The 45604-nt window shown below is 65.9% G+C and carries 58 protein-coding genes; 35 read left to right on the forward strand and 23 right to left on the reverse strand.

Annotation, left to right across the window (positions count from 1 at the left end; translation table 11 throughout):
• Positions 1-14: 14 nt before the first annotated feature.
• From K940_RS33675 to K940_RS29140, 4 genes are all read right to left on the reverse strand, one after another.
• On the reverse strand, positions 15-392 hold the full coding sequence (locus K940_RS33675; RefSeq protein ID WP_036529525.1) for a hypothetical protein: 378 nt from the start codon (positions 390-392) through the stop codon (positions 15-17).
• 118 nt (positions 393-510) lie between these two features.
• Positions 511-696, reverse strand: coding sequence for a trans-aconitate 2-methyltransferase (locus K940_RS33680; protein WP_369797526.1), 186 nt, complete (start codon positions 694-696; stop codon positions 511-513).
• A 65-nt stretch (positions 697-761) separates the two neighbouring features.
• Positions 762-1253, reverse strand: a complete 492-nt coding sequence (locus K940_RS32465; protein ID WP_028478779.1) for a hypothetical protein — start codon at positions 1251-1253, stop codon at positions 762-764.
• Between the two features lie 213 nt (positions 1254-1466).
• Complete coding sequence (locus K940_RS29140; RefSeq protein WP_051407350.1) at positions 1467-1973, reverse strand: GNAT family N-acetyltransferase; 507 nt, start codon at positions 1971-1973, stop codon at positions 1467-1469.
• Between the two features lie 200 nt (positions 1974-2173).
• On the opposite strand from K940_RS29140, the gene K940_RS32470 reads away from it, so the two are divergent.
• The 6 genes from K940_RS32470 (at position 2174) to K940_RS0118725 (ending at position 5267) form a co-directional block, all read left to right on the forward strand.
• Complete coding sequence (locus K940_RS32470; protein WP_155980962.1) at positions 2174-2347, forward strand: hypothetical protein; 174 nt, start codon at positions 2174-2176, stop codon at positions 2345-2347.
• 553 nt (positions 2348-2900) lie between these two features.
• The gene (locus K940_RS32475) at positions 2901-3041 is read left to right on the forward strand and encodes a hypothetical protein (RefSeq protein WP_196812270.1); all 141 of its coding nucleotides are present in this window, start codon (positions 2901-2903) and stop codon (positions 3039-3041) included.
• A 549-nt stretch (positions 3042-3590) separates the two neighbouring features.
• Positions 3591-4118 (forward strand): hypothetical protein, encoded by a 528-nt coding sequence (locus K940_RS0118705; protein ID WP_028478781.1) that lies wholly within the window; start codon positions 3591-3593, stop codon positions 4116-4118.
• Positions 4119-4452: 334 nt separating this feature from the next.
• A complete protein-coding gene (locus K940_RS33105; protein ID WP_028478783.1) occupies positions 4453-4668 on the forward strand; it encodes a hypothetical protein in 216 nt (71 codons plus the stop codon).
• Between the two features lie 39 nt (positions 4669-4707).
• Positions 4708-4995, forward strand: coding sequence for a hypothetical protein (locus K940_RS29150; RefSeq protein ID WP_051407351.1), 288 nt, complete (start codon positions 4708-4710; stop codon positions 4993-4995).
• A complete protein-coding gene (locus tag K940_RS0118725) occupies positions 4992-5267 on the forward strand; it encodes a hypothetical protein (RefSeq protein ID WP_028478784.1) in 276 nt (91 codons plus the stop codon). Before K940_RS29150 ends, K940_RS0118725 begins: the two co-directional genes overlap by 4 nt.
• Before the next feature lie 374 nt (positions 5268-5641).
• Here K940_RS0118725 and K940_RS0118730 read toward each other — a convergent pair whose 3' ends face one another.
• From K940_RS0118730 to K940_RS0118775, 8 genes are all read right to left on the reverse strand, one after another.
• A complete protein-coding gene (locus K940_RS0118730) occupies positions 5642-6058 on the reverse strand; it encodes a GNAT family N-acetyltransferase (RefSeq protein WP_028478785.1) in 417 nt (138 codons plus the stop codon).
• Positions 6059-6081: 23 nt separating this feature from the next.
• Positions 6082-6606 carry a ParB/RepB/Spo0J family partition protein gene (locus tag K940_RS0118735; protein WP_028478786.1) on the reverse strand — a complete coding sequence of 175 codons (525 nt, stop codon included), beginning with the start codon at positions 6604-6606 and terminating at the stop codon, positions 6082-6084.
• A complete protein-coding gene (locus tag K940_RS0118740; protein WP_231390429.1) occupies positions 6603-7916 on the reverse strand; it encodes a DUF3440 domain-containing protein in 1314 nt (437 codons plus the stop codon). Before K940_RS0118740 ends, K940_RS0118735 begins: the two co-directional genes overlap by 4 nt.
• A 25-nt stretch (positions 7917-7941) precedes the next feature.
• Positions 7942-9216 carry an SNF2-related protein gene (locus tag K940_RS0118745; RefSeq protein WP_028478788.1) on the reverse strand — a complete coding sequence of 425 codons (1275 nt, stop codon included), beginning with the start codon at positions 9214-9216 and terminating at the stop codon, positions 7942-7944.
• Positions 9197-10213 (reverse strand): hypothetical protein, encoded by a 1017-nt coding sequence (locus K940_RS0118750; protein ID WP_036529241.1) that lies wholly within the window; start codon positions 10211-10213, stop codon positions 9197-9199. Before K940_RS0118750 ends, K940_RS0118745 begins: the two co-directional genes overlap by 20 nt.
• 2 nt (positions 10214-10215) lie before the next feature.
• The gene (locus K940_RS0118755) at positions 10216-10671 is read right to left on the reverse strand and encodes a hypothetical protein (RefSeq protein ID WP_028478790.1); all 456 of its coding nucleotides are present in this window, start codon (positions 10669-10671) and stop codon (positions 10216-10218) included.
• Positions 10668-11090 (reverse strand): hypothetical protein, encoded by a 423-nt coding sequence (locus tag K940_RS0118760; RefSeq protein WP_028478791.1) that lies wholly within the window; start codon positions 11088-11090, stop codon positions 10668-10670. The genes K940_RS0118755 and K940_RS0118760 overlap by 4 nt, the downstream gene beginning before the upstream one ends.
• 777 nt (positions 11091-11867) lie before the next feature.
• Positions 11868-12281, reverse strand: a complete 414-nt coding sequence (locus K940_RS0118775) for a hypothetical protein (protein WP_028478794.1) — start codon at positions 12279-12281, stop codon at positions 11868-11870.
• Between the two features lie 401 nt (positions 12282-12682).
• On the opposite strand from K940_RS0118775, the gene K940_RS29155 reads away from it, so the two are divergent.
• The 3 genes from K940_RS29155 (at position 12683) to K940_RS0118800 (ending at position 17318) form a co-directional block, all read left to right on the forward strand.
• On the forward strand, positions 12683-14740 hold the full coding sequence (locus K940_RS29155; protein WP_155980964.1) for an ATP-binding protein: 2058 nt from the start codon (positions 12683-12685) through the stop codon (positions 14738-14740).
• Positions 14741-14777: 37 nt separating this feature from the next.
• Positions 14778-15695, forward strand: a complete 918-nt coding sequence (locus K940_RS29160; RefSeq protein WP_081706477.1) for a hypothetical protein — start codon at positions 14778-14780, stop codon at positions 15693-15695.
• A gap of 549 nt (positions 15696-16244) precedes the next feature.
• The gene (locus K940_RS0118800) at positions 16245-17318 is read left to right on the forward strand and encodes a PP2C family serine/threonine-protein phosphatase (RefSeq protein ID WP_028478796.1); all 1074 of its coding nucleotides are present in this window, start codon (positions 16245-16247) and stop codon (positions 17316-17318) included.
• Between the two features lie 570 nt (positions 17319-17888).
• On the opposite strand, the gene K940_RS0118805 is transcribed toward K940_RS0118800, so the two are convergent.
• From K940_RS0118805 to K940_RS0118820, 4 genes are all read right to left on the reverse strand, one after another.
• Positions 17889-18212 carry a hypothetical protein gene (locus K940_RS0118805; RefSeq protein WP_028478797.1) on the reverse strand — a complete coding sequence of 108 codons (324 nt, stop codon included), beginning with the start codon at positions 18210-18212 and terminating at the stop codon, positions 17889-17891.
• Positions 18213-18275: 63 nt separating this feature from the next.
• Positions 18276-18452 (reverse strand): hypothetical protein, encoded by a 177-nt coding sequence (locus tag K940_RS0118810; protein ID WP_155980965.1) that lies wholly within the window; start codon positions 18450-18452, stop codon positions 18276-18278.
• Positions 18442-18696 carry a hypothetical protein gene (locus K940_RS32480; RefSeq protein ID WP_196812271.1) on the reverse strand — a complete coding sequence of 85 codons (255 nt, stop codon included), beginning with the start codon at positions 18694-18696 and terminating at the stop codon, positions 18442-18444. The genes K940_RS0118810 and K940_RS32480 overlap by 11 nt, the downstream gene beginning before the upstream one ends.
• A 171-nt stretch (positions 18697-18867) precedes the next feature.
• A complete protein-coding gene (locus tag K940_RS0118820; protein ID WP_155980967.1) occupies positions 18868-19158 on the reverse strand; it encodes a hypothetical protein in 291 nt (96 codons plus the stop codon).
• Positions 19159-19435: 277 nt separating this feature from the next.
• Here K940_RS0118820 and K940_RS0118825 point away from each other — a divergent pair, with 277 nt between their 5' ends.
• The 3 genes from K940_RS0118825 (at position 19436) to K940_RS0118835 (ending at position 21638) form a co-directional block, all read left to right on the forward strand.
• A complete protein-coding gene (locus K940_RS0118825) occupies positions 19436-19747 on the forward strand; it encodes a hypothetical protein (RefSeq protein WP_155980968.1) in 312 nt (103 codons plus the stop codon).
• Positions 19748-20049: 302 nt separating this feature from the next.
• Positions 20050-21267 carry a recombinase family protein gene (locus K940_RS0118830; RefSeq protein WP_028478801.1) on the forward strand — a complete coding sequence of 406 codons (1218 nt, stop codon included), beginning with the start codon at positions 20050-20052 and terminating at the stop codon, positions 21265-21267.
• A complete protein-coding gene (locus K940_RS0118835) occupies positions 21264-21638 on the forward strand; it encodes a hypothetical protein (protein ID WP_028478802.1) in 375 nt (124 codons plus the stop codon). Before K940_RS0118830 ends, K940_RS0118835 begins: the two co-directional genes overlap by 4 nt.
• 665 nt (positions 21639-22303) lie before the next feature.
• Here the strand turns inward: K940_RS0118835 and K940_RS0118840 are convergent.
• Positions 22304-22882, reverse strand: coding sequence for a hypothetical protein (locus K940_RS0118840; RefSeq protein WP_155980969.1), 579 nt, complete (start codon positions 22880-22882; stop codon positions 22304-22306).
• A 121-nt stretch (positions 22883-23003) separates the two neighbouring features.
• Here K940_RS0118840 and K940_RS0118845 point away from each other — a divergent pair, with 121 nt between their 5' ends.
• From K940_RS0118845 to K940_RS0118875, 6 genes are all read left to right on the forward strand, one after another.
• The gene (locus tag K940_RS0118845; protein WP_028478804.1) at positions 23004-23186 is read left to right on the forward strand and encodes a hypothetical protein; all 183 of its coding nucleotides are present in this window, start codon (positions 23004-23006) and stop codon (positions 23184-23186) included.
• Between the two features lie 73 nt (positions 23187-23259).
• A complete protein-coding gene (locus K940_RS29170) occupies positions 23260-23547 on the forward strand; it encodes a hypothetical protein (RefSeq protein ID WP_196812272.1) in 288 nt (95 codons plus the stop codon).
• Between the two features lie 88 nt (positions 23548-23635).
• Complete coding sequence (locus K940_RS0118855; protein ID WP_028478805.1) at positions 23636-24007, forward strand: DUF6573 family protein; 372 nt, start codon at positions 23636-23638, stop codon at positions 24005-24007.
• Positions 24008-24136: 129 nt separating this feature from the next.
• Positions 24137-24901 (forward strand): hypothetical protein, encoded by a 765-nt coding sequence (locus K940_RS0118860; protein WP_028478806.1) that lies wholly within the window; start codon positions 24137-24139, stop codon positions 24899-24901.
• Positions 24902-24991: 90 nt separating this feature from the next.
• Positions 24992-25804, forward strand: coding sequence for a hypothetical protein (locus K940_RS0118865; RefSeq protein ID WP_028478807.1), 813 nt, complete (start codon positions 24992-24994; stop codon positions 25802-25804).
• Between the two features lie 277 nt (positions 25805-26081).
• The gene (locus K940_RS0118875) at positions 26082-26480 is read left to right on the forward strand and encodes a hypothetical protein (RefSeq protein WP_028478808.1); all 399 of its coding nucleotides are present in this window, start codon (positions 26082-26084) and stop codon (positions 26478-26480) included.
• 302 nt (positions 26481-26782) lie between these two features.
• On the opposite strand, the gene K940_RS0118880 is transcribed toward K940_RS0118875, so the two are convergent.
• A complete protein-coding gene (locus K940_RS0118880; RefSeq protein WP_028478809.1) occupies positions 26783-27313 on the reverse strand; it encodes a hypothetical protein in 531 nt (176 codons plus the stop codon).
• Between the two features lie 589 nt (positions 27314-27902).
• Here K940_RS0118880 and K940_RS0118890 point away from each other — a divergent pair.
• Positions 27903-28595 carry a GIY-YIG nuclease family protein gene (locus K940_RS0118890; RefSeq protein WP_028478810.1) on the forward strand — a complete coding sequence of 231 codons (693 nt, stop codon included), beginning with the start codon at positions 27903-27905 and terminating at the stop codon, positions 28593-28595.
• A 90-nt stretch (positions 28596-28685) separates the two neighbouring features.
• Here the strand turns inward: K940_RS0118890 and K940_RS0118895 are convergent, their stop codons facing one another.
• Positions 28686-29108 carry a hypothetical protein gene (locus tag K940_RS0118895; RefSeq protein WP_155980970.1) on the reverse strand — a complete coding sequence of 141 codons (423 nt, stop codon included), beginning with the start codon at positions 29106-29108 and terminating at the stop codon, positions 28686-28688.
• A gap of 157 nt (positions 29109-29265) precedes the next feature.
• On the opposite strand from K940_RS0118895, the gene K940_RS31785 reads away from it, so the two are divergent.
• The 7 genes from K940_RS31785 (at position 29266) to K940_RS0118940 (ending at position 35284) form a co-directional block, all read left to right on the forward strand.
• Positions 29266-30444 carry a methyltransferase domain-containing protein gene (locus K940_RS31785; RefSeq protein WP_081706478.1) on the forward strand — a complete coding sequence of 393 codons (1179 nt, stop codon included), beginning with the start codon at positions 29266-29268 and terminating at the stop codon, positions 30442-30444.
• A gap of 654 nt (positions 30445-31098) precedes the next feature.
• Complete coding sequence (locus K940_RS30970; protein ID WP_051407354.1) at positions 31099-31584, forward strand: hypothetical protein; 486 nt, start codon at positions 31099-31101, stop codon at positions 31582-31584.
• A gap of 172 nt (positions 31585-31756) precedes the next feature.
• Positions 31757-33061, forward strand: coding sequence for a hypothetical protein (locus K940_RS0118920; protein ID WP_196812273.1), 1305 nt, complete (start codon positions 31757-31759; stop codon positions 33059-33061).
• The gene (locus K940_RS0118925) at positions 33058-34068 is read left to right on the forward strand and encodes a hypothetical protein (RefSeq protein ID WP_028478813.1); all 1011 of its coding nucleotides are present in this window, start codon (positions 33058-33060) and stop codon (positions 34066-34068) included. The genes K940_RS0118920 and K940_RS0118925 overlap by 4 nt, the downstream gene beginning before the upstream one ends.
• A gap of 66 nt (positions 34069-34134) precedes the next feature.
• Positions 34135-34422: a hypothetical protein gene (locus tag K940_RS0118930; RefSeq protein ID WP_028478814.1), complete on the forward strand. Its 288-nt coding sequence runs from the start codon at positions 34135-34137 to the stop codon at positions 34420-34422.
• On the forward strand, positions 34415-34762 hold the full coding sequence (locus tag K940_RS29185; RefSeq protein WP_051407355.1) for a hypothetical protein: 348 nt from the start codon (positions 34415-34417) through the stop codon (positions 34760-34762). Before K940_RS0118930 ends, K940_RS29185 begins: the two co-directional genes overlap by 8 nt.
• A gap of 66 nt (positions 34763-34828) precedes the next feature.
• The gene (locus K940_RS0118940) at positions 34829-35284 is read left to right on the forward strand and encodes a hypothetical protein (protein WP_028478815.1); all 456 of its coding nucleotides are present in this window, start codon (positions 34829-34831) and stop codon (positions 35282-35284) included.
• 432 nt (positions 35285-35716) lie between these two features.
• Here the strand turns inward: K940_RS0118940 and K940_RS0118950 are convergent, their stop codons facing one another.
• Both K940_RS0118950 and K940_RS0118955 read right to left on the reverse strand, forming a co-directional pair.
• Positions 35717-35977, reverse strand: coding sequence for a hypothetical protein (locus K940_RS0118950; RefSeq protein ID WP_028478816.1), 261 nt, complete (start codon positions 35975-35977; stop codon positions 35717-35719).
• 33 nt (positions 35978-36010) lie between these two features.
• A complete protein-coding gene (locus K940_RS0118955; protein WP_231390430.1) occupies positions 36011-36199 on the reverse strand; it encodes a hypothetical protein in 189 nt (62 codons plus the stop codon).
• Positions 36200-36333: 134 nt separating this feature from the next.
• Between K940_RS0118955 and K940_RS0118960 the strand changes: the two genes are divergently transcribed.
• Entirely contained in the window at positions 36334-36780 is a 447-nt protein-coding gene (locus tag K940_RS0118960) for a hypothetical protein (protein ID WP_028478818.1), read from the forward strand.
• A gap of 258 nt (positions 36781-37038) precedes the next feature.
• Positions 37039-37275 (forward strand): hypothetical protein, encoded by a 237-nt coding sequence (locus K940_RS33685; RefSeq protein ID WP_028478819.1) that lies wholly within the window; start codon positions 37039-37041, stop codon positions 37273-37275.
• 158 nt (positions 37276-37433) lie between these two features.
• Here K940_RS33685 and K940_RS0118970 read toward each other — a convergent pair whose 3' ends face one another.
• Positions 37434-38009 (reverse strand): HD family hydrolase, encoded by a 576-nt coding sequence (locus K940_RS0118970; RefSeq protein ID WP_028478820.1) that lies wholly within the window; start codon positions 38007-38009, stop codon positions 37434-37436.
• Between the two features lie 14 nt (positions 38010-38023).
• Positions 38024-39136 (reverse strand): helix-turn-helix transcriptional regulator, encoded by a 1113-nt coding sequence (locus tag K940_RS0118975; RefSeq protein WP_051407356.1) that lies wholly within the window; start codon positions 39134-39136, stop codon positions 38024-38026.
• Between the two features lie 197 nt (positions 39137-39333).
• Between K940_RS0118975 and K940_RS0118980 the strand changes: the two genes are divergently transcribed.
• The 7 genes from K940_RS0118980 to K940_RS30975 are packed head-to-tail and all read left to right on the forward strand — an operon-like array spanning position 39334 to position 45590.
• Complete coding sequence (locus K940_RS0118980; RefSeq protein WP_231390431.1) at positions 39334-40512, forward strand: cytochrome P450; 1179 nt, start codon at positions 39334-39336, stop codon at positions 40510-40512.
• Positions 40503-41252, forward strand: coding sequence for a ferredoxin (locus K940_RS29190; RefSeq protein ID WP_081706480.1), 750 nt, complete (start codon positions 40503-40505; stop codon positions 41250-41252). Before K940_RS0118980 ends, K940_RS29190 begins: the two co-directional genes overlap by 10 nt.
• Entirely contained in the window at positions 41245-42105 is an 861-nt protein-coding gene (locus K940_RS0118995) for an NAD(P)-dependent oxidoreductase (RefSeq protein ID WP_028478823.1), read from the forward strand. The genes K940_RS29190 and K940_RS0118995 overlap by 8 nt, the downstream gene beginning before the upstream one ends.
• Positions 42102-43256, forward strand: a complete 1155-nt coding sequence (locus K940_RS0119000) for a hypothetical protein (protein WP_028478824.1) — start codon at positions 42102-42104, stop codon at positions 43254-43256. The genes K940_RS0118995 and K940_RS0119000 overlap by 4 nt, the downstream gene beginning before the upstream one ends.
• Positions 43253-43594, forward strand: coding sequence for a cupin domain-containing protein (locus tag K940_RS29195; RefSeq protein ID WP_051407357.1), 342 nt, complete (start codon positions 43253-43255; stop codon positions 43592-43594). The genes K940_RS0119000 and K940_RS29195 overlap by 4 nt, the downstream gene beginning before the upstream one ends.
• Positions 43591-44787 (forward strand): amidohydrolase family protein, encoded by a 1197-nt coding sequence (locus K940_RS29200; protein WP_051407358.1) that lies wholly within the window; start codon positions 43591-43593, stop codon positions 44785-44787. The genes K940_RS29195 and K940_RS29200 overlap by 4 nt, the downstream gene beginning before the upstream one ends.
• Positions 44784-45590, forward strand: a complete 807-nt coding sequence (locus tag K940_RS30975) for a class I SAM-dependent methyltransferase (RefSeq protein ID WP_051407359.1) — start codon at positions 44784-44786, stop codon at positions 45588-45590. Before K940_RS29200 ends, K940_RS30975 begins: the two co-directional genes overlap by 4 nt.
• Positions 45591-45604: the final 14 nt, after the last annotated feature.

Here is a 45604-nt window from a genome sequence, read left to right on the forward strand (position 1 = left end):
TCGGGAACAGAGGACTATCGGACGGTTGCGGTGGCGACGATATAGCCCTTGGGGTCGCGCCAGCACTGTCCGGGGTGGGCGGTGAACCAGTCGTGGATGTCGGTGGTGACCGCGTCGAGGATCGCCGATCGGTGCGGGCTGGCGGCATCTATGCCGCAGAAGGAGAACAGGGCTTCGGCGAACCGTATGACAGGTTCTGGAGTGTCGAAGAGGAGGGCGTTGTCGCACTGGCGGATGTGGACCTCGCCGAACACCACACTCAGCATCTTCGGCAGAGTTGTGGAGTTCACGTCGTTGACCATGCCCACCGCTGGTGCCAGGCCGCGTTCGGCGGCCCGGTCGAGGACGAGTTGGCGGGTGCGGGCGCAGGTGGCCGGGTGGTTGACGCTCACGGCGACGCGGCTGCCGACGCGGCTGATGCGCCACAGTTCGCGCATCGCCTGGTACGGGTCGGTAGAGCATGTGCCGAGCGGTGACGGCGTCGAACTCGTCATCGGCGAACGGCAGGGCCTACGCGTCGCCGAGTACGCCTTCGATGCCGGGGACGGTGTCGGCGGCGGCAACCATGGCGGTGGAGTTGTCCAGGCCGACGAGGCGGCCGTGGTGTCCCTGCTCGGCAAGCTGGGCGAGGAATCGACCGTCGCCGCAGCCGATATCGGCCAGATCCTCGCTGCCGGTCAGCGCGAGTGCAGCCAGAACTGCGGCAACCGGGTCGTCGGGATGTTCGCTGTGGCGCGCATGGGTTCAAGCTCGGCTACTACTCACCAGTTGTAGACGACCCGCTGGGAAGAGAGTATGTCGGCTACTTCCCGCGTATGACCGAAGAGGAAGCATGGCAGGCGGGCCGGGGAGTGTGGAAGGCCAACCGAGAGCGAGTGATCCGAGAGCAGTTCGCCGTCATCATCGGAGATGGTCGGGTGTGCGCGGTCGCCGAGATTCATGAGGTCGCCCATATCGATGGACGGATCGTTGTCGATGGTGAGGTGCTTGCCGAAGGTCACCCTGTTCGCGATGCATGGATCGGGCAACCCGACCCGGTCGTCAACGCCTCCCAGAATCCCGTCGGATACATCGCGCTGCCCGAGGAAGCCGAGTTCATCGAACGCGCCTGCGGCTGCGGGTGCGAGGCGATCAGCACCCGCGACTTCCTGCCCGGCCACGACGTTCGCGCCTTCCAGGACCGGGTCCGGCGCATGTTCGCCGGATCGGCGCTGGAATTCATCCGGTGGGTCGACCGGATGGCCGGCGAACACGGCGTGCCCGTGCTCACCGTGCGCAATCCGGCTGCGCGGCGTATGCCCGACCGGGAACTGCCCTCGCTCGCTCCGTACGACCAGTTGCTGACTGCGAGGACACCCGCCACCGCTACCAGCGCGAACGGGGATGGCCAGCGCGGCGAGTTGGCCCCGGACGCGGTCGCGGCCGCCGATGGGACGGAAACCGTCCAGGTCGCCGGGCAGTCCGGGTCAGATCCAGTAGGAACAGATGCCATCGCGGATCTGAGGGGACACGGCACCGCCACTCGCGTTGCGGATGACCCCGCGAGACCCGGCGTTGTCGGTCCGGCAGCTGAGCAGAGCGGGGCGGATGCCGAGATCAGCTGCCAGGCAGAGGGTTTGGCGCAGGATCTCGGTCCCGAACCCGTATCCCCGGTGTCGGGGGTCGACGATGAATCCGATGTGGCCGCCCCACCGGGTCAGGTTCTCGGTGAGCCGGTGGCGGATGTCGCTGCTGCCGACTAGCACGCCGCCGACCTCGGCGACGAGGAACGTGTAGGGCACCGCGCCGTCGGCCAAGCCGACCCCGGCGCGCGCGTTGTCTTGGACGCGCAGGTACTTCGCCCAGGAGATCCCGGGCTGGTAGTCCTTGGCGAACACGGTGCCATCCGCAGTGATCGCCGACCGCAGTGCGAGAAACGCTTCCTCGTCGCCTGGTCGCAGCGGGCGCACGATCAGCTGGTCGGGGTTGGTCATGGGGTCGATGCTGCGGTGGCGGTCGCGGCTTCCGCAACCGGATTTCGGCCCGCTGGCCGATGGTTCATTCCCTGACGCTGTGACCTCCAGCTACTACACTCTAGAGCCTCGAACCCCCTGTGTAGCATGCGGTTTCGCGTCGGTGAGCCGCAGGCATTCGGGCCCGGTGTGGCGACGGCGCGCAGCCGAAGGAGGATCGCGTGAGCACAGCAGCTTCGCCCCGAGACGGGCAGGCCTTCGCCTACTACGAGCCGGTCGCCGACGGGATGGCGGTGAAGAAGTACACCGCGCCGCCGGAATGGCTCGAACCCGGCCACACCATGCTCACCTGCACAGAATGTGGGTGGGGATCTGCGGCCCGGCGCCAACGGTGACCGGGCACGGTTCAACATCCCCGACCCGGCCACACCGAAGCAGCTGCGCCTGTTCTGCGGGACGTGCCGCAACGACGGGGGTCGACGAAATGGAACGGCTCACCGGCACCCGGTAGCGCTCCGGACTGTCCGCCGACACACCCGGCCACGGTCGTTTACGCAGGTCACACCGGCGGGTAGCGTGAGCAGTACCCCAATTGGGTTGGGGACCAGCGCAATCGAGGACGGTCGGTCCCGGCCGGAATATCGGTCGGGACCGGCTTTGCCTGCCGCTGGTCAGCTGGGAACTGGTGATGGTGTAGTCGCGGCCGGACACCAGTCGTACTTCCTCTCTATGAGATGGCACCGACCTTTGGTGGTGCCCAGCTCAACGAGCTGCGGCTGTTCCAGGCTCGCGTCAGGCTTTGCCGATGCCGGGAATCGGAGCGTGAGTCTATGACCGCGCGGCCGACGCTAACCCAGTCATGCCCATCCGGCGGCCCAAGCGCCCGTCGCACGCCGGTGATGCCCGGAGCCGCCACCACATCGGAGGTACGCGATGAGTAAAGGATCGATGAGCCACGACGACGCTGACCGCATCTCGGCGGCGGCCGCGGCCGACCCGAGCAGTTCTACTGCCACGTCGGGCTTCGATGATCGGGCCCACGCCGCCGCCGATCGCAACGACGATGACGACTACGAGGATGAGGAGTAACCGACCCTGAAGTTGTGCCGCCCCCGCCGATTCGCGCGGGGGCGGCACAACTTGCCGGTCAGGGCTGCCCAGTCAGCCGCGTCCAATCCGCGGCCACCTTCGTGCTGCGGGCCAGGCTGTACGCCATGGCCTGGCGGCCGATCGGTGTGGAGTCGGGGCCGGTGAACCATCGCGCGATGGGTTGGCAGTTCTTGTCGAGGTTGCAGTCCGCGCAGGAGGGTTCCAGGTCAGCCCCGAATTCACGCACACGAGGGCGGTGGGCCTCACCACCACATCGCCAGCCGACCGGTGTGGCCTGACCGCCTGGAACAGCTGCGAACGCGCCCGCGTCCTCGACCACCGATCGCACTGGGCTTACACCCACAAGGTCGACCCGCTCGTTCGTCCGGCATACGTCCTACTACACAGCGAACCGCCGTGCTCGGGTGCATGCAGGCGGTCTCGTGCTGAGACCACTGGGTGCGCCAATACTGGGCAACGCATGCACTCCTTTTGTCGGTCCGCTCTGTCATCATGGGCCGGAACACGTTGATAGCAGGAAGAATTACTTTGCGGTCGAAGGCAACTGGTGCAGAGGAATCCGACTACCTCGACAGGCACTTCAGTCACCAAGTCGGTCTCAGTCCGGGCGACGTCAGCGACTCACCAACCTGGAACGCCTACATCAAGCCCCTAGTGGACCCATTCGTCGACACACGTGGCGATTTCAGGTATTGCGATGAAGACGAATTCCACGAGCTCGTTTGGGAGGTATGGACCGACCACGGCGTCGACAATGACGTCACCATCGAGCACGAGGCCCTCCTGTCGACGGGGACCTCCGCGAGACGAGGAAGCCGCATCGACTTCCTCATCTGCTACGACAACCTGCACCGGGTCGGAGTCGAGATCAAATGCGCAGGCAGGTGGTCGCCAGAGGGAGTGCAGGAGCAGCTAGTTCGCTACGCCGAGACCGGCCAGATCAACACGATCTTGTTGCTGACTGCCGATCCTGACCTAACCGATATCGACTGGCCCCGTGACCTCGGCGTGCCTCTGTTCATAGTCCAACTCACCGGCCGCCGCGGTCGTCTGTAGATCAGCTCGTGTAAGTGCCGCGCAGACCGGCCCTACTAGCGGCTATGTGCACTGCCGGTTGCCCTACGACCCAGGGATGGGCCTGATCACCGAGCCCGGCGACGACGAATACGACGACGCCCGTGGCTCCGGCGGCAGTGCGAGACCTGCGGGACCCGAGGGCTCCGGCGACCGAGGACAAGATCGCTGATTTCGAAACCGATGTGTTGTCGGGCTTCCCGCTGACACGAGCCTCGGTCGGGCTGGTCGACTCGACCATCCAACGCGGACACCTATTTCGGCAAGGTCCTCCAGGATGCGAAACGGTCGGACTCGAGCCTGTCGCGCGGCCGTGATGACCGTGTACTTCCACTTCCTGGAACTGCGGCACAACGTCGAGCCGCGCAACCTCAACGGCCGTGTGGTCGAATGCCCTCTTGATGAGATCAACCGGCCGCGAGCGTCGGTCGACCCGCAACTACGGTCCCGCCGACGATCGAGCGAGCGTGAGGAGCTCGACGCGCTGCGAGACACCGTCGATCAGGTCAATGCGCTGGTGTCGGCCGTCTGACCGCACTCTGGCGTATCACGTGCGTGGTACGCTCGGGAGGTGGGTGACCGATACAGCTTCACCAGCGACGGGTTGTACAACATCGAGGTCTACGGCGTCACTGCTGGCGAGGTGTGGGTTGCGCTGCATTCCAAACGCCGGATGGTGCGCCACCTCGACCCGAAGGCGACCGCGATATTCGGTATCACCCACACCGGCCGACGCTTGGTCGTGTTCGTCCTGGAGTCGGAGCTGGAAGACAACGACTGGGACATCATCGCAGCCCGCGAGATGGGCCCGGATGAGAAGGCCGTGTTCGACCGCTACACGGGAAGGCAGCAGCCATGAATATCGACCAGAACCTTTCCGAACTCCTCGCTAACGGTGCCGATGTCGACATCCCGGTGCCGGACACCGCGACGCCCATGGTCAGCCGGTCGCTGCGGCTCCCGGCCGATCTCTACGAGCAGTTGCACGCCCTGGCCGCTGAGCGGGGCATCGGGGCGACGACACTGATGCGGGAAATTCTTGCCGCCGGTGTCGCCAGCGCCGACAACACTGCCGTCGTGCCGTTGGCCGACGTGCAGCGGGCCATCGCCTCGCTCGCCCACCCGGCCTGACGAGCCCGGCTGGTTTACCGTCACCCGCTGAGGGTGAGGCGGCTGGTCATGTTCAGTTTCACCTCGCCGTAGGGCAGGTTGTCTGGATAATTTTGTCGCTGACCTCCGATTTCGTCGGGTGATCCGCAGGGTTCGCCGAGTTCGGTCAGCAGCTCCGGATATGACGGACGATCGCTTCGTGGGTGCGTTCGATCTCGCGGGGCCAGTTGCGTTCGATGGCGTCCTGGATCAGCTGGCGTTCGCGGGCGAGGTGATCACGGAGCCGTGGGGCGTGAATTTCGACCCGGGCAGGTGCGAATTCCTGTCAGCCGGTGCCGTCCGCGCCGATCGGCTACGTCGCGATCCGGTCCGGCGCCTCGATGGACACCGACCCCCTATTGGCCGGTTGGTGGTCGACGGAGTTTCCGGAAATTCTTGTATCGGCTGGGAAGTGCGATAAACCCGAGGTCGGTGTAGTGGTGGACATACTCCTTGCGCGCGACGGTGGTGATGGTCGCCCCGTCATCGACAGCGTCGATGACGGCTTGGACGAGTTTCCGGCGCAGGTCGTCGTGTTCGGGTGCGACGTAGCAGGATTCGGCGTGCACAGTGCCGTCTTTCCTGGCGAAGTGCACGATGAATCCGGCGACGGTGTTGCGGTGGTGTGCGATGATCCAGGTTTTTCCTGGGTCGTCGTGGGGGGTGTCGCCGAGCTGCTTGGTGACTGCCCGGTTGGCGAGGTACGGGCCGATGATCGGGTAGAACTCGGGGTCGGCGTTGGTGAGGGCGGTGAAGGTGTATCTGGTGGTCACAGCTTCTTCCTGGCCGGCGGGTGTTATTCGGGTGCCTCGGAGAAGTCGCGGTCGACGAACAGCGCAGCCAGACCGGTGAGTTGTTTGAGTCGCAGTAGTTCGTCGGGGTCCATACCGATGTGGCGCATGATCCAGGCATCGCCCATGCCGGCGTCGACGAGGTCTTGGACGATCGCGGTCATCAGTTCGACGCCGTGGACGCCGCGGGCGCGGTTGTGTCGGATGGTCGAGGCCATCCGGTGGGAGATGTCGCCCTCGATGAGCACGACCGGGATCAGGCCTTGCTCGCGGTCACGGATCCGTTTGCTGGTCGTCATTATCAGGTAGCGGTGGTAGCCGTCGACGATCTCGTAGATGTCGTCCTCGGGGATGTGGCAGCAGACCACCGGCTGGGTGTAGCCATCCTCCCAGATCGATAGCTCCAGGAGCTTGAATTCGGGTGGCGCGACTGAATTCGGGTTGTAGGCGTTGGCGCGGAGCTTGTCCAGGGGGATCGGGCGCACGTCGTAGACCGGGGACCGGAACGGTCCGTTGACAGTGGGTGTCACAGGATCTCCTTGTATTTCGCGATGGCGGCTTTGCGGCGTTCGGTTTCGAGTTTTGTCGGCCCGAACCCCATGGTTTTGCAGCTCACGTCATTGCGCAGGATGGTGATGACCTGGCGCTTGCGGGTGGGGGCCAGTGCGGTAGCGCTGATGGGCAGGTCATCGGGGGGTTCAGCGAACTTGACCATCTCGGCAGGCTGGGAGCGTTTGCGGGCGTCGGTGGGTGGGCCGAGGTACTCCACGCCGGGGGTTCCGGCGTCGCGCAGTTCTTGTACGTGCTGCACCGGCAGCGCACCACCCCGAGTCCAGTACCTCTCGGAGGTGGCGAACTTCGCTTCGTAGCGGGCACGGATGTCCTCGGGCAGGGTCGTGAGCAGGAAGTCGCGGTAGCTCTTCCATGTATGTCCCGGTGGCAGCGTCACCTTCCCGGCGCCCATGGCCGAGGTACCGGCGTAGATCGCGGTGAAGTTGACCCCATTGACCCGGCCGACCAGTTTGACCCATAACTCGGGCTCGATCACCCGGAACATCCTCAAACTTTCGATGGCCTGCTGATGGAACGGTGAGGAGACCCGCATCGCATGCAGCGGGACACCGGCGAGGTGCATCAGGTCGTAGAGCCTGTTGTAGGACCAGTCGAAGCGTGCGTTGGCCACCCATACGTCCTCGGTCAGCCAGTCGTGGATCGGGTATGCGTTCCAGATATCGGTGTAGATGCGTGAGGTCCACCGCAGCCCCTGGTACATGGAGTCGTCGAGCTTGTCGGTGCGGTTGATCGCGGCCCAGCGGTGCAGGGACTCCTGCTCACGGATCCCGACCAGGACTGCGGTCCGCTCTGCGCGGGCACGCTGGTGCAGCCAACGCGTCACCCGGGACTGGAAGGTGTAGTCACGCACGCCCCGGTATGGCGGGAACCCGGCGGGGATGGTGCCCTCGTGGATGACGCCGGGATAGTCGGGCAGGTCCCGCACCCACAGGTCGCGGTCTTCCTCGGCCCAGGGTAGCCAGTGGTCAGTGGTCATGGTGACCGAGCAGCCCGCGGCGATCGGCAGGCAGATCCACACTGGATCGATGACATCGAGGTTGGAGGTCATGACTTGTGTGACGTAGTCGGTGGTGGCGCTGTACTGGGCTTCGTAGTCGATGTGCAGGACGGTGAGCCGGCGGCCGGGATGGTGCACGCGTGCGTAGTCGATGGCGGCGTGCAGCATTACCGCAGAGTCTTTGCCGCCGGAAAACGCCACCACGAGGTGGTCGAACTCGCCGAAAATGGTGGCCAGGCGTTCCTGCGTGGCGTCCCACACAGATTTCACGAGTGTGGTGCTCCTTTCACATATCTCAGAGTTGGCCGTTGGGGTCGATACTGCGCCGCATAAGCTGCGCGAGCCAATCCTTGCGCTGGGAATTCTTCAGGATCATCTGGTCGATCCCGTGCTCGGACAGGTGGTGCGTGGAGTAGATGATGTCACTGGCCTGCCCGATCCGCCGGATCCGTGAGGCGGCCTGGATGGTGCGACCGTAGTCAAAGGTCGGCGAAGCGAAGTGGGCGCGGGCGATGTGCTGGAGATTGAGCCCAAAGGCACCGACACCGTAGGTCAGCAGCAGCGGCACCCGCTCGGTACGAGACCGCTGGAACAGAATGTCGCGATCAGCAGGGCTATGCTCGCCATTGACCAACAGATGCGCCTCGCCCAGAGCATCAGCGATGAGGCGTTGCTCGCGCAGATAGTTGCAGAACACCAGGCAGTGCTGGCCGGCCACGGCCTCGGCGATGCTCGCGCATTTGACAGGGTCGTTCGCCGCGATCCGCGTCAGGTGGGAAAAAAGCTGGTAAAGCACGATTTCCGAGCCCTGGCTGTCGTTCCACTCCTGCAGGAACTCATCGCGGGTCTGCTCGTATTCGGTGCGGGTCTTTGCCGAGGACGGATGCACGGTGTGCGCGTCGAGCTGGGTGACCCCCAACTGCAGGCGTGCCTCGAAAACATACGGCGCGATCAGCGACCGCAGATGCTCGACGTTGATCGTGGACGCCTCGTACCAGATTCTTTCACTACCCCATTGGTCGACCACCCGGCATTCCCGGAAATACCGTTTCCGGTAGGCACGGTCGTCGGTGGCGATGATCTTCGGTGACAAGAAGTCCATCTGTCTTTTGATGTCCCACAGATCGCGCGTCAGCGGTGTGCCGTTGAGCACGAGGGCGTAGTCGGCGTGTTTGCGCAGTTCATACATGCGTGTGGTGCGCTTGGACTTGAGGTTTTTGATGAAGATCGACTCGTCCGCCACCACCAGCAGACGAGGCCGCTGCACCCATTGCAAAACCTCCAGCCAAGTCCGCCCGGACTGCGACAGGGTCTCGTAGCCGAGCACACGCACAGGTACCGGTGAACCCCACCGCGCGATCTCGGCTTCGATCGTCGCGGTGACCGAACACGGCGCGACCCACAGCACCGCGTCCAGCTTCGCGGCGCGGTGGGCAATCAGATGCAGCGCCAACCGCGACTTGCCCATCCCCTGCTCCATGAACAGCGCCCCCACCCGCAGGCGAGCGAACTGCGCGAACGCCGCTTCCTGGGCACCGGTCAGCGGCGCATCAGTCATCGAGGAGCTCATGGGGAATCACCACCTCGGTCACCGGCGCCACCGGATCCGGGTCGACGGCTTCCACACCTCTGGTTGGGGTCAGCGTGGTGTATGCCCAGGCCCGGACCATATCGACGAAGTCCGGCGCGGGAAGCTCCACGACGTCGTCGACGGTGTGCACGCGCACGGTGTGGTCGGCCGGCAGGCGCAGGGACGGCAAGCCCTCGTGCTCCTCGACGAACCCGCGCGGCAGCCAGACCCGGGCCCGGGGCCAGCAGTCGGCGAAGTGAGGAAACCGCAGAACCCGGCGTGCCCCGTACCGGGTGGTGACCCGGCGCAGGTGACAGGCCTGGATCGGCAGCCGCAGCCATGCGGTCCTCTCGACCGCGAGGCACGGTCCCGGTTCGGGCAGCGGGTGCGCGCGGTCAGTGAACAGCTCCTGCGCGGTGACCACGACCGGTGTCGTCCCGCCGCGCAGGGTGATGTGGGACTGGGTGCGGGCCAAAGTGATCCGCCGTTCGTGTTCACCCAGTGCAGCGACTCGGAAATTCGGGACATCGAAGTGTAGGCCCTCCCAGCGCGAGCACCGCATCACGATCCGTTGGGACTTCCCCGACGGATTGGCGTACACGTCGTCGGCGGCGACGAGGACAGCGTTGTGGCGTCCGGGCTGCCACACCGCGGGGACTTGCCAGCACGGGCCGGGCTCGGGGGTCGGCTGGCGGCGGTCGCGCCAGAGCTCCTCGGCGGTGATCCACGCGCTGTAGCGGCCGTCGGTGACCTCGCAGCGCTGCCGGGTACCGGGCGGGATCTTGACCGTGGCCAGTTCGTTGTGGATGCGGACCCAGTCGGCCCACACCGACACACCGCAAGCTTCCCACCGAGATCGGCGCAACCGGATCCAAACCTTCTTCCTGTCGGGGGTCACGTCTGCGGCCGCTATGTCGAAGGTGTTGACCCCATCAGGGCGCCACACGTCGGGATCAGAGGTGAGGTGACGGGCACCGAAGGTATCGAGCAGACTCATCGTCACCACTCCGGCTCGGTCTCGCCCAGGAGCTCGGGCAGGGGCCGGTCGAAAACCTCAGGCCAGCGGCCGGTCGGCACGAAGTTGTCGTGGATCCAGTGCCCGGGCCACACGGTGTCGGGATAGGCCAGCGGCAACGTCGACTGCCACAGCCCCTGGATAGCAGGCACACCGCTCTGCCCGGCCACCGCCAGCAGCACCCAACCGAAAGGATGAAATCCGTGCACGGTGTCGGCGTTGTCGAGCCACCAGCGGCTCACCACGATCTCGCGGTAGGCCTCGGCTACCCGTTCGTACATCGGCGTCCACGACTCATGCGCCGACCAGCCCGGGGTACCGCGGGGTCGTGATCCGTGGCCACGGCGCGTCACGAGGTCGATCGCGGTCCGGCGAATGTCGATCGCCGCGGTGATCTGGCGGCTCGTACCGCCTTCCATCACAGGCAGGGTGTCGGTCATGAGTGGTCCTCCGAGGCGTTGAGATCGCGGAACTCACCGGGCGCGCAAAACCTCACCAATCTCGAGGTCGGGCCGTCGCCTCGCGTATCGATCCAGCGTCTTGCGCGCGTCTCGCGCAGCAGGATTGCCAGCACCCGCTCCCGGCTAAGGTCGGTATCACTGAGGCTGTGTTCTAGGTCGGTCAGGGCCTCGTCTCGGATTGTGACCGCCCACGCGATCTGCGAATCGCTGCCGGTGAGTTTGGGAAGGTTGGCCTCGGCAGCGCGTGCAGCCGAGGCCGCGTTCTGCTGTGCACGGGCACACTCCCAGCAGTCCTGCTCTGCGAGCCACTGTTGCTTTCTGGTGCGGCGTGATTTGTTGCCATCGAGGTGATGCCGCTCCTCATGACCACACGCATGTTCGATTGTGTACCTGGCCATTGTGATCGACCTCCGGCTGTTGAGAATGGGGAGTTTCGGCTGCTCGTGCGGTAGTGAGAGCGGGACGCCAGGAAGCTTACCGCAAGTTAATTTGTTTGCAAAGCCTGTGGCGATGCGGGTGACATTCCCGATGGTGCGGGTGGCGCTCGCACTGATGGGCGTACCCGCCGCGCAGCACGACGGGTACGCCCTGAGACATCAGACCGCATGGCTTCCGTTGTGCTGAACGCGATTCCCGGGCCACATGGCCGCAGTCGGATGCCTCGAGAAGGAACCGGTCGCTGATGCCGATGGAGATCGACCCCTGCGCCGCTGCTGCACCCCCGTCGACGAGGGGCGCAACCAGTTGACCGCGGTATTGCCGACAGCACATACCGGATTCGAAACACTGGTCAGCACGTCCGAGCAGGAAGATCAGAGGCGACACAGCCGGATCGGGCCGCACTGACCAGCAGAGTCATGCATCTACGGGACTGCCGCTGGCCTGTCCCACGGTGACGCTGGTCACTGGCGTGGGCACGCGTTCGCGGGCTCACGGTGCATCGCCCAGCCCGGAGCGTCCTCGATGTGTGGGTTCCCATCCGCACGCCACCTCGTCGCGCAACTGGACTCGATCAGTCGACCAACGGATATCTGTGCCGACGGCTCCTCCTGCTGGCTGAGGTCCAGGCCTGTCCCGTTGGGCTTGTTCGGCGACTTCCCTTGCGGCCTATTGAACCGGAGACCTTCCGTGCTGGCGGAGGCTTCGCCACCACGGAAGGCGCCCATCGATCTTCGCTACGTGACGCGCAGCGACTCTGGCGCGACGAGCGTCAAGCTCGCCCGATCGCAGCGAAGGTACCTGTTCTGATCCCCTCCCAAAACACTCACGTCAAATAAATCGGACCGGCCGGTCGGCACTTCGACGACGACATAGAGCCCCGGCCTACCGAGGACCTTCACAACCGACCCAAGGACGAGCGGCGCAGGCGCTGCCGCAGCGAACGTTTTGGCATTCATGACCTCGGCGTCTGTCGCCGGCCGGGCCAACGGCCGGTCGGCTCGGACGGCTGTGCCGCCGTCGAGCGGTTCCAACTGCAGGGTCTTTGGATTTGTCTTGGTGATGCCGAACACCTTGCCGTCGTGCAGAGGGTTCCCGGTGCCATCTAAGACAACGTGGTCGCCGACGGCGAACTCGTGGGTGCGGGCCATGGAACAGTTCCTTTCAGCGAGTGATCATCTGCTCCCTCGATTCTCACGCGGCGCCATGCGACTGTTGCAGTCCGGAGCTGGACCTACAGCGTCAGGTGATCGGCTTCGCCCCGATCACAGACAATTTGCCGCGGAAGGCTCTGGCCCGCGGCCGCGGCGGCGACGCCACCTGTCCGCGCGGAACAGCGTGCGCTGCGACATCGACCGGCGCGCTCGCCACCTGTCCGCGCGGAACAGCGTGCGCTGCGACATCGACCGGCGCGCTCGCCACCTGTCCTGACCTAGAGATCAGTGACGTTGCCGTGGGCCGGAATCGAGGTTGAAACAGCCCTCGGAGCCGCCGTGCACAGTTGGCGTATCGGATCACCGACCAGACCCCCTCACTGAATGGAGCACTCTCGATGGCTATTCCCGCGAACCCGACCTCCACGATTGTCGACACCGACATCGCCCCTCAAGAGGCCGTGACGATGACTTCGCGCGTCGACGAGGACGGTGCGCGGCGGATCATGGGCATGTTGGTTGACATGTACGCCGATCCGGTGACTGCGGTGGTGCGTGAGTACGTCGCGAACGCGGTCGATGCGACGATCGCCGCCGGATCGATGCTGCCGGTCGAGGTGACGACGCCCGATGCGCTGACCCCGAATCTGGTTGTCGTGGATCGTGGGACGGGCATGACGAGCGCTGAAGTCGAGGCGGTGTTCTTGGCGTTCGCGGCATCGACGAAGCGAGGCACAAACGAGCAGGTCGGTGGTCTCGGCGTAGGGGCCAAATCGGCGTGGACGGTCGCGGATTCATTCCTGATCGACACGGTGAAGGCAGGCCGCCGGACGGTCGTGCGTGCAGCACGTGACCTCGCGCATCATGTGCTGGTCGCGGACGCGGCGACAGATCGGCCGCCGGGAACCTCCATCACGATCCCGGTCGACGAGCAGAGCGCACCGAAGTGGCGCGATGTTGTGCGGTCGGTCACGGCAGCCCACAAGCCAGGCGCGGTCATAGTCGACGGGGAGCCTGTCATCAGCATTCAGGGTGGGCCACGTTGGGTCGGGCCGATCCGCTGCGGCCACCTCGACAGCAAGGAGGCCAGGGGCAAGGCCAAGGTCACAGTCCTGTCGGGTGGAACACTTTTCTCAGTTCCCCGCGACATTGAGGCGACGGTCACAAGGCGTGTCGACATGGGATGCGTAGTCGAATTGCCGGTGGGGACTTTCGATCACACGCCGAGCCGTGAGTCGCTGATCGCCACTCCCCGGACGCAGGAGTCCATCGCTCAGGCGCTGCGTGAATTCGACCAACAGTGGACCGCCTTGGGAGAGCGCATCGCCGCGCTGGTCGAGACCGATGTCATGGCGGCACAGACCCTGCGTGCGGCTACGCTCGACAGTCACGGAAACCAATCGCATTTACCGATCGACGCAACGATGACCCTCACGTCAGACATCCTGACCTTCGGGCCATCACATTCATGGCGCATGGCATGGACTCCGGGAACCCCCGCCGATACTGTGCCAATGTCAGCGTTCGGCCAGTGGTGCGAACGCCTGCTCATCATCACCGGGTGGCCGAATCGGCGCTCGCTGCGCGGCGTCGCCAAATACGCCCGCATCTTTGCCCCGCACGTGACCTCGATCCTGGCACTGCGTGGCGAAGCGAAATCGGTGGCACTGCCAGTGAAGAACTCCGTCCAAGCCATCCAGATCACCGTGGACACCCCAGGGGTGACCATCGTGTCGTACACCGAGATGCAAAGGCAACTCGAGGAACGGCGCTCAGCAGACCGGCCCGCACGGCGCGACCCGGCCTACCGGGTGGTGCGGAGGAAGGACGGCAAAACCCGTACTGTGGAGATGACACTGTCGCAAATCTCCGCGCTCTCGGTACCGGTCGTCTATGCCGCCAGGGTGGAATGGTGCGAGTTTCCCTGTGGCCTGGAAGATGGTGCCCTCGTGTACCTGGGACGCAAGTCGCCGAACACGTTCACCGCCGCTGTGACGCACGCGGTCGAGTACACCCAGTGGGCCAACCAGCGAGTCCATGACCTGATCGCCGCAGGAAGCGAACTGGACCTCGACGCGGTCGCCCTGGATTCGGTCGTGGACCACCGGTGGCTATTTGAACTCGCCTACTCCGTGGCTGACTACGTGCCAGAAGCGCACCCGGCGGCCGAAACTCTCCGCCGCATGAAGGCAATCCACGCACATGCCCTCTCCTCGAGGGGGGCGGCGCAATGGCCGCTGGCGCGAGCGATGGAACAGTGCTCGAGGGCGGAGTTCTTTGCACCAGCTTCGATCCGTGTAGCCGACCTCGCAAAGACACTCAAGGAGATGTACCCACTGTTCAATTTCATCCAGCCCTCCCGCCTGGGCCGGGGTTCCAATGTGGCCCACATAGGTGAATACCTCGCCAACGTCGCCCCGAAAACGACTGCAACAGTAGCCAGGGCCGCCGAGTAGACCCATTGGTAGAACCAAAACCGAAGGGACAGAAGCGATGCGATGGATAATCGACTCGACGTCGATCACGGTGCTCCACGACGACCAGCCCGTCATGGTCTCCGCCGGCGACCCGCAGTACACCCCGATCCGCAACTACCTCACTGCCGGCGGGCAGGAGATCGAGCACATCCGGCATCTCGCCGAGGACGGAAAATCCGAAATCCGCGAGACAGTGACCGACCTCCACAATGTGGTGGACGGAGACGACGAACAGCCGTACCGAATCGTTCACGGCGATCCCGTGGACACGGTCGTACTGGCCGCCGCCGTACGAGTGCGACGAGAAGCCGGCGACCTCACCGCGCTCGGTGCATTCACCCGCCGACTCGAGGAAAACCCCTCCCCTGCGGCACGGTCACAGCTGTTCGCGTGGCTGGCTGCCGGTGGCTTCACCATCACACCGGACGGCATGATCGTGGGGTACAAAGGCGTTGGCACCGATGGACGCTCGCTGCACTTCGGTCGCCAACGGGTCACCATCACCCACCAGGACGGCACCGTCGAAACCATCACAGGAAAGGTGCCTTACCCAATCGGCGCAACTGTCGAGATGGCACGCAGCAACGTCGACGACGACCGCGACAGTGCGTGCTCGGTCGGCCTGCACGTCGGAACCTACAACTACGCAACCAGCTTCGGCGAATCCACGATCCTGGTGTTGGTGGACCCTGCGGATGTGGTCTCGGTTCCTCGTGATCACGACGGCCAGAAGATGCGCGTCTGCAAGCTCGTGGTGGCCGCCCCACACGACGGTGAGCAGATCAGCGAGGCGATCCTCACCCTCGTCACAACGATGCCCGACCCGGCTGCTGAAGCCGCATACCGCGCGCGGCCGGAGAACCAGCCTCCTGTAGTCCCCGAGGACGAGGAGTTCTGCGACGACACCGACGAAGGCTACTGGAACGAGGACTGAGCAGAGGGCTTCGGCAAGCAGCACGAGCACGCACTCGGCACGGACGAAGCATTGAGCCGCTGATGCAGGGCGACCACGCCAAACATCAGCGGCTCAATGCTTCTGCGGTCGCCCAACTCCGGTCGGAAGTGCGCCCCACGGCCGAACACGACATCCATCCCGTGAGTGTTCGGTCGCGATAGCGAACCTGACCCAGTGCGCCCTTGGCGTGGGCACACGTCGTCACGACCGACCAGCGCGGAACCGGACACCGCTCCTGGCCAACGCAACCTGACCGTCTGCGGGCTGTCCTGCCAGAACCCCTTGGGCCGACTCTTCCCGGACTGTGAGCAATCGGAGCGCGCCAGCTGCTCGGAGATCCTGCACAGCAGCGTGCCCAGCTCCAGTAATCCTGATCCCTTCCACGCTGTTCCGCGCGCCCAGCGCCGCCGACCCACGGAGCTTCACCGCGCGCTGGCGGCCGGCCGTGACCTGTCATGAACGACTGCAACAGCCGCTGGTGCTGTACGGGATGGTTGCGCCAACACCACACACCAACAGGAGACGGACATGCTCACCCACTACGCGACACCGCACGGCAATTTCGGGTTCCGTCAGGCCCACAAGCGCATCGGCGCCTCGGTGGAAACCATCATCACTCAGCGTCCCGAGCAAAAACTACTGCGCGAGGCGACGCTGCGGGTGCTGTCGGCTGGAAACAGCTATCGGAGTGCCATCGACAACCCCGCATCCACGCCGCAGGAAACGGCCCACGCCCGCCACTACCTGGCCACGGCGCGCGACGCAGTGCAGATGGCCTACCAGGAATCCTTCCGCCCCAGCGACACATCACGGCCGATCGCTACCGCCGCCGACACCGAGGTGCTGGCTGCGTTCGATGTGGCAGCAGAGTCGCACATCGGCGGCCGCACGGTGAACATGGACTCCTTCGGTTGGGCGCGCGCACGGTCGCCGCTGTGCCGCTACATGGTCACCGCGATCGCCGACGGCGTCGGCTCCCAGCACGGGTCAGAGCTGATCGCGGAAGCTGCGGTCAACGCAGTCTGCCAGCTCGGAGTCCACGCCGACTACGAGACGACCCCCGACCAGCTCATCGAAGCGGCCCGCGCGCTCATCCCGCTCACCAGCGCCACACTCGGCGCCGACGCCCGACCGGTGGTCGACGCCTTCGCTGGCCATGATGACTGGTGGCACCCCGACACCACTCTCGTCGCGGCAACCATCACTCCCGACGCCGAGGTCCACGTCGGGTGGGTTGGCGACTCCCGCGCCTGGGTCCTGACAGTGGACGGGCTCCTGCATCCGATCACCCAGGACCACAATCTCGCTCACGAGGGTTTCTCGAACGTGCTCACTCGGTCGCTGGCCTACCCGGACGCCCCCGACTATCAGGACTGGGGATACGTCGGTGGACGTCGAGCCCGCCGCGTCCTTTTGACCACAGACGGCGTTCACGACTCACTGGACAGCTTCGTGATCAGCGAGGTTCTCACCGCCGCACAGACTTCGGCCGAGGCCGCCCGCGAACTCGTACAGCGGGCGGTCGCAGCCGGCGGTGCCGGGACCGATAACGCGACGGCTCTCGTCGTGACGTTGCCTGACGCTCCAACCCGCCAGCCCTGATCTTGGTGCCGTACCAACTGGGGTGCTCAGCAGTGAAGAGCGTGACGGGCCCTCGCACTGTGAATGAACTGCAGCAGACGGCCTACAGGTTGGCAAGTCCGTAGACACCCCTTTCCTCGTCGAGGATCCCGACGCAGGCTGGGCCAGCCAGATGAGCGAGTGGTCTTGGGAAGACCTTGCTCGCCTACAGGATTGGCGCGCCGGCCGCGCCCACCACGACCAGCACTCGGCCGGATTCTGGCTCGAACGCAGGTAATCGACTGTTGGACAACAGCAACAGATGACTGCCTCAACAACCAGTATGAGCAATACAGTCATTCACCGATCACCTGCAGACCGACACGACCATCCCACTCAGCTGGCCCGACGGCGGCCGGCCTGCGCGAGATCTCCTGGCAGGAGAGCCAGTCGCAGGCTACCCCGATGCCACCACAGTGCCCGCACCACCTGCCGGCATTCGAGCGCTGGGTCCGTCGGACCTGCGAGAGAACCATCATGATCAACGACGGTGTCCGCGCCCCGCTGTCACCCCGGATCAGCGATTGAAAAGTCACGTGACGAAGAATTCTGCTAGGAAAGCAGACCCAACCCGAAACTACCTTCCGCAACCCAGCGCGCCGTGAGGGCGAGCTCCCGCCACGCGCACCTGGGCCGGCGCCTGGCTTCAGGCGTTCCGTCGTCGGTGATGAGCTCAACTTCCCGGGCGGTGCCGCCCGACCCGTCGGCGACGACACCTCCGACACCCACCGCATCGAACTCCACCGCACCAACCCCGATTGCGCCGTCGAGACCGCAGTCGTGCCCGTCGTCCGCGATGGATACGCCATCGCCGGCGACCGTTCCGGCATCGACGCACGGAACGAAAACGACACCCCGCCCGCGATTCTCAACCACGCGAGAGATTCCAGAACTGGGAATTCCGCGAGCTGGCTGCCATTCACGGCGCCGACCACAAGCTCACCAGCGCATCGCCCGACCACCCCGCACCCAGCTCAGCCGCGGACGTGACTGCCCGTGCAGTCGGCTAGTCCGTCCAGGCAGCGACCGATCACCGGTGGGCGGAAACCGGTGCGGCACATAGTTCACCAGCACGTCGAGGTCGTCCTCGCTACCCTTGTCGACCTCAATCACCATCCGGCCGCTCTCGCGCCGGACCACCACACCAACCCGCGCCGGCCATCCGGCCACGCTGCTGTGACGCGAACACGACACCTGGGCACCGTCGGGTCATTCCACACCCGGCGCCGAGGTTGTAGGACGCCGCAGAACTGTAGGTGCGCCGTTGGATCACCGTGTCATTGGGCACCGTCGGCAGCACCATGTCGATCACCTTTCCTGATTCGGTGGACGAGTCGGGGCAGTTCAGGCGAATCTCCACTGTTGCAGTCGAATTCCGCAGCGCCATGTCGGATGCGCCGTAGCTCGAAACCGGTGACGGTGCGATCCGGCGACCGCTGCTAGGACCTGCCACCCTTCGTGCGCGAGGCCGTCGAGCCGCTCCTGCACCCTCCGTCAGAAGGACTTCCGCGCACACCGATGACCTCGACCTTCACCGTGCACCAGAATGATACATCCAGATCGATGCTGTCCGGAACCCGCTGTGGTCTCCGGTGATCACCAGCCATTCTTCGGTGTTCGACGGACGCGATTCGCAGGCGAAGGACGTGAAGTCGGGTGCTGTCGCCGAGGTCATGAACGAACCGTAGGAGCCGACTGCTCCACTGTTGCAGTCGTTGTCGAAATCCTCCATCTGCACCGCCCCGGCCCCACCTCGCCGCAACAATCGATCCCCGTCTGACTGCAACAGCTGCCCGTCACGCCCGCCACGATTGGCGCTCACACGGGCAATTCATCCCGCATTTCCTGAAGGAGTACCTGATGACGAACGAGCCGACCACCCAACACGACCTTGGACGCGATGAATACGGTCTTATCACCGCCGACCTCGAGTGCGGTGCGACAAGGAGAAAGGCACACCGCTCGGAAGTTTCTGGGCTGGAGCGCATTTCGGTCCCTTCGTCAGGTTCCTCCGTCCCAACAGCACTGTCGGCACCTCCAAAACGACCAACGACGCCCAAGAACTGAACACGGCTCTACAAACCGAGATCATCCCGAACATGCGCAATGCCGTACGTGACTGCCGCGCCAGATACGATCAAGCCGCTATCGCCGACGCGCAACGGGCCGCGATCCTGACAGTAGTCGGCCAGCGGATCACGCTGGACTTCGAGCCTGACCTCATGAAGCCGCCGAGGTACTTCGGCCGCCGCGGCGGCGAGATCCGCGGCCGGATCGACTCTGACGGGGACCACATCGCGTTCTACCTGTCCGTAACCAACCCCGAAGCGCTCGCGTTGGCCGACCACATCTCTCAGCGCCTCCGCAGCATCGGCGACGCCCCCGCCCCCGAGGACTACCCGCCGTTTTGACCAGCCCCTGGGTCTGCGCCCATGCCCACCTGCAAGGCGTCGCACTCGTAATACAGATTTCCGCGTCGATCGCCCCGTGATTCGGTGCTCTACTCAATGCCAGTGGCGCCGCAGCTACGACCCGAGGAAGAAGGAGAAGCCGGCCTACTGGCGCACGGTTCGATATCAGAACCCGAGCGTGTTCGACCCTCACAAGACCACCAGCGCTGGCCTCTCCCTGTTGGCCGCCCTACAAAGCGCGAGATACACCCGACCTATCGAGCGGGCAGCACTCGTCGAGCTGCCTGTGTCCAGGAAGAACGATGACCAATCCATTCGAACCGCCCATCGACCTCACCGACCTGCCGAACTACAGCACGACGACAATGCGCCCCCGTCGCCCCGTGTTCGTCGGCCGCGTCTCCACCAAAGACAATCAAAATCCAGCCTCGTCTCTGCCGCGGCAAGCGGTCCTCGCCTCCGAACGACTGGAAGCCGGCGAGAAGTTCGCGGCATACTATTGGGACGTCGAGTCTGGAATGCTCCCCCCGGATCTACGCAGCCTCGCGCCGCGAGAAATGTATGAGGCGCTCGCTGTGCCTCTCCCTCGAGACGGCGGGCTACAAGACCTAGTCGACCGGGCCGCGCAACTAGGCATCACCCATGTGCTGGCTGAGCGCTCGGACCGCGTGGCACGCGCAATGCTGACCAGCCTCACCGTCGAGCACGAGCTGGGGAAAGCTGGGGTGGAGGTGATCTACGCCAACGAACCAGTCGGCGGCACCGAATCAGGACGGCTTCGCGCCCGCCGCTACAGCCAAGTCGACGCGGAACTCTACAGAACCATACTGATGGAGACGTCGATGGGCGGGCAGTTCCAACACACCGTCAACGGCTGGAACCACGGATACCCTCCCTACCCCTACACCACGGTGGTCGATGAGACTGCCCCAGTCCCGGTGACCAGACGATTCGGCGCGACACGACCGAAGCGGAAGCTCGCTCCCCACCCCGACTCCCGCCGCTTCGACGCGGCCCGCGAGTTGTGCCGTCTACGACGGGAGGAGCACATGAAGGCGTCGGACATAATCACCATCCTGACCGCAAGACCCGACCTCTATCCGATCGAGGACCGGTGGACGAACAGCCTCGTGGAAGGCCTGATCGCAAACCCGAAGCTAACCGGCTATCAGGTGTACAACCGGCGAGCGACCCGAACAGGCCGGTCTGGGTGGTCCCGGAAGAATCCGATGTCGCAGTGGGTGTGGTCACCGGGAATCGCGCACGAACCGGTGGTCAGCTTGCAAGAGTGGAAGCAAGCCCAGGAAGCAACCGAGGCGCTGCGCGCGCAGACACAACAAGACGGCCCACTGTCGCGGATACGCGCTGCGGCCCGTCGCTCGGGCCTCACTGTCACCGCAGTCAAACGAAACGAAACCCACACCATGTACCAGATCGGAGGACGGAAGGTGATTGTGCCGAACCGGATCACGAACACGCTCGCGCAACAGGTGATCGCTGAAATGGAGAATGCAACGTGAGTGAAAACATCAACTGCCAGGCCACCAGGCGCGGTCGGAACTGGGACGCACATGTCCCCGAATACGGGGCATTCGCGTCCGGGCGGACGCTGAAACAACTGCGGAAAAACATCGAAGGCGCGCTTGCGCTCGCCGGCGTGACCGCAGAGATCACCATCACCCCAACCTCACCTGAACTGGAGACCCTGCGGACCAGCAAGGACACCTACACGGCGGCCTTACGTGAAACGGTTGCCACCCTGGCCCTGCGCTCGACAACGAAAACCGACATCGCCCTGGCAACAGAAATAAAGCCTGGACAAGTGAAGGCGCTGCTCGCCGAACCCGAACCTCACCGTACCTCTCGACATGTGACACCGTCGTTGGCTTGATCGGCGCCGTCACCCGACGGCCGGAGAACGTCGACTCTTCCGCGTCTGCATGACGTCGCGTCTTCGGCGCCGCGGTACCAAAGAGGACCGTCAGCCCGCACAGCAGATACTTGAGATGGTGACGCGGCGTCCATACCGGAGGGAATTCTGCGGGCACGTATGGTAGCGCCCATCGGGTTCGCAGCCTTCGCACATTGGAGATGCGTTGGACAACACCATGATCCATGGCTGTGGAAGGCCCGCTCGGATTTTCGGCGCCGGGAAATGCCGCACACCTCCCTCTCGTGCGCCGATTGCCAGTGCGTCCTATCGTGTCCCGCAGTGGCGCGACAGCACCGGCGACCGGTGAGTCATGCGGCGTACCACTCGATCGCTGACATGGTAGTCCGGTTGCGCGCTGCTGGTGGCGTGGTCAGTCAAGTACAACGCAGGAGCGTCGTTGTCGCGATTGTCGCGCAGGGCGGCGATATCTGAGCATCGAACACCGAACCGAGGAACCAACCGCGCAGGCCCACAACGCCAGCACGATGGTGATGTCCTGGCTGGTTGGCTGATCCGCAGCAGCGAACCGGCCGAGGTGTCAGAGTTGCCCGTACCACGACCGAGATGGGATTGGCGGGGCTGACGGGTGGTGCCCGACACCATCCGCCCTACCCCAGGCAGGCTCACCGCTGGGCGCGGATCTGCTCAATGCGCACCAAACAGTGTTGCCGACCTGCACCATCACAACCACCGGCATGCACCAGCCATGTGGAATGGTCGGCGGCGTCTACCCCGACCGCCCACAGCACCTGCCGCTCCTCAGCGGTGGGTATCCCCGCCGGACCGTCGCGCACCAGATCCTTGGCCGCGCGCAACGCCCAATCCTGCACGTGGAGCAATTCCTCATCGGTAAACCGCCCGCCGGACTGGAGTTTCGCCAGTGCCGACTGCTCAGCAGCCAGTTCCCGCCGCTGCCGCCGCTCCTCCGCCTGGCACTCGGCTTCGGCGGCGTGAGCCAGCCGCTCGCTGCGAAGTGCGGTGAACCATTCCGGCGCCGACTCAGGATCACGTATCCAGGAAACGGTTGCGGTCACGGTGAGCGGTTCGCGCACTTCTGCCGCACGCATAGCGCTCGCTAGGGCGGCAACAGGTATACCGACATTTTCGGCGACCGCGACCGGGACAAGGGCACGATCGCGGTCGCGCTGCTCGGCCTTCCTGCGCCTACGTCGCCTTGGTGGCGGGTCAGTGTTCGCGCTCATCCAGGCCATTATTGCCGGCACCACCGACAAACTCGACGCGGGCTGATCGGTCACCTGCGCTGAGCACCAAACGCCAAAACGATTGTGGTAACCCCAGTCGTACGCGCCGCCCTGGCTGCGGGTGAGCCTGCACGACATCACCACCCCCGATGGGGTGGAGCGCACCCATCACGCGGTCAGGCTCAACACCGTGGCCTGCACCGTGGTCGTCGACGACCACGGCCGCGTGGTCATTGTGCGAGTCCTTCCAGGACTGAAACCCGGCCCATACTCGTCGGTGGTGTCCTCGGTCGTCTGCGGATGAAGTGTCCGTCAATCCGGCACCACCCTGTCGAAAAGAATGTGCGGGCAACGGCGGTTGCACCGAAACTGACACGGTGCAACAGGGTTGGACGACGACCCTCGACCGGGTCCGGGGCGGCGAGGCGCTGGCGATCCTCCAGCGCGGCAAGCCCGCGGCCGCCCTGCTGCCGTACTCGCTGTGGCAGCGTGCCGCCGCGGACGCCCCGGTGTGGAAAGTAAGCACTAACAGCTGGTGGAGCGTTCGCCCGGAGCGTGTTTCAGCGATCACGGCCGATGTCGATGCGCACTCGATGCGGCTGGGTGTGGACCTCGGCGGCGTAGTCGACCGCCTCGCTGATCACCGCGGCCTCCGTTCTGCGTGACCAGCGTCGGATCGCCATGCGCGCCACCGTGCTCGCCGAGGGGGGAGCCGAAACCGGCAAGTCCCCACCAAAACAAGGAGATTGGCAGATGTTTGAGAACGCCGAAGTGATCCACAGCTACACCCGCGCCCAGGCCATCGCCGAGGGGTTCCTGTTCGACGTGACCGAGGCCGCCCGCGCCGAACAGTTCCGGCTGCCCGTCGCGCTGGCCCCCCACGCCTACGCCGAGGCGATCGACTACGACGACAACACCGATGCCCACACCGCTCGGATCACCGCTGTTCTGAGCGCGGCCCGCGCGGCAATCCGTGATTTGCCCGAATCGGCGTATCGCGGCGAGTTCCAGATCGATCGCGGCGAGGGTGACGCGGAGCCCGATTTGCTCACCCTCATCGCGCACTGTGGACCCAGCGACCAGGGCGAGCCCGTGATCACGATCATGCGCCCCGCCGACGATTGAGCCACTCAGCGCACCGGGCGCGCGGGCCGCCGCCCGCGTGTTCGTGACCAGGACAGATAGCGAGGGACCGGGCGGCGCCCACCTGCCCGGTTCCTCGAACCCCAGCACCATACAGCAGGAGAACACATCATGACCAGCACCACGATGGCCCCACCGGCCGCCGCCACTACCGCCGCCGAGGCCCCGAAGGCCCCGCCGACGCGCGAGTTCCTCCCCGAGGTCGACCCGAACACCCTCGATATCGGCGGCAACGTCCGCGAGGTCAAGGAATCGGCCGCGAACACGATCGACGATTGGGCCGGATTCGTCGCAGACATCGCCGAAAACGGTGTCGAGCACGTCATTACGGCATTCCGCCGCAGCAGCGACAACGGCTTGCAGGTACTGGACGGGCAGTTGCGCACACTGGCAGCGCGTGAAGCAGGCCGAACGGTGCCGGTGCGCGTTGTCGCCGTCGATATCAGCGAACTGGACCGGATCAGCCACCAGTACCGCGCCAACAAGTTCCACCACGAGATGACCGCCGCTGACGAGGCGAAGGCCATTCAGGACGTGCTGGACCTCGGGGTCGCCCCGACAAAGGCGGCCAAACACCTCCGTGTCGACATCAAGGAGGTGAAAGCCGTTCAGGCCCTGTCGAAATCGGCGGCCACGCGGTCACTGGTCAGTGAGGGACAGATGTCGCTGACCGAGGCCGCGGCCGCCGCCGAGTTCGCCGACGACGACGCCGCCACCGCGCGGCTGGTCGCGGCCGCCGGGCGCGGCGGTTTCGACCACGCCCTAGCCTTGGTCCGCGCCGACCGCGACGCCGAGAACGCCCGCGCCGATGTGATCGCCGAGCATCGAGCGCAGGGATTCGAGGTGCTCGAGGAGAACGTGTCATACACCGAGTAAGCCAGCGCGACCCCGATTCACCTACTGCGCGTCGACGCCGAGCGTCGTCCGGCGAGGGCGGAGGACATCAAGAACCCGGCGAACTGGGCGGTGTACTTCGTCGAGAAAGAACAGGTGACGCTGGCCGCGACCGGCGAAGAGGTCAGCTACTACCGGGTGGACTGGCGTACCAGCAACGACCCGCACGCGGTCACCCGCAAGGGTTTCGACGTGCACGCCACAGAGGTGCAGGTCGAAACCCGCCTCGAGCCGTCGTACTACTGCCGCGACGCTGCCGCCGAGGGTTTGCGCTCGGTGGCCGGGCGGGACACGGTCAAGGACGCGGAGTCGATCGCGGCCGAGAAGGCGGCCAAGGCCGCCGCCGCGCAGCGCTCCGGGCTGTGCAACGAGCTGGCACGCACGGCAACGCCGGTGCGCCGGAAGTGGGTCGGCGACCGACTCGCCAAAGGGCTGCCCGTCGGTGCCCTGCTGTGGGCGGTGCGTGTGCTCACCGAGCAACCGGGCCTCATCAGCGAGAATGCCGCCGCCGACATCGCCGCGAAGCTGGCAGGGACGAAGGGCTACGCGCTTCCGACCGGCGAAGCCCGCAGCAAAGCCGCCATCGACCGCGCCGCCGAGCGCGCACAAATGGTTGCGGTGGCGATGGTCCTGGGCGCTATCGAGGCGCGAATGCAGCCCAACGAGAAGTCCCCGCACTGCTGGCGCGGCGGGACGCTCACCGCGGGAGCCAACCCCGCGCGTCGGCGCGGACTCATCGCCGATTACCTTGCCCTGCTGGAAAGTTGGGGATACCCGCTGTCGAGGATCGACGCCGTAGCACTCGGCACCGCCGATGTCGACGAGGTCGCCGCCGAGGCCAAGGCGGCCAGGGCAGCGGCGAAGAAGACCACCAAGAAGAAGTAGCCAGCCCGGAAGGACGACCACGAGAGGAATGAACGGGTTCCGGCCCCTTGCCGTTGGCCGACCCGGCCGGGCGCGCGAGGTACCGCGACGTGGCGTACATCGATGGGGTGCGTGTCGAACCGGATGTCGTCGACGACGAACGCTGACCGGCCCCCGGGCTCCCTGATGATCTGGCTCACACCCGAATCGCTGGGGCACTTGGGGAACTTGGGAAACATTGGGGACCAATGACGGAGCGGGGGCGGACGAGCCGCCTCCCATCGCGAAAAGGACCGAGATGGCCGACGACATCACCGAGCCCCGCGCACATGTGCGCAAGTACGACGCAATCCAGCAGGCCCGCGCGGACGTGATCCTGGCGGACGAGATCCGCAAGGCCCGCGACGAAGCCAGCGAGCGTGCACACGAGCTGCTCGCCGAGTGGAACCGATTGATGATGCTGGACAACACCCCACTTGAGTACGTCTATCCCGACAGCGACGCCAAGGGCTGGGCGGACTACAGCGCCGAAATCGCCGCAGTAGAGCGGAAGCTCGACACCCACATGCGCGAGTACTACGACCACCTGGTCGATCAACCGATCTGGCGCGCATGGTACGCCCCCGGCGACGAGCCGGCCCGGCCCCGGACGGTCCCGGCGTCCGCCCCGATCACCGGCAATGACCCTCCGTTCTAATAGCTGAAGATGGATGCTTGTCACCCGTCAAGTGATGGAGTGGAAGCCTCCCGCCGTTCCGGGACTGGATCCCTCTGGTCAGACAGGCTCCACTCATCTACTGATGCGGCCGGGCCGGGTCGACAGGTTCGCAAATCGGAACAGGTTCAACGGTTCTGCCTGGCAGCACAGAATTTGGGCAGCCCGCTCGCGCGACCCGCTCGCCGTGGCTTCTTTCCCGCAACAGATGACTCGTCGAGCATGCACCGTAGCGGCATCCGTCGTGGCTTAGAGGTCCAGGACGGCAAGGGATCCCTGGTGGTTCACCCGCCCGGTTTCGGGGCTTCCTCGATCTGTAGCCGAGCATCAGGGTCGGCGAATGCGGTGATCGCGGCGTCGCGGGTGAGTCGGGTGGTGCCCGAGGCCAACTCGAATCCGGCGTCATACAGGATCGCCACCACCTTGGCAGCCACCCGTTCGGTAGTCGCTGCCCGTCCGGGCGTACCCGGCGCTCCAGCGCCGATGCTGTCCATGCTGTGCTCGATTGTGACTCCCCGGCGAGGCTTGCTGGTGAGGAAGAGCCAGACCTCCTCGGTGTCATCGGAGGTGAGGACGCTGACTCCAGCGTCGCCGAGGACGCGGCTGATCTCGTCCCTTCGGTCGATCAGGGCCAGAGCCGACGGCACCGTCGGGCGGGAATTCACCGTGACACGGCGCGCAACTTCGTCGCGGGAAACGTTGCACTTCAACGCGTAGTCCATCGCATCCAACAGAACTTCATCAGAGACAAACCACTCCTCTACCGCGCTGTCGAGGCGTTCGAGTGCGGTGTCGTTGAATTCATCGGTCGCCATACAGGAAGCGTACTGGTCAAATACTTGACCAGTCAGGTGGCGCAAATCAGCGATACTCCGGTCGAAGACAGCCGTGCTAGGTGCTCATTCGGCCGCATCGGACCCCATCGACTCTTCTCGACCAACAAACCGCCCGAGGTGCGAAGCCTGTACACCGTTCCCACACTGCGTTGACTCCACCGCCGACCGGCCTGGCTCCGCGGAGCCAAAAACCTTTCGAGCGGATGACGTCGCCGGATCTGCGCTCCTCCCCCGTTCCCCCAGTTCAGCATGGCAATTCCGGCCGGACCCTACTGACATCTCGTGCCGTCGCGCGCTGCTCGAGGTCGAAGCCGCGAGTGCGCCGAGCACATCTGGCACGAGCGCGGCGGTGACGGCGACGGGCCTAGCGACCGGGACCGCGTCGATGCTGAGGCCGCGGCTCGCGACCTGTTGACGCAAGTCCTCGGCGGTCAACTGGAATAGCCACTGCGGCAATCCAACCCGATGATCTGTTGACCGGTGAAGTTGTCGGTGGCCGGTGCGACCATGTGGGTCTCGTCGTGTTCTCGATCGGGCGAGAGCACATTTCACGTAGCAGGGGACGTTGATGGGCTACACCTATGTTTCGCAGTACGACACCGGATCGCTGTTCAAGATCGGCAAGACGTCGACGCTGTCGCAGCGCCAGAGCTCGCTGCGCACAGGCAGTTCGGGCAGGCTCGAACTGTTCGACTACGTCGAGACCGAACACCCGCTCGAAGGCGAACGGTTCCTCAAACGCTTGTGGATCGCGCGGCTGCGTCAGCACCGCAAAGAGGTCTACCGCCTCACCGAGGACGAGGTCCGCGCCGGGATGGACGAACTGCGCCGCTACCTCACCGAGGTCCTGCCGACCGAGCTGGCCCAGCAAGCCGAGTTGGCCGAGCTGGAAACTGTTGACAACGACGACACCGTAATCGAGGCCTCCGACGAGGTCGTGGCCGCGCATCGCCGCCTGGTCGCGATCGAAGCCGACCTGCGCCGGCTCGACGCCGAGGCCGAACCGCTGCGCCGGACGATCATGCTGGCGATCGGCAAGAACCGAGGCATCGCCGGCATCGCGACCTACGACAAGGCCGACTCGGTGCGCTGGTTCAACGCCACACGAGCCCAGGCCGAGCACCCTGAGCTGTGGGAGCCGTTCCAGAAGACCACCTACGACAATGCCGCGTTCAAGAAGAAGCATGCCGACCTGGCCGATTCATTCATGGAATCACCTAAGAAGCGCACCTTCGTCCTGAACCAAGACCTCGACGCCTGAGTTCGGGATGTTTCGCCTCCCGGTCACCTGGTGTTGCCGACCCACTGCCTGGTCACGGTAGCGACGAGGTGGACGGCACCAGGACTTCCGCTATCGGCCGACGTACCAGCATTCGTAGCTGCGCAACGATGCCATGAGCTGACGCCATTCCGGGACGGGGTGGGGTGCGGCGGCGATCGGGTCGCGAGGAGCGTGTGCGCCGGCGACGACGACACTTTCGAATGCGTGCCAGCATTCCTGGTGCCCGCAGTGGGCGCAGACGTTCGGATTGAAGCTGCGGCCGCGTTCACGTCGCTGCCCCAGTAGCGCCGCAACCTCTGGCCGACCGGCCGCCGTCAGCACGCTGCGGGCGATGTGTACCGGCAATTCCTGGTCGGTGGCAATCGCTTCCACCGTGCCGTCGCGGCCGAGTGCCCGCGCTTCGACTGCCCAGACCCACTGCTGGCGGGTTCCGCACTCGGCGCAGGTGTGCGGGTACCCCATGACGTCGACGAGAAGTGTTGGTTTCCCCATGTACTGAGACTGCCATGCCAGCGGCGTCAATTCACCACGATCGCTTGCGCGGCAGACCCTTTCGCCGGACCGTGCAGGCTATTGCGTCCCGCACGATCTGTGCCGCGTTGTCGGTCACGACTCCAGCTCGGCGGGCGCGGGCACCGCGTCGATCACCGTGGACGATGTAGGGCCCGGCCTCTACGCCACCGAACTCCTCGCCCGCGGTGCCCACGTCATCGCCATCGACGCCAGCGCCAACATGATCGACCTCGCCCGCCAGCACGCCGCCGGCCAGATCACCCTGCGACAGCACGACCTCACCCAACCCGTGTACTGGCTGGCCAACGGCTCCGTCGACGTGTGCCTGCTCGCCCTGGTCATCCACTACATCGACGACCGGATCGCGCTGCTGCGCGAACTGCGCCGCGTCCTGCGCCCCGGCGGGCACCTGATCATCTCGACCAGCCATCCCACCGCCGACTGGCTCACCACCGAGGGCGGCTACTTCGATACCGGCTGGGTCGAACAGGAATGGTCGTGCGGCATCACCCACCGCTTCTGGCGCCAACCGCTCCAAGCCTGGTGCGCGGAGTTCACCACGGCCGGGTTCACGATCGACGCGATCACCGAACACCAGCCCAGCGCCGCGATGGCCCGCACCCACCCCGCCGAATACGACACCCTGACCCGACAGCCGGGCTTCATCGCCTTCCGCCTCACCTCGTTCATCGGGTCAGCCGGACCGGCGAGGGGGTCTGACGTGCCAGAATGCGGCATGGCCACCATCGAACGCAATTGCACGGGGTTGCCCGTCCTCGCCGTCGTCAGCGGTCCGCCGGGGTCCGGTAAGTCGACGTTGGCCCACGCGCTGGCCGCCGACATCGGCGTGCCCGCCATCGTCCGCGACGAGATCAAACAGGGCATGGTCATGGCCACCGCCACCCCTGACGAGACCGGCTACGACGATCTCAACATCCCCGTCCTGCACGCCTTCTTCGAGGTCTTGACCGTGCTCGCCCGCGCCGGAGTCACCGTCATCGCCGAAGCGGCCTTTCAAGATCGGCTCTGGAAACCGAATTTGATGCCGCTCGCGACTATCGCCCAGATCCGCATCATCCACTGCACCGCACCGCAACAAGTACTGCGCGAGCGGATCTCCCACCGTGCCGAGACCAACACGCACCGCCGCGCACACAACGACGCCAGGCACCTGGCCACCATCACCGCCGCCGATCACGCGGCCCCCACATTCGTGCCGGTGAGCATGGAGGTACCAGAACTGCGGGTCGATACCACCGACGGTTACCACCCCGGCCTGGAAACGATCGCCCGATTCATCACCCAACCCCAATAGCGGCAGGCCAAGAACTCGACCACATCGCGGCGAACAGGGTCGTCGCGGCGTTCGACGCTAAAACCATCGTCGGTACCGTGACGCCGCCCAGAAGCTCTGGGTGTTCTGCGACCAATCCGGCGCGCACGTGGAGACCACCGCACACCTCATCGACCACCTCGACGAATCCGGCGAGCCTATCGACTGGTGGCAGCGAGCGAGACCGACCAGGGAGTAGCCGCGTACCGCCGGGTGCCTCGGCGCTGCGTCCGCGTCGGGACGCACCATCAGCGCCGAAATGTCAGTGACGCGTCATGACTGACGTTTTCAGGAGTTCCGCGCAACATTTCCAGCGCCAACACCGTCACCGAGAAATAGCCATTGACCAGCGCGTAGCTGACATTTCGTGACGAACGCTACTGACACGAGTGACGAATCCCCAGGTCACCCACTGACATTTCAATGACGAGTCGCGGGGTCTTCCTCGGTAGTCACATGATGACTTTGTGTTTTCGTGTCCGATAATGGGGGATTATAGGACACGAAACGTATGAAATCCCCGCTAGGACAGCATTTTTCATGTAGGATATCTGCCGTGACCAGCGACGATGCTCCGCTATCAGCGGCAGCCGCAAAGCATCTGCCAGGGTCAGTGACCACGGAGGGGGTTGAACCATGCAGGTACCCGACTATGTCGTGAACCCTGGCGCGGGAGTGCCGGCGGACGCTGCCACGCTTTCAGCTCAAACCATCACCGTCGCGGCGGAGGCGATGATCGCCCTCGTGCAGCACGCCACCGTGGCCGCGCTCGACGACGACGGCGCGCTGCTCACCGGCGACCTGCTGCTGTCGCGCATGCGTGATTTCGGGACCCGGCCCGTCGGGCGCGACCTGGCGTGTGTTGGTCCACCGACTTTCGGATGGCAGGCGGAGCTGTCCAGCACCGATGACCTGGGGATCACCATGCCGGACGGCGCAGTGCTCTACACCGGGACGATGCCGGCCTACAGTGACTGGCGCCGCCGGGCAGTGGCCACCCACGCCACGCACGGCGGCGTGGTCGTTGTGACCGGAATCCGAGGCACAATCGAGGATCTCGCTGCCACCGTCCTGGAAGAACGCGCGTGCTGGGTTCGTGTCCCGTTGTTGCAGCACGCGTGAGCGTTACCACCGATATGACTTGCCAAGCCGCCCACGGACACGGCCCGAGCCCGAGTAGCTCGAAATTCGGCGATGCCTACCGAGATCACCGCCCATGCGCGGTCCGCTCGGCGCGGGCCGACCGTGGCCGCAGTCTCGGCCGCCACTCAACCACCGGGAAAGGATTGTCACAGTGACGGAACAGAGTGAGGTCGCCGCTCCTGAATTCGCGGCCTTGGATTCCGGTGTCCGGCGCACCGACACCGGCATAGCATTGCGCGCCGTCACTGCCGCGGACACCACCCCGACCCAGGATGTGCTTGGAAGTGACGACCGCGCCGCGCTCGACGCACTGCTCGATGCCGCCACCGTCCCGAACACCGTGCGTACCTACCGTGCACCGGTCGAGCGGTTCGACGCCTGGTGCGCCGAACGCGGGTACCAGGCCCGGCCCGCCGACCCGGAGGTCGTCGCGGCGTTTCTCGCCTTCCACGAAAAGCTCCGCGACGAAGACGGATACACCTATCCCCTCTCGACTCTCACCGTGTGGACTGCGGCGATTCGCCGAGATCATCTCGACGGTGGCCACCCGGATCCCACAGAGGGCCCACTCGTAGCCAAGGCGGTGATGGCGGCCAAACGAAAGCGCACAAAACGGCCGGGCCGACCCACCGCATCGGCTGACCCGCTGTTGGCCGACGACATACGCAGGTTGGTGGATTCGATCGCCGCGCACGCAGCCGAGGATGATGGTTGGCCAGCGAAAGTCGCCGCATGTAGAGACACTGCGCTGATTCTGTCCGGATTCGCCTCCGCGCGCCGTCGATCCGAGATCGCCGGGCTGCAGTTCGGGGACCTGAGCATCGTGCGCGACCCAGCAGACACCGACCGCAGCTGGATCCAGCTGCGGTTGCGTGGCACCAAAACCTCCTCCACCGCAATGGAATACGCTTATCTGCACTGCGCCGAGGACCCACGCTACTGTCCGAGGTGCGCACTGATGGACTGGCTGATCGTGGTGACCGTCCACGACAACAGCGTCTCGTCCGCAGCCACCTCCGGCGACACGAACCAGCAGCGGCGTGCTGCCCGCCGGGCGATGATCGACCTGATGAACCAGACCCATGACCGGGATCCACACCAGCACCGCTGTGACCGGAATCTACCGTTCCACCGCCGTAGCACCGCACTGATATGGCGCCCGCTGACCAAGACCACCAGATACCTACCCAGCGACACCGGTCACCCCTTCGCCGACCGCAACATCGCGCGAATACTGAAATACCGCTGTCAGCAAGCAGATTTCGACCCCGAGCGCATCGAGCGGATCAGCGGGCACTCACTACGCAGCGGATTCGTCACGCAACTGCGTGGGCAGGAAGTGTCCAACGCCGACATCATGCGCCAGACCGGACACAAGCGAACCGACACTCTGATCCGCCACTACGACAAAACCCCTGGATTCCGCAATAACGGCGTCGACGATCTCCCACTATGAGCCGCTACCCCGACCCCGATCTGTCCGGCCTCCCCGACCGCTACCTGCCAGCGTGGGAGGCATTCGCCGACTGGTGCATCGCCCGCGAACTGTGCTACATGCCAGCGCAGCCGGACGTCATCGTCGCCTACCTGAAAGCCAACCACCGACAACCGGCCACCCAGCGCGCCCGAGTCGCCGCGATCAACGCCGCACACCGCCACTACGGCCACCCCAAGCCCGGCCGGGCCGAGGCCGTACGCGAACTCTGCAACCCCACACGCGCCGCGCGCCGCGCCCGCACCCAGACCGCGGTCGACACCGTCCTCGCCGAGCTGCCCACCCACGGGTGGACCCGAGGACTGTTCGGCCGCCGCGACGCCGCACTCCTCACCCTCGCCGCCGCCGGCCTGTCATTTCCACGCCTCGTCGCGCTGCGGCAACACCAGATCCAGATCACCGCCACCGCCGTAGTCGTCGACGGCGGCATGCTGATCATGCCCTCTCGCCCCCGCCAGCCACTGCTGTGCCCGGTGCAGATCCTGCGGCGCTGGGCGGCGGTCACCAACCTCGCGCCCCGGGGCATCGGACCTGCCATCCTCGCCGAACGCCTCACCGACAACACCCTGCCCGCAACAGATTTCGATCCCCGCTGGGCACACCAGCCGCTACTCACCGCGATTACAGCGACCGGCTACCCCGCCGGCGACACCCCAATCGGTCGGCTGCGTCCCCTACACCCCGGCTCGGCCACCGAGATCGCTGCCGCCCACCTCGCAGGGACCCCACCACGCCACCGCACCCTCCTACCAGCCCAGCAACGCGCCACCCCCGACGCCGACCCCACACCAATGACCGCGCGCCTCGATCCCCACTACCACGACCACGGCATCGCAGCCCGCCACCGCGACCGACCCATCCACGACCAGATCGACGACCTGCTCGATGACCTCGAGGCCAAAATCCGCGCCGCTACCACCACGAGCGCGGCACTGCTGGCACACTGCAACGACCCGGATGTGGAATGAGGGCCGCGATACACCCGTGCCACCTAGTGTAAGACAAATGTAAGACACGCCGGGTAGAATCAGCGGGTGGTATACGACATACCCGAATGGGCTCTGGAGGCTGCGGCACGACACGGTGTCGAACCGTACGAGATCATGCAGGTCTTGACCGGGCCAGGGCGGCGCTGGCCGCGTCCAGTCCGCGGGAAGGGGAACCTTCCCGCGGTCATGATCATCGGTCGTACCGCCTCCGGCGCGCCACTCGCTGTCGTTGTCCGCCTCGTGGCGCAGTGGGAGCAACAAGTCATCGGCGTCCTGCCGGTGATCGGCACCCTCCTCGCTGAATTCGAAAAATGGGAGGAACACCATGAGTGAGCACAGCCACTACCCGACCAACGCCGCCGAATCCGCCGAATTCCTCGCCTCACTGCGCGTCGATGACACCGCTCCTGAACCAGGTCTGCCCGAACCCGGCGCGCCGGTGATGGTATCGCGCACCGTGCGCCTGCCGTTCGAGATGAACGAGCGCATCAAAGCCGAGGCCGCCGCACGCGAGGTCAACTACTCAGACGTTCTCCGGGATTGGTTGGCCATCGGCGCTGCTGCCACCGCCGTGCAGACGCAGGGCGACGACATGGTCAGCCGCGCGGAGGTGCAACGCGTGATGGCTCTGGCTCTGGCCAGCGTCCATCCTCTGCAGAAGCGTCCCGCATAACAGGGTTGATACGCGGGGCGCGCCAGTCCCATGTACCCCACCTGACCCAGAAATGAGAAACTCACGATGAAGAATGCGAATGCATTCCGCTATGCTGACCGCGCAGACTACCTGACGTGGCTGAACAGATGGCTGCGTACCGGAAACCAGCCAACTCATTTCTACGACTACCCATTCGCGCGCTGGACCTGGCTTGTTGCTGAACGCGACTTCACCACAGGCGGGGAATTAGGCTCCCGCGCAGTGAGCATCCTCGTGCCTAATGGCATCGCTCACGTTGGTGGCGAGCTGGGACACAATGGCCTGTTCTTCATGGACGGCCCCGACCTCAAGGGCCTCGGCGTGGTGCCAATCTTCAACGACCCGGAATTCGCGAAGGTCGAAGGCAAGAACCACTTCATCGCGAGCGAGCGGGCGAAGGACGAAGCATTCGAGGCAGAGATGAACGAGCGTTCCCGACGCGCCGAAGCCGCTTCCATGGGGGGCGACGTCGGCCGGATGCTCAGGCGCAATGCGGAATAGCCCTCTGGGGCTATAGATTCCTAACAAAGTGGGTTGTTGGTCGGGCTGCGTGTGACGTTGTCATCAGGATGAGTAGAGGGAGAACAGCCGCCCTGGATCGTGTCGGATGATCTATGGTCGGGTATCGAGCCGTTGCTGCCGGTCATGCCGCTGCGCTTTCGTAGCCTTGGCCGTAGACGCCTTCCCGATCGCAGGTGGTGTGTGGGATTCTGTTCGTGCTGCACACCGGTATCCAATAAGAGTTTTGCCCCAGCGGCTCGGCTTCGGCTCGAGTATGAGGTGTTGGCGGCATCTTCGGGAATGGAACGAAGTCGGCGTGTGGCAGCATCTGCATGAGTTGCTGTTGGCTGAACTACACGCCGCCGACACGCTCGACTGGTCGCGCACCATCATCGACTCCTCGCACGGACGGCGCGGTGGCGTCCACGGTGATCAGTACCGTGTCGGTGCTGGCCAGCGTGACTGCCACTGAAATGCAACGAATTCGTCGACTGCACCCAGCGTGTCCTGCTCGCGGTCGAACTGGAAGCCGACGACACCCTCGCCATAGCCGACCGGGTCGCCGGATGCCTGGTCCTGCAATACGACCAGCCCTGCTGGAAATCGGTCACCCTCACCGCAGACGACGTCCGGAGTAAAGGTCACCGAACACACAGCGCCCTGCCGCGAGAGCCGGTACGCGGACAACGACATTTACGCGCTCCCGCCGCAGCAGAAGCGACGGCCTCACACGTCCTTCGGCCCCTTCCCGTCGCGGATCTTCCCGATGTATTCGCGGGTGAAGTTGCTGTCACGAGCAATCGCGCTGGGGCCGACGTTGTCGGCCAACGCCGCACGGATCTCGGCGAACAATTCTGCCCGAGCAGCGTCATACGCGGCACGCTTCGCACGGATAGCAGGGCCGTGGTCGGTCATGCAATCCAGCATCCCACAACAGTATTCGCGAACAAAGTTCACACTAGTGAAGGGATCACCATGGGCCAGTACTACATAGCAGTCCTGCTCGCCGATGACGCGACCGAAATCACCGGCTACCTCCCCCCCGGAACATGAAACTGATGGAGCACTCCTGGATCGGCAACGAGTTCATCGAAGTCGTCGAGCGTGTGCTGACCTCGCCGACACGTGTGGTCTGGGCAGGCGACTACGCCGACAGCGAGCCGGGCAGCCCTAGCAACCTCTTCAACAAAGCCAAAACGGCGACGAAAATCACCACACCAGACGAGATTCCGGTCGGCAGGTACGTCATCAACCACGACAAGCGGGTCTACGTTGACAAGACGACCGTCGTTGCGAATGCGAGCGGATTCGCCATGCACCCGCTGCCGGTGCTCACCGCGGAGGGTAACGGCCGCGGCGGCGGCGATCTCCGCCAAGAATCCACAACCGGCAACTACGCCCTCGTCGGGACATGGGCACGGGCCCGGATCACCGTCGCAGATACCGTGCCGAACGGCTACCGCGGCCTGGAGTTCGACCTGATCGAACACTGGTGAGCGCCTGATGGCCGAGGGACCAGGCAGCAGCTATCTGCCTGGTCCCTCGCACCACGACTCTACCGGGTGTCGGAGAGCGCCCCACTGCACTCAAGACGGTCGACGTTCGGTTCTGGCGTCACGCGTGACGCGAAGCTGAAAGACCAGGCAACGGGCGATCCCTGCGACGCTCGCATAGTCCGAATCGGCCTGGCGACGTGTGAGATAGGCGACGAGACCGCCCCTGAACCAGACCTGCCCGAACCCGGCGCGCCGGTGATGGTATCGCGCACCGTGCGCCTGCCGTTCGAGATGAACGAGCGCATCAAAGCCGAGGCCGCCGCACGCGAGGTCAACTACTCAGACGTTCTCCGGGACTGGTTGGCCATCGGCGCTGCTGCCACCGCCGTGCAGACGCAGGGCGACGACATGGTCAGCCGCGCGGAGGTGCAACGCGTGATGGCTCTGGCTCTGGCTCTGGCCAGCGTCCATCCTCTGCAGAAGCGTCCCGCATAACAGGGTTGATACGCGGGGCGCGCCAGTCCCATGTACCCCACCTGACCCAGAAATCTCGCTCGTTGTCCGGCGCAGGGAGTGAGCACGGCTCGACGGTGTCCACCCCCTGGAGCGTGGCGAGCGCGCCAGCGTGGCCGCGCCCCGTCGGCACAGTCTGATTATTGGCGCCACTTGAGGGGGGAGGTGACTCTGGCGGCGTCGGCGATCTGGATCGCGGTGGTGGTCTTGAGCTTGGCGTAGGAGTCGGTGATCCACTCCTGCATCAGGGTGTTTCCTGCGGCTTGGTATTCGAGGGCCTGGATGAGACATTCGAGCCGGTCGGCATCGCGAGCGCAGGCAGCTTCGAGTGTGGCTTGGGCCTCGAACTCGGCGACTGTGTGCTGCAACGCTTCTCGTGCCGCTTGTGGGAGCTTCACAACTTGGGCGGCAGTTACCTCCTCGTGGCTGGCGACGGTCAGGAAGGCGATGGAAGTCTTGTTGTTGTCGCCGGTGCGGGTTTCCTGGCTGTCGTGCCAGACGGCCATATGGGCAGCCGTGGCCGGGTCACCGCCTTCGATGGCGGCGATGATAGAGGCGAGCTGCGCGACCCGGCACGTGTGGTCAGCGACAGACTCCGGATTGGGCACGTGAGCTTGACGCCAGCCCTTGCGGGGCTCGCGTTTGAGATTGCCCAGCTCGTAGGCGAAGGCGGCGATCTCGGCTGCGGCCTCGGGGCCGAGCTGCTGTGCATCCATGGTGTTCCTCCGCGTCATCGGCTGGACATGCGTACTGCGTAGGCCACGTTAGCCAGATCGTGGCGGGCCTGGGGCATGAGTTCGGAGTCGCCGCTCATCCGGTCGAGTGCGGTTCGCGTAGCCGCGCGCAGTGCGGGGTTGGCGAGTAGATGTGGGTGGCTGGCGATGAGGTCGGCGAGGGTGTGGGCGTAGAGGTCGGCTTGCCTGGTGCTGGGGTGGAGGCGGTCGAGGAGGTGCCGCAGCAGCCGTTCGCCCGACCACGTGCCGGGGTCGGCCCGAACCATGGCCGCGTCGGTGGTGACCGGGCCGGTGCCGAGTTCGCCGACCCAGTAGGCGTAGTAGGTCAAGTTCGTCCGTTCCTGGGCGTGATCGTCACGCAGCTGTGACAGCCAAGCGCGCAGTGGTCCGCAGTCGCCGGCGGCTGCCAACGCGATGGCCGAGGACCGGACCCACAGCCACCCGGGCGGGCCGGTGCTGCTGGGCGAGCCCGTGGCGCGGGTGAGTTCTCCGGCGAGCCAGTCGCTGGTTTGGGTGCGATCGTCGAATCCGAGTAGGAAGGTCGCTTGCCGTCGTAGCAGGGCGTCATCGGGCCAGCGGCAGGCGTCCGCGGTCAGCAGGAGGTTGTCGAAGAACTGCTGACGGTCGGTGGCGGAGACCACCGGGTGGGTGGCCCGTGGGCCTCGTCCGCGTCTGGTGTCGAGGTCGGCCATTTGAGCAGGAGGCCTGCCGGTGACCGGCCAGGTGATCAAGTTGGCCAGCGTGCGTTGGTGGACGCTGATGGCGAGCGGGTGATGGTTGGGCGCGGCAGTGGCGGGATCGGTGGCGATGGTGTCACCGATGATCAGGTCAGCCTCCAGCGCGTCGCCAAGCAGGGCGATGGCGTGCGGCGGTGCGCCGTGGCGGGTGAGCAGCATCCGCACGCGGGTCAGGTCCCCGGCGCGCAGACCTGCGAGAGGACGGCGCCCGCTTTCCCATCCGTAGATGGTGGTGGTGTCGACGCCAGCGAGTTCGGCGAACTCTGTCTGTGTCAGGTGCGCGGCCTCGCGCAGGAGCTTCAGCAGGAAACCGGAGACGGCACCGCGGGCTGCACCCTGACTCGGAGTCGGTGTTTCGCGGGGCGTACTCATGGACGATCCTCGGCGTCTTCGCGGCGGTGCCGGGCCTACTCGTACTGCGGGTCAGTTCAGCCTCCGGACTGGTCAGCATACCGTCTAGGAAGCGATCGTTCTTTTGTTCGGTCGCATCGGCACCAGCGCGCTGGAAGGCGAAACACGATGGCGCGGCTGGCCTCTCACTGGTGGTGTCAGCGAAGGAGCGTGTCCGAATGACCCCTGAGAACCCGATGTTGTCGTGTCCGCTGCGGTATCCGTTCGGACAGCGACACACACTCGATCTCGAGCCGGACTATCGCCGGTGTGGGCCTGTCACGGCGGTGGAGCTGCCTAGTGGGTCTACGGGCTGGCTCGTCACCGATCACGCATTGGTGCGACAGGTGCTCGCTGATCCCCGGTTCTCCCGGGAGCGGGCGAATCAGCCGCATGTGGCGCGGTTGTCGACCGAGGTGCTGCCGTCGGCGGCGATTCTGGCGACCGACCCGCCCCGGCATACCGGGTTGCGGACGCTGATAGCGCCGATATTCGCCCCGCGTCAGGTCGCCGCGATGGAACCGGCGGTGACCTCCCTGGCGCACCGGCTGGTCGACGAGCTGGTGGCTGACGAGGAGCCCGCCGATATCGTCACCAGGTTCACCGAACCGTTCGCCGCCGAAGTAGTCTGCGAAATCTTCGGTGTGCCAGAGCATTTCCGTCATCAGGTGTTCGTGTTGGGGGACGCGCTCACGGCCCGCGACGCGACCCTGGAATCCCTCGCGGTCGCCCGCGCCGAATGCGAATCGTTGGCGCGGGCGATGGCGGCCGAGAACCCGACTGTGTTGTTCGGGCGGCTCGGCGCGTCGGCCGAGTCCGATGAGGAAGTGCTGAACCTGATCATCGCCTGCTTGATCGGCGGTCGCGGATCGCCGACGGTGTTCCTGTCCAGCGCGGTGTTCGCCCTGCTGCGCGAACCACGCCATTTTCGCCATCTGGTGAAGCGAGCGGAGTTGATTCCCGCCGCGGTGGAGGAACTGCTGCGATTCGTGCCCGTCGGGGTTGGTGGAGGGTTCACCCGCGTCGCCACGCAGGATGTGCAGCTCGGCCCTGTGCTGGTGCGCGTAGGCGACGCGATCATTCCCGCGATGCACGCCGCCGGCCGCGACCCGCGCGTGTTCGATGACCCTGACTCCCTGGTGCTCGATCGCGGCACCCGGCTGCCGCACCTGGCATTCGGACACGGCACCCACTACTGCGTCGGCGCAGGGTTGGCGCGACTGGAAGCACGGATAGCCCTGGAAACCCTGACCACCCGGCTGCCGGGCTTGCGCCTGGCCGACCCTGCCGACAACGGAACGTGGCGAACGGGCCGGGTCGTGCGCTCCCTCGAACGATTGGACGTGGCATGGACGTGAGACTGATCATCGACCGCGACCGCTGCGCGGGCACCGGCGTGTGCCTGCCGATCGCGGCCGCACACCTCCAGCTGCTCGACGGCCTCGCCTCCGCCCGCGGCGCCCCGGTCAGCGTCGAGCAGGGCCGCGCCGCGGCTGCCTGCTGCCCGAACGAGGCGATCACCGTGTGTGAGCGGGAACCGGACGGCTTCCGGCTGGATGTACCGATCGTGACCCTGGGCCCGGCCGGGACCGACGCCGAAACCGAAGCGCGCAAGCACACCTCGCGGGTGCTGCTGGTCGATTCGTTCGCCGAGGCGATGGCGACCGCGACGGCCGGCGAGGCTCTGGCACTGGTCGCGGCCGGATACCTCGCCTTGGATGCCGACGACAGGACAGTGGATTCCTGGGTGGATCAGCACTTCACACACAGCGGTGCGCTGCGGCTGCGCCGCTGCTGGGAAAGCCCGACCAAGCCGATGTGCTTCGCGGTCCGGCACGACCTGCCACGACAGATTCCGGTGGCGACAGTGGCCACGCATCCGGCGACCCGAGTGTTCGCCGCCCGGCGCGCGCCCGCCGCGCGGTTGGTCGCGGTCGACGCCAAGCCGCTGGCCGCGTCGGCGGCCGCGCGCGGTGAGGTCGACGCCTGTATCGCCTCGGTCGATGTGGTCGCCCGCTACCCGAGACTCGAGGTCCGCGCCGAGTGGCAACCGACGATGGTGTGGCTGCTCTACAGCAAGGGCGACGGCGATGAGTGAACCGTGCACCGTGGCAGTTCTCGGCGCCGGAATCATGGCCAACGCCGTCTCGGAACGTCTGGACGCGCACGGATTCGAGCTGCGCCGCTACAACCGCACCACCGCCGCGATCGACGGACCCGCCATCGTGTGCGCATCGGCGGCGCAGGCTGCCGAGGACGCGTCGGTGGTGTGGTCGTTCGTGCACGACGACACCGCCAGCAGGACAGTATGGTTCGGTCCGGACGGCGCGCTCGCCACCGTGGGCGAGGCAGTGGTGATCGAATCATCGACCCTGTCACCGGGATACGCGCTGAGCTGGATGCTCGACGCGGCTACTGCGGGAGCGCGGCCGGTGCTGGCTCCGGTCACCGGGAGCCGGGTCGGTGCCGAGAACGGGACTCTGGTGGCGTTCATCGCCGGTACGGACGCAGACCTCGCCACGGCGGATCCGTTGCTGCGCGTGATCACCGACGAGGTCGTGCGGCTCAGGGACGGATCCGCCGCGGCGACGGTGAAGCTGCTGAACAACGCGCTGGCGGCGGTGATCCTGGCAGGGCTCGCCGAGACGTTCACCGCAGCGGCTGCGCTCGGTCTCGATCCGGCCCAGCTGCAGGCGGTCTGGTCCAGGCACGGGTGGGCGGCGCCGGTCGCCACGGCCTACGGGCCGGCGATGCTCGACGCCGACCACGACCTGACGAACTGCTCGCTGGCCGTCATCGCCAAGGACCTTCGGCACACCACCGCCGTGCTCGGCGACCTCCCCGCACCCCTGATCACAGCGGCCACCGAGAAGTTCTGCCGCGCAATGGAGCTCGGGCTGGGGGATCTGGAGATGTCGGCCATTATCGACGCGATCGGGGACAGGCCGTGACCGCCCCGGATTGGTTCTCCCACACCGCCAGCGCGCCACCCCGTGCGCGCCAGCGGGTCACCCGGCACCTGGCTGACTACGCGCGCACTGTAGGCGAGCAGGGCCGCATCCATCTGGGCGAGGATGTCAGCATCTGTGTGTCCGGATCGCTGGCCCGCGGCGAACCCGCGGTGCGGCGCCGCCGGGCCGGGTACACCCTCAGCTCAGATGTAGACCTGGTCGCCGTCATCGACAACTTGGATGATCCGGCACCGGTCGAGAAGCTCACCCGGGCGCTGCTCACGGCCCACCCGGAGATCGACAGCACCGTGTTCGCCATCGGCTGCGGGGATGTGGGCCGGGTTGCGGGCCGGTTCGGCGTGGACCTGCACCACGGTGCTGTTCACCCGCTGGCCGGACCCGCGCCGACTGGGGTCGCCAACCCGCCGATCGGCCCCCGGGAGGGTCTGGAGGGCCTGACCCATCAGCTCGCGACGATCTATTGCCCCGACAGTGCGCCCGGGGCGACGCCGTGGCGGATCAAGACCGCGCTGGAGGCGCTGCGTGCCGTAGCCTGCCTCACGCGCCGCGCTGGTGGCCCGCAGCGCTACGGCGCCCTGGTCGATGATCCGCGGGCGTGCGCGGTGCTGGACCGTCAGCTGGTCGCCGAGCTGGTCCGCGCCCGCGAACACAGCCGGCCCATGCCGATCACCGACGCACACACCTATGAACTGGTCCTCACCGCGGCCGCGCACCTGTTCGGTGTCGCGGCCACACACCGCGACCTGCTCGCCGCGCTGCACGAGGCTCCGGCTGGTGTGCACCTGCTCGATGGGTTCCAGCGCGCGGTCCTGGCGGCCACGATCATCGGCTACGGACCGACCCGGTTCCGACAGACTGCGGCCTCGGCGCTGCACGTCATCGTGACCGCTATCGACCGCAACACCGTGCCCACCGCACGGGACTCGCTCGATGCTCTGGCCCGGATCTCCCCGGCGGAGTTCGGGCGCGGCATCGACCACCCAAACCGAGTTCTACGCACCCTTGTCCAGGGGTTGCGCACCGACTACTACCACCACCTCGGCCCGCACAACTTCGGCGTGCGGCCGGTGCAGGCCTACACCGGCCCCACCCCGGCGGCCGGTTCCACGGCAGCGGAGGCCCGACTGTGAACGACTGGCCGGACTGGGTGCAGCGGCTCCCCATCATCGACACCCCGTTCCCCTGCGGCTGCGGCTACCTGCTGGCCGGCACCGACGGACAGGTCGTGTTCTGGTCTTTCCCCACCGGGGCGAGCGTGCCACGGCACCAGCACGGTCCCCAACTCGGGCTGGTGCTCGCCGGGCGGGTCGAGCTCACTGTAGGGGACGAGGAGCGAACCGTCTGCGCAGGAGAGCATTTCAGCTTGGGTGACCAGGTGCCGCATGCGGCCGTCGTCGCGCCGGGCACGCTGGTGATCGAAGTCTTCGCCGACCCCGAACGGCACGCACCTGCACAGCGACCGGCATGAACGCACGCATCATCACCGCCGCCCGGGTACTGACCGGTTGCGGCGCGACCCATGCCCCGGGCGCCGTCGTCGTCGACGAGGACGAGATCGTTTGGCTCGGCCCGACGTCCGAACTGCCCGGCGGCTGGGGCGGTGCCACACGGATCGACCTGCCGGAGGCGACCGTATTGCCCGGCCTCATCGACGCACACGTGCACCTGTCCTTCGGCGGTGCCACGCACCCGCCGACAGCGATACAGGCGAGGACCCGCGGCGAGGTCGCCGCGACCATTCGCACCGGACTGGCCGAACTCCTGGGAGCGGGCGTCACGACGGTGCGTGACCTCGGCGCACCCCACTACACCGATCTCGACACGTTGGCCTTGATCCACGATCGGCCGCGGGTCCTGACCTCCACCATTCCGCTGACCGTGGCGGGCGGGCACTGCCATGGCCTCGGCGGCACCATCGACTCCATTGCCGGAATCCGGGACCTGGTCGCCGCCAACGCAGATCGCGGCGCGGACTGGATCAAGATCATGGGCAGCGGTGGCTTCACCACCGGCGGCGCAAGCTCGCCCTACGAGCCGCAGTTCACCGACGCCCAGGTCAGGGCAGCCGTCGAAGCCGCGCACGAACGCGGCGTGCCGGTCGCTGTCCACGCGCACGGCACCGCCGCGATCCGGCAGGCCGTCACGGTCGGGGTCGACTCGATCGAGCACTGCACCTGGATGACCTCCGACGGGTTCAACCTCGATCGCGGTCTGGTCCGCGAAATCGCCGACCGGGCAATCCTGGTCTGCCCCACCATCAACCACCTCGCCCGCTCGGCCGCCGGGCGGCTGCCGTGGCCGGTGCGCCGCGACCACCTGCGGATCATGCTCGAGGCCGGAGTCCGGCTTGTGCCCGGCAGCGACGCGGGCATCCCGCACACTCCTCCGGGCTGCTACCCGCATTCGCTGTCGGCCTATCTCGACCTCGGGCTGTCGCCCGCCGAGGTCATCGACCTGGCCACCCGCCGCGCCGCAGAAACGCTCCGGATCGGACACCTCACCGGTACGCTCGCCGCCGGGCTCAGCGCCGACCTGATCGCCGTCCCCAGCGACCCGACCCGCGATCTCGCCCAGCTGACCACACCGATCCTGACCATGGCAGCCGGACACCTGCACCACCCGAACGCCACACCCGAAGCTGAGGAGGAAACCCGCGCATGAGCATCACCAGACCCAGCCTGACATCGGAATACGCCTCGACCACCCCGTTGCAGGTGCGCATCGACACCCATGCGCGCCACAGCGAACATCCCGACGACCCGGTCGCCGCAGTTCTGGCCGCACTCGCGCTGACCGGCAGCGAGGATCTGGCCGACATCGGCTGCGGCGACGGTCGATTCCTCGCCCAGCTTGCCGAGCAGGGACACCACGGCCGCCTCGTCGGCCTGGACAACTCCACCGCCATGGTCGCCGCCGCCGACACCATCCCCGGCATCGAAGGCGTACTCGGTGACGCGCAGGCCCTGCCGTTCGCCGATGACGAGTTCGACGCCGTCACCGCTCGGCACATGCTGTACCACGTGTCCGACCCGTACCAGGCGCTGCGCGAACTGTGGCGCATCAGCCGCGCCGGCAGCCGCGTCGCCGTGAGCGTCAACCACCCGGCCACCTGCGCCCGCACCCGCCAACTCGTCCTCGACCGGGCCGCCGAACGCGGCCTGGCACCAGCGGTGGGCATGGTCAACGACGTGAACTCCACAACTCTGCCGAAGATGCTGAGTGTGGTGTTCGGCGAGGTCCACATCCGCCAGTGCGACAACGCCCTCCTCTTCGACACTCCAGAACCTGTCATACGGTTCGCCGAAGCCATATTCTCCTTCTGCGGCATAGACGCCGCCAGCCCGCACCGATCGGCGATCCTCGACGCGGTCACCACCGACATCCACGACTGGTTCACCGCCCACCCCGGACAGTGCTGGCGCGACCCCAAGGGCTATATCGTCGCCACCGCAACCGTCCGATAGTCCTCTGTTCCCGA

Source organism: Nocardia sp. CNY236 (genome assembly GCF_000482385.1).
Taxonomy (GTDB): domain Bacteria; phylum Actinomycetota; class Actinomycetes; order Mycobacteriales; family Mycobacteriaceae; genus Nocardia.

Excerpts from the sequence above, each read along its gene's own strand:
- K940_RS29140 (WP_051407350.1), bottom strand. The coding sequence starts at position 1,973 with ATGACCAACCCCGACCAGCTGATCGTGCGCCCGCTGCGACCAGGCGAC.
- K940_RS32475 (WP_196812270.1), top strand. The coding sequence starts at position 2,901 with ATGAGCCACGACGACGCTGACCGCATCTCGGCGGCGGCCGCGGCCGAC.
- K940_RS33105 (WP_028478783.1), top strand. The coding sequence starts at position 4,453 with ATGACCGTGTACTTCCACTTCCTGGAACTGCGGCACAACGTCGAGCCG.
- K940_RS0118725 (WP_028478784.1), top strand. The coding sequence starts at position 4,992 with ATGAATATCGACCAGAACCTTTCCGAACTCCTCGCTAACGGTGCCGAT.
- K940_RS0118745 (WP_028478788.1), bottom strand. The coding sequence starts at position 9,216 with ATGAGCTCCTCGATGACTGATGCGCCGCTGACCGGTGCCCAGGAAGCG.
- K940_RS0118750 (WP_036529241.1), bottom strand. The coding sequence starts at position 10,213 with ATGAGTCTGCTCGATACCTTCGGTGCCCGTCACCTCACCTCTGATCCC.
- K940_RS0118755 (WP_028478790.1), bottom strand. The coding sequence starts at position 10,671 with ATGACCGACACCCTGCCTGTGATGGAAGGCGGTACGAGCCGCCAGATC.
- K940_RS0118760 (WP_028478791.1), bottom strand. The coding sequence starts at position 11,090 with ATGGCCAGGTACACAATCGAACATGCGTGTGGTCATGAGGAGCGGCAT.
- K940_RS0118775 (WP_028478794.1), bottom strand. The coding sequence starts at position 12,281 with ATGGCCCGCACCCACGAGTTCGCCGTCGGCGACCACGTTGTCTTAGAT.
- K940_RS29155 (WP_155980964.1), top strand. The coding sequence starts at position 12,683 with ATGGCTATTCCCGCGAACCCGACCTCCACGATTGTCGACACCGACATC.
- K940_RS29160 (WP_081706477.1), top strand. The coding sequence starts at position 14,778 with ATGCGATGGATAATCGACTCGACGTCGATCACGGTGCTCCACGACGAC.
- K940_RS0118800 (WP_028478796.1), top strand. The coding sequence starts at position 16,245 with ATGCTCACCCACTACGCGACACCGCACGGCAATTTCGGGTTCCGTCAG.
- K940_RS0118810 (WP_155980965.1), bottom strand. The coding sequence starts at position 18,452 with ATGGTGATTGAGGTCGACAAGGGTAGCGAGGACGACCTCGACGTGCTG.
- K940_RS0118825 (WP_155980968.1), top strand. The coding sequence starts at position 19,436 with ATGCGCAATGCCGTACGTGACTGCCGCGCCAGATACGATCAAGCCGCT.
- K940_RS0118830 (WP_028478801.1), top strand. The coding sequence starts at position 20,050 with ATGACCAATCCATTCGAACCGCCCATCGACCTCACCGACCTGCCGAAC.
- K940_RS0118840 (WP_155980969.1), bottom strand. The coding sequence starts at position 22,882 with ATGAGCGCGAACACTGACCCGCCACCAAGGCGACGTAGGCGCAGGAAG.
- K940_RS0118855 (WP_028478805.1), top strand. The coding sequence starts at position 23,636 with ATGTTTGAGAACGCCGAAGTGATCCACAGCTACACCCGCGCCCAGGCC.
- K940_RS0118860 (WP_028478806.1), top strand. The coding sequence starts at position 24,137 with ATGACCAGCACCACGATGGCCCCACCGGCCGCCGCCACTACCGCCGCC.
- K940_RS0118875 (WP_028478808.1), top strand. The coding sequence starts at position 26,082 with ATGGCCGACGACATCACCGAGCCCCGCGCACATGTGCGCAAGTACGAC.
- K940_RS0118880 (WP_028478809.1), bottom strand. The coding sequence starts at position 27,313 with ATGGCGACCGATGAATTCAACGACACCGCACTCGAACGCCTCGACAGC.
- K940_RS0118890 (WP_028478810.1), top strand. The coding sequence starts at position 27,903 with ATGGGCTACACCTATGTTTCGCAGTACGACACCGGATCGCTGTTCAAG.
- K940_RS0118895 (WP_155980970.1), bottom strand. The coding sequence starts at position 29,108 with ATGGGGAAACCAACACTTCTCGTCGACGTCATGGGGTACCCGCACACC.
- K940_RS30970 (WP_051407354.1), top strand. The coding sequence starts at position 31,099 with ATGCAGGTACCCGACTATGTCGTGAACCCTGGCGCGGGAGTGCCGGCG.
- K940_RS0118925 (WP_028478813.1), top strand. The coding sequence starts at position 33,058 with ATGAGCCGCTACCCCGACCCCGATCTGTCCGGCCTCCCCGACCGCTAC.
- K940_RS29185 (WP_051407355.1), top strand. The coding sequence starts at position 34,415 with ATGAGTGAGCACAGCCACTACCCGACCAACGCCGCCGAATCCGCCGAA.
- K940_RS0118940 (WP_028478815.1), top strand. The coding sequence starts at position 34,829 with ATGAAGAATGCGAATGCATTCCGCTATGCTGACCGCGCAGACTACCTG.
- K940_RS0118950 (WP_028478816.1), bottom strand. The coding sequence starts at position 35,977 with ATGTCGTTGTCCGCGTACCGGCTCTCGCGGCAGGGCGCTGTGTGTTCG.
- K940_RS0118955 (WP_231390430.1), bottom strand. The coding sequence starts at position 36,199 with ATGACCGACCACGGCCCTGCTATCCGTGCGAAGCGTGCCGCGTATGAC.
- K940_RS0118960 (WP_028478818.1), top strand. The coding sequence starts at position 36,334 with ATGAAACTGATGGAGCACTCCTGGATCGGCAACGAGTTCATCGAAGTC.
- K940_RS33685 (WP_028478819.1), top strand. The coding sequence starts at position 37,039 with ATGGTATCGCGCACCGTGCGCCTGCCGTTCGAGATGAACGAGCGCATC.
- K940_RS0118970 (WP_028478820.1), bottom strand. The coding sequence starts at position 38,009 with ATGGATGCACAGCAGCTCGGCCCCGAGGCCGCAGCCGAGATCGCCGCC.
- K940_RS0118975 (WP_051407356.1), bottom strand. The coding sequence starts at position 39,136 with ATGAGTACGCCCCGCGAAACACCGACTCCGAGTCAGGGTGCAGCCCGC.
- K940_RS0118980 (WP_231390431.1), top strand. The coding sequence starts at position 39,334 with ATGACCCCTGAGAACCCGATGTTGTCGTGTCCGCTGCGGTATCCGTTC.
- K940_RS29190 (WP_081706480.1), top strand. The coding sequence starts at position 40,503 with ATGGACGTGAGACTGATCATCGACCGCGACCGCTGCGCGGGCACCGGC.
- K940_RS0118995 (WP_028478823.1), top strand. The coding sequence starts at position 41,245 with ATGAGTGAACCGTGCACCGTGGCAGTTCTCGGCGCCGGAATCATGGCC.
- K940_RS29200 (WP_051407358.1), top strand. The coding sequence starts at position 43,591 with ATGAACGCACGCATCATCACCGCCGCCCGGGTACTGACCGGTTGCGGC.
- K940_RS30975 (WP_051407359.1), top strand. The coding sequence starts at position 44,784 with ATGAGCATCACCAGACCCAGCCTGACATCGGAATACGCCTCGACCACC.